Origin of the sequence: Antarcticimicrobium luteum, assembly GCF_004358185.1 — a bacterium.
GTDB lineage: Bacteria > Pseudomonadota > Alphaproteobacteria > Rhodobacterales > Rhodobacteraceae > Antarcticimicrobium > Antarcticimicrobium luteum.
The window spans coordinates 1-57671 of the sequence record NZ_SMUV01000053.1; the positions used below are offsets into that span (position 1 = coordinate 1).

Annotated in this window: 51 protein-coding genes and 1 tRNA gene (1 of these 52 running past the window's edge); 31 read left to right on the top strand and 21 right to left on the bottom strand. The window is 65.9% G+C overall.

Annotated elements, in window-relative coordinates; translation table 11 throughout:
* Positions 1-110 precede the first annotated feature (110 nt).
* The 6 genes from E1832_RS05105 (at position 111) to E1832_RS05130 (ending at position 5676) form a co-directional block, all read left to right on the top strand.
* Complete coding sequence (locus E1832_RS05105; RefSeq protein ID WP_133358657.1) at positions 111-431, top strand: hypothetical protein; 321 nt, start codon at positions 111-113, stop codon at positions 429-431.
* A gap of 25 nt (positions 432-456) precedes the next feature.
* Entirely contained in the window at positions 457-1911 is a 1455-nt protein-coding gene (hydA, locus tag E1832_RS05110) for a dihydropyrimidinase (protein ID WP_133358658.1), read from the top strand.
* Between the two features lie 59 nt (positions 1912-1970).
* Positions 1971-2795 (top strand): ABC transporter ATP-binding protein, encoded by an 825-nt coding sequence (locus E1832_RS05115; protein ID WP_133358659.1) that lies wholly within the window; start codon positions 1971-1973, stop codon positions 2793-2795.
* Positions 2796-2843: 48 nt separating this feature from the next.
* Positions 2844-3758: an ABC transporter permease gene (locus tag E1832_RS05120; protein WP_133358660.1), complete on the top strand. Its 915-nt coding sequence runs from the start codon at positions 2844-2846 to the stop codon at positions 3756-3758.
* Positions 3758-4603: an ABC transporter permease gene (locus E1832_RS05125; protein WP_133358661.1), complete on the top strand. Its 846-nt coding sequence runs from the start codon at positions 3758-3760 to the stop codon at positions 4601-4603. The genes E1832_RS05120 and E1832_RS05125 overlap by 1 nt, the downstream gene beginning before the upstream one ends.
* Positions 4604-4686: 83 nt before the next feature.
* Positions 4687-5676: an ABC transporter substrate-binding protein gene (locus tag E1832_RS05130; RefSeq protein WP_133358662.1), complete on the top strand. Its 990-nt coding sequence runs from the start codon at positions 4687-4689 to the stop codon at positions 5674-5676.
* A gap of 336 nt (positions 5677-6012) precedes the next feature.
* Here E1832_RS05130 and E1832_RS05135 read toward each other — a convergent pair whose 3' ends face one another.
* Together E1832_RS05135 and E1832_RS05140 are read right to left on the bottom strand one after the other, a co-directional pair.
* A complete protein-coding gene (locus E1832_RS05135; RefSeq protein ID WP_133358663.1) occupies positions 6013-6768 on the bottom strand; it encodes a DsbA family protein in 756 nt (251 codons plus the stop codon).
* Positions 6768-8126, bottom strand: coding sequence for a M48 family metalloprotease (locus E1832_RS05140; RefSeq protein WP_245513838.1), 1359 nt, complete (start codon positions 8124-8126; stop codon positions 6768-6770). Before E1832_RS05140 ends, E1832_RS05135 begins: the two co-directional genes overlap by 1 nt.
* Positions 8127-8148: 22 nt before the next feature.
* Between E1832_RS05140 and E1832_RS05145 the strand changes: the two genes are divergently transcribed.
* From E1832_RS05145 to E1832_RS05175, 7 genes are all read left to right on the top strand, one after another.
* A complete protein-coding gene (locus E1832_RS05145; RefSeq protein ID WP_133358725.1) occupies positions 8149-9294 on the top strand; it encodes a pyridoxal phosphate-dependent aminotransferase in 1146 nt (381 codons plus the stop codon).
* Positions 9295-9491: 197 nt separating this feature from the next.
* On the top strand, positions 9492-10712 hold the full coding sequence (locus tag E1832_RS05150; RefSeq protein ID WP_425358962.1) for an N-acetylmuramoyl-L-alanine amidase: 1221 nt from the start codon (positions 9492-9494) through the stop codon (positions 10710-10712).
* Positions 10713-10721: 9 nt separating this feature from the next.
* A complete protein-coding gene (locus E1832_RS05155; protein ID WP_133358665.1) occupies positions 10722-11348 on the top strand; it encodes a sulfotransferase in 627 nt (208 codons plus the stop codon).
* 171 nt (positions 11349-11519) lie between these two features.
* The gene (locus tag E1832_RS05160) at positions 11520-14072 is read left to right on the top strand and encodes a penicillin-binding protein 1A (protein ID WP_133358666.1); all 2553 of its coding nucleotides are present in this window, start codon (positions 11520-11522) and stop codon (positions 14070-14072) included.
* A gap of 179 nt (positions 14073-14251) precedes the next feature.
* Positions 14252-15376 (top strand): peptide chain release factor 2, encoded by a 1125-nt coding sequence (gene prfB, locus E1832_RS05165; protein ID WP_133358667.1) that lies wholly within the window; start codon positions 14252-14254, stop codon positions 15374-15376.
* A 138-nt stretch (positions 15377-15514) separates the two neighbouring features.
* Positions 15515-16921, top strand: coding sequence for an amidase (locus E1832_RS05170; protein WP_133358668.1), 1407 nt, complete (start codon positions 15515-15517; stop codon positions 16919-16921).
* 42 nt (positions 16922-16963) lie between these two features.
* Positions 16964-17764 (top strand): DUF2189 domain-containing protein, encoded by an 801-nt coding sequence (locus E1832_RS05175; protein WP_133358669.1) that lies wholly within the window; start codon positions 16964-16966, stop codon positions 17762-17764.
* A 70-nt stretch (positions 17765-17834) separates the two neighbouring features.
* On the opposite strand, the gene E1832_RS05180 is transcribed toward E1832_RS05175, so the two are convergent.
* From E1832_RS05180 to E1832_RS05190, 3 genes are all read right to left on the bottom strand, one after another.
* Positions 17835-18050, bottom strand: coding sequence for a hypothetical protein (locus E1832_RS05180; protein WP_133358670.1), 216 nt, complete (start codon positions 18048-18050; stop codon positions 17835-17837).
* Positions 18047-19207, bottom strand: a complete 1161-nt coding sequence (locus E1832_RS05185; protein WP_133358671.1) for an aromatic ring-hydroxylating oxygenase subunit alpha — start codon at positions 19205-19207, stop codon at positions 18047-18049. Before E1832_RS05185 ends, E1832_RS05180 begins: the two co-directional genes overlap by 4 nt.
* A 110-nt stretch (positions 19208-19317) precedes the next feature.
* A complete protein-coding gene (locus tag E1832_RS05190) occupies positions 19318-20115 on the bottom strand; it encodes a helix-turn-helix domain-containing protein (RefSeq protein WP_206021003.1) in 798 nt (265 codons plus the stop codon).
* Between the two features lie 357 nt (positions 20116-20472).
* Here E1832_RS05190 and E1832_RS05195 point away from each other — a divergent pair, with 357 nt between their 5' ends.
* On the top strand, positions 20473-20709 hold the full coding sequence (locus E1832_RS05195; RefSeq protein WP_206021004.1) for a hypothetical protein: 237 nt from the start codon (positions 20473-20475) through the stop codon (positions 20707-20709).
* 3 nt (positions 20710-20712) lie between these two features.
* Here E1832_RS05195 and ilvN read toward each other — a convergent pair whose 3' ends face one another.
* The 5 genes from ilvN to E1832_RS05220 all read right to left on the bottom strand — a co-directional run bounded on the left by ilvN (position 20713) and on the right by E1832_RS05220 (position 25948).
* Positions 20713-21273, bottom strand: coding sequence for an acetolactate synthase small subunit (gene ilvN / locus E1832_RS05200; protein ID WP_133358674.1), 561 nt, complete (start codon positions 21271-21273; stop codon positions 20713-20715).
* A 7-nt stretch (positions 21274-21280) separates the two neighbouring features.
* Complete coding sequence (locus tag E1832_RS05205; RefSeq protein WP_133358675.1) at positions 21281-21670, bottom strand: hypothetical protein; 390 nt, start codon at positions 21668-21670, stop codon at positions 21281-21283.
* Positions 21671-21710: 40 nt separating this feature from the next.
* Entirely contained in the window at positions 21711-23462 is a 1752-nt protein-coding gene (locus E1832_RS05210; protein WP_133358676.1) for an acetolactate synthase 3 large subunit, read from the bottom strand.
* A 411-nt stretch (positions 23463-23873) separates the two neighbouring features.
* Positions 23874-24518 carry a response regulator transcription factor gene (locus E1832_RS05215; protein ID WP_133358677.1) on the bottom strand — a complete coding sequence of 215 codons (645 nt, stop codon included), beginning with the start codon at positions 24516-24518 and terminating at the stop codon, positions 23874-23876.
* Positions 24515-25948: a cache domain-containing protein gene (locus E1832_RS05220; protein WP_133358678.1), complete on the bottom strand. Its 1434-nt coding sequence runs from the start codon at positions 25946-25948 to the stop codon at positions 24515-24517. The genes E1832_RS05215 and E1832_RS05220 overlap by 4 nt, the downstream gene beginning before the upstream one ends.
* A gap of 240 nt (positions 25949-26188) precedes the next feature.
* Between E1832_RS05220 and E1832_RS05225 the strand changes: the two genes are divergently transcribed.
* The 3 genes from E1832_RS05225 to E1832_RS05235 all read left to right on the top strand — a co-directional run bounded on the left by E1832_RS05225 (position 26189) and on the right by E1832_RS05235 (position 30647).
* Complete coding sequence (locus E1832_RS05225; protein WP_133358679.1) at positions 26189-27274, top strand: TRAP transporter substrate-binding protein; 1086 nt, start codon at positions 26189-26191, stop codon at positions 27272-27274.
* 109 nt (positions 27275-27383) lie between these two features.
* The gene (locus E1832_RS05230; protein ID WP_133358680.1) at positions 27384-28274 is read left to right on the top strand and encodes a TRAP transporter small permease subunit; all 891 of its coding nucleotides are present in this window, start codon (positions 27384-27386) and stop codon (positions 28272-28274) included.
* A gap of 18 nt (positions 28275-28292) precedes the next feature.
* A complete protein-coding gene (locus E1832_RS05235; RefSeq protein WP_133358681.1) occupies positions 28293-30647 on the top strand; it encodes a TRAP transporter large permease in 2355 nt (784 codons plus the stop codon).
* Between the two features lie 120 nt (positions 30648-30767).
* On the opposite strand, the gene E1832_RS05240 is transcribed toward E1832_RS05235, so the two are convergent.
* From E1832_RS05240 to E1832_RS05250, 3 genes are all read right to left on the bottom strand, one after another.
* Positions 30768-31589, bottom strand: a complete 822-nt coding sequence (locus tag E1832_RS05240; protein WP_133358682.1) for an arginyltransferase — start codon at positions 31587-31589, stop codon at positions 30768-30770.
* 91 nt (positions 31590-31680) lie between these two features.
* Positions 31681-32118, bottom strand: coding sequence for an RDD family protein (locus E1832_RS05245; RefSeq protein WP_133358683.1), 438 nt, complete (start codon positions 32116-32118; stop codon positions 31681-31683).
* A 73-nt stretch (positions 32119-32191) separates the two neighbouring features.
* Positions 32192-32641 carry a DUF2852 domain-containing protein gene (locus E1832_RS05250; RefSeq protein ID WP_133358684.1) on the bottom strand — a complete coding sequence of 150 codons (450 nt, stop codon included), beginning with the start codon at positions 32639-32641 and terminating at the stop codon, positions 32192-32194.
* A 380-nt stretch (positions 32642-33021) separates the two neighbouring features.
* Between E1832_RS05250 and E1832_RS05255 the strand changes: the two genes are divergently transcribed.
* The 4 genes from E1832_RS05255 (at position 33022) to E1832_RS05270 (ending at position 38047) form a co-directional block, all read left to right on the top strand.
* Complete coding sequence (locus E1832_RS05255) at positions 33022-35817, top strand: [protein-PII] uridylyltransferase family protein (protein WP_133358685.1); 2796 nt, start codon at positions 33022-33024, stop codon at positions 35815-35817.
* The gene (locus tag E1832_RS05260) at positions 35801-36073 is read left to right on the top strand and encodes a hypothetical protein (protein ID WP_133358686.1); all 273 of its coding nucleotides are present in this window, start codon (positions 35801-35803) and stop codon (positions 36071-36073) included. Before E1832_RS05255 ends, E1832_RS05260 begins: the two co-directional genes overlap by 17 nt.
* A gap of 223 nt (positions 36074-36296) precedes the next feature.
* On the top strand, positions 36297-37508 hold the full coding sequence (locus E1832_RS05265) for an RSP_2647 family RNA methyltransferase (RefSeq protein ID WP_133358687.1): 1212 nt from the start codon (positions 36297-36299) through the stop codon (positions 37506-37508).
* Positions 37505-38047, top strand: coding sequence for an RSP_2648 family PIN domain-containing protein (locus E1832_RS05270; protein ID WP_133358688.1), 543 nt, complete (start codon positions 37505-37507; stop codon positions 38045-38047). The genes E1832_RS05265 and E1832_RS05270 overlap by 4 nt, the downstream gene beginning before the upstream one ends.
* Here the strand turns inward: E1832_RS05270 and E1832_RS05275 are convergent.
* The gene (locus tag E1832_RS05275) at positions 38044-39033 is read right to left on the bottom strand and encodes an LLM class flavin-dependent oxidoreductase (protein WP_133358689.1); all 990 of its coding nucleotides are present in this window, start codon (positions 39031-39033) and stop codon (positions 38044-38046) included. The two genes, E1832_RS05270 and E1832_RS05275, sit on opposite strands and share 4 nt — an antisense overlap.
* A 25-nt stretch (positions 39034-39058) precedes the next feature.
* The gene (locus E1832_RS05280) at positions 39059-39748 is read right to left on the bottom strand and encodes a M48 family metallopeptidase (protein WP_133358690.1); all 690 of its coding nucleotides are present in this window, start codon (positions 39746-39748) and stop codon (positions 39059-39061) included.
* A 270-nt stretch (positions 39749-40018) separates the two neighbouring features.
* Between E1832_RS05280 and E1832_RS05285 the strand changes: the two genes are divergently transcribed.
* The 3 genes from E1832_RS05285 to E1832_RS05290 are packed head-to-tail and all read left to right on the top strand — an operon-like array spanning position 40019 to position 42759.
* Positions 40019-41389, top strand: a complete 1371-nt coding sequence (locus tag E1832_RS05285; protein WP_133358727.1) for a DUF2927 domain-containing protein — start codon at positions 40019-40021, stop codon at positions 41387-41389.
* 7 nt (positions 41390-41396) lie between these two features.
* Entirely contained in the window at positions 41397-41564 is a 168-nt protein-coding gene (locus E1832_RS22430) for a hypothetical protein (RefSeq protein ID WP_165978802.1), read from the top strand.
* 10 nt (positions 41565-41574) lie between these two features.
* A complete protein-coding gene (locus E1832_RS05290; RefSeq protein ID WP_133358691.1) occupies positions 41575-42759 on the top strand; it encodes a vWA domain-containing protein in 1185 nt (394 codons plus the stop codon).
* Positions 42760-42847: 88 nt separating this feature from the next.
* Here E1832_RS05290 and E1832_RS05295 read toward each other — a convergent pair whose 3' ends face one another.
* Complete coding sequence (locus E1832_RS05295; protein ID WP_133358692.1) at positions 42848-43687, bottom strand: AAA family ATPase; 840 nt, start codon at positions 43685-43687, stop codon at positions 42848-42850.
* A gap of 184 nt (positions 43688-43871) precedes the next feature.
* On the opposite strand from E1832_RS05295, the gene dksA reads away from it, so the two are divergent.
* Positions 43872-44294: an RNA polymerase-binding protein DksA gene (gene dksA, locus E1832_RS05300; protein ID WP_133358693.1), complete on the top strand. Its 423-nt coding sequence runs from the start codon at positions 43872-43874 to the stop codon at positions 44292-44294.
* Positions 44295-44401: 107 nt separating this feature from the next.
* The gene (locus E1832_RS05305; RefSeq protein ID WP_133358694.1) at positions 44402-45580 is read left to right on the top strand and encodes an FAD-dependent monooxygenase; all 1179 of its coding nucleotides are present in this window, start codon (positions 44402-44404) and stop codon (positions 45578-45580) included.
* Between the two features lie 234 nt (positions 45581-45814).
* Here the strand turns inward: E1832_RS05305 and trpE are convergent, their stop codons facing one another.
* The 5 genes from trpE to fabI all read right to left on the bottom strand — a co-directional run bounded on the left by trpE (position 45815) and on the right by fabI (position 51802).
* The gene (gene trpE / locus E1832_RS05310; protein ID WP_133358695.1) at positions 45815-47326 is read right to left on the bottom strand and encodes an anthranilate synthase component I; all 1512 of its coding nucleotides are present in this window, start codon (positions 47324-47326) and stop codon (positions 45815-45817) included.
* A gap of 10 nt (positions 47327-47336) precedes the next feature.
* Positions 47337-49184, bottom strand: a complete 1848-nt coding sequence (locus E1832_RS05315; protein WP_133358696.1) for a peptidylprolyl isomerase — start codon at positions 49182-49184, stop codon at positions 47337-47339.
* A gap of 68 nt (positions 49185-49252) precedes the next feature.
* Positions 49253-50428 (bottom strand): aminotransferase, encoded by a 1176-nt coding sequence (locus E1832_RS05320; RefSeq protein ID WP_133358697.1) that lies wholly within the window; start codon positions 50426-50428, stop codon positions 49253-49255.
* Positions 50429-50453: 25 nt separating this feature from the next.
* Positions 50454-50957 (bottom strand): xanthine phosphoribosyltransferase, encoded by a 504-nt coding sequence (gene gpt, locus E1832_RS05325; RefSeq protein ID WP_133358698.1) that lies wholly within the window; start codon positions 50955-50957, stop codon positions 50454-50456.
* Positions 50958-50995: 38 nt separating this feature from the next.
* Positions 50996-51802, bottom strand: coding sequence for an enoyl-ACP reductase FabI (gene fabI / locus E1832_RS05330; protein WP_133358699.1), 807 nt, complete (start codon positions 51800-51802; stop codon positions 50996-50998).
* Between the two features lie 133 nt (positions 51803-51935).
* On the opposite strand from fabI, the gene pdxH reads away from it, so the two are divergent.
* The 5 genes from pdxH to E1832_RS05355 all read left to right on the top strand — a co-directional run.
* Positions 51936-52541 carry a pyridoxamine 5'-phosphate oxidase gene (gene pdxH / locus E1832_RS05335; RefSeq protein WP_133358700.1) on the top strand — a complete coding sequence of 202 codons (606 nt, stop codon included), beginning with the start codon at positions 51936-51938 and terminating at the stop codon, positions 52539-52541.
* A gap of 153 nt (positions 52542-52694) precedes the next feature.
* Complete coding sequence (locus tag E1832_RS05340) at positions 52695-53237, top strand: cold-shock protein (protein WP_133358701.1); 543 nt, start codon at positions 52695-52697, stop codon at positions 53235-53237.
* A complete protein-coding gene (locus tag E1832_RS05345; protein ID WP_133358702.1) occupies positions 53237-53707 on the top strand; it encodes a DUF192 domain-containing protein in 471 nt (156 codons plus the stop codon). The genes E1832_RS05340 and E1832_RS05345 overlap by 1 nt, the downstream gene beginning before the upstream one ends.
* Positions 53708-53748: 41 nt before the next feature.
* A tRNA-Pro gene (locus E1832_RS05350) sits at positions 53749-53825 on the top strand.
* 550 nt (positions 53826-54375) lie between these two features.
* Positions 54376-57671, top strand: partial view of a vitamin B12-dependent ribonucleotide reductase gene (locus tag E1832_RS05355; RefSeq protein ID WP_133358703.1) — the 5' portion only. It continues 376 nt past the right edge of the window; 3296 of the gene's 3672 nt are visible here — the first part of the coding sequence; it begins with the start codon at positions 54376-54378; its stop codon lies off the right edge, out of view.

Here is a 57671-nt window from a genome sequence, read left to right on the forward strand (position 1 = left end):
GGGATCGTGGAGTGAGCCGGGCGGTTCGGGGGCTCTGCCCCCGACGCCTGCGGCGGCTCCCCCGGAATATTTGAGGCCAGAAAAAGGGGCGGGCGCCCGGGAAAATGGCGATGAGCAAGGCGGACCCAGCGGTACGGAGACAGATCGAGGCGCTGATCGCCGTTGAGATCGCCGCCTATCCGGTGGGCGATCGGGCCGGGCGGATGACCGTCGAGGCGTTCAAGGCGAACCTGCGCGAGCCGCGTCCGGTGACGGTGAACTTCTCCGGCGGGATCACCCAGAAATGCTGGTCGGTGACGCGCGGGGATGGCTGTTACCGGGTGATCTACCTGCCGAGCGCAGGGTATTTCTCGCTCTGCGTCGAGAGCGATTTCGGACCGCTGGACATCGGCGTGCATGGGGATGCGATCGGGTGTTACGCCTCGGTCTGACAAGAACAGAAAAGGGAGTATGAAGATGAGCAAAGTGATCAAGAACGGCACCATCGTGACCGCCGATCTGACCTATAAGGCGGATGTGCTGATCGAGGATGGGGTGATCACCGAGATCGGCCAGGGCCTGAAGGGCGATGAGGTGCTGGACGCGACCGGCTGTTACGTGATGCCGGGCGGGATCGATCCGCATACCCATCTTGAGATGCCGTTCATGGGCACCTATTCCAGTGACGATTTCGAGAGCGGCACCCGTGCCGGTCTTGCCGGGGGCACCACGATGGTGGTGGATTTCGCCCTGCCCAATCCGGGCGAGAGCCTGCTGGACGCGCTGAAGCGCTGGGACAACAAGTCGACCCGCGCCAATTGCGACTATTCCTTTCACATGGCGGTGACCTGGTGGGGCGAGCAGGTCTTTGACGACATGAAGACCGTGATCGAGACCCGCGGCATCAACACCTTCAAGCATTTCCTGGCCTACAAGGGCGCGCTGATGGTAAACGATGACGAGCTTTACGCCAGCTTCAACCGCCTGGCCGAGCTGGGCGGCATCGCCATGGTGCATGCCGAGAACGGCGACGTGGTGGCCGAACTCAGCGCCAAACTGCTGGCCGAGGGCAATACCGGCCCCGAGGCGCATGCCTATTCCCGCCCGCCGCAGGTCGAGGGCGAGGCGACCAACCGCGCCATCATGATCGCCGATATGGCCGGGGTGCCGCTTTATGTGGTGCATACCAGTTGCGAGGAAAGCCATGAGGCGATCCGGCGGGCCAAGATGGCCGGCAAGCGGGTCTGGGGCGAGCCGCTGATCCAGCATCTGACGCTGGACGAATCTGAGTATTTCAATGCCGACTGGGATCATGCCGCGCGCCGGGTGATGAGCCCGCCGTTCCGCAACAAGAGCCATCAGGACAGCCTGTGGGCCGGGCTGCAATCGGGCACGTTGTCCGTGGTGGCGACCGACCATTGCGCCTTTACCACCGATCAGAAACGCTATGGGGTGGGCGATTTCACCAAGATCCCCAACGGCACCGGGGGGCTTGAGGACCGGATGCCGATGCTGTGGACCTATGGGGTGGCGACCGGGCGGCTGACGATGAATGAATTTGTCGCCGTAACCTCAACCAATATCGCGAAAATCCTGAACTGCTATCCGAAGAAGGGCGCGGTTCTGGTGGGCGCCGACGCCGATCTCGTGGTGTGGGATCCGGAGAAGGAAAAGACCATTTCGGCCACCTCGCAGCAATCGGCGATCGACTATAACGTGTTCGAGGGCAAGAAGGTGAAGGGGCTGCCGCGCTTTACCCTGACCCGCGGCCAGGTCGCCGTGCATGACGGCGAGATCCGCACCCAGGAGGGCCACGGCAAGTTCGTCGAGCGCGAGCCGAACATGGTGGTGAACAAGGCGCTGAGCACCTGGAAGGAGCTGACAGCGCCGCGCCCGGTCGAGCGCAGCGGAATTCCGGCGACGGGTGTGTAATCCGGGGGCGGGCCGTCCCATCAGGCGGCCCGAAACTCCCATCTTATCAAGGCGATATAATGAATAACGAAACAATGAACCAGACCGCCGCCGCCCGGGATGCCGCACAACCCGTTGTCGAGGCGCGCGGGCTCGACCTGACGTTCCAGACCAATGACGGGCCGGTGCAGGCGCTGAAAGATGTCAACCTGACCATCGACAAGGGCGATTTCGTCAGCTTCATCGGTCCGTCGGGCTGCGGCAAGACGACGTTTCTGCGGGTGATGGCGGCGCTGGAGCAGCCGACCGGCGGCACCATCACGGTGAACGGGATGACGCCGGACGAGGCGCGGCGCAACCGCGCCTATGGCTATGTGTTCCAGGCCGCCGGGCTTTACCCCTGGCGGACCATCGCCAAGAACATCAGGCTGCCGCTGGAGATCATGGGCTACAGCCGCGCCAGGCAGGAAGAGCGGGTGAAGGATGTCCTGCAGCTGGTCGATCTGGAAGGCTTTGGAGAAAAATACCCCTGGCAGTTGTCGGGCGGGATGCAGCAGCGGGCCAGCATTGCCCGCGCGCTGGCCTTCGACGCCGACATCCTGCTGATGGACGAACCGTTCGGCGCGCTGGACGAGATCGTGCGCGACCATCTGAACGAGCAGCTGTTGCAGCTCTGGGCGCGGACCAACAAGACCATCGGCTTTGTCACCCACTCGATCCCCGAGGCGGTGTATCTCTCGACCAGGATCGTGGTGATGAGCCCGCGTCCGGGCCGGATCACCGACGTGATCGAAAGCCCGCTGCCGAAAGAGCGGCCGCTGGAGATCCGCGACACGCCGGAATTCATCGAGATCGCGCACCGGGTGCGCGAAGGGCTGCGGGCGGGGCATTCCTATGACGATTGATCGGATGCGAACCCCGTGGTGCGGCGCAGCGAGCCGGGGAGGGGTGTGATGAGATCGCTTCTGGCCGTGCTGACCGTGGTCGCCGCCATCGTCGTTCTGTGGTACGCCGCCTGCGCGCCGATGAACATCAAGGGCGTGCTGACCGAACTGGAACGAGGCGGCGCGCAGGTGGTGCCCGAGGGCGCCCCGGCGCGGCGCGACATGAGCGCCTTTGGCCTGGTGGCAGGCAACAGTTTTGCCATTCCCGCCACCTGGGCGCAGGAGCGGCCACGGCTGCCGGCGCCGCATCAGGTGGTGACCGAGCTGTGGAACACCACGGTGATGAAGAAGATCACCTCGAAACGCAGCCTGGTCTATCACGGCTGGGTGACGCTGAGCGCGACGCTGCTGGGGTTCGCCATCGGCACCGGGCTGGGCATTCTGCTGGCGGTCGGCATCGTCCATTCGCGGGTGATGGACATGTCGGTGATGCCCTGGGCCATCGTCAGCCAGACCATCCCGATCATTGCGCTGGCGCCGATGATCATCGTGGTGCTCTACTCGGTGGGGGTGCAGGGGATCCTGCCCAAGGCGATCATCTCGGCCTATCTGAGTTTCTTTCCGGTCGTGGTCGGCATGGTCAAGGGGCTGCGCAGCCCCGACGCGATGCAGCTCGATCTGCTGAAGACCTATAACGCGAACACGAACCAGGGGTTCTGGAAGCTGCGGCTGCCGGCCTCGATGCCCTATCTCTTTGCCTCGCTCAAGATCGGCATCGCCGCCTCGCTGGTGGGCGCGATCGTGGGCGAACTGCCGACCGGGGCGGTGGCCGGCCTGGGCGCGCGGCTGCTGGCGGGCAGCTATTACGGGCAGACGGTGCAGATCTGGTCGGCGCTGTTCGGCGCGGCGATCCTGGCCGGGCTGCTGGTGGGGCTGCTGGGCCTGATCGAGCGCGCCACGCTCAAACGGATGGGGATGTCGTGATGACCTTGGTTGTTCTGGCTTTCGTTCTTTGGGCGTTCGGCATCTGGGTGAACATGCGGCTGGCCAGCGGTCCGGCGGCGCGGACCCGTGCGGGCAAGCTGGCGGTGCCGGTGATCTTCGGCGTCACCATTCTGGTGATGTGGGAACTGCTGGTGCGGGGACTGGGGGTGTCGATGGTGATCCTGCCGGCGCCCACGTTGATCGCGGCGCGCTTTGCCACCAGCCTGCCGACGCTCTGGGCCGATTTCGCGCAGACCTTCGTCAAGGGGGCGCTGTCGGGCTATGTCATGGGCTGCGGCGCGGCGGTGCTGACGGCGGTGCTGATCGACCGCAGCGATTTCCTGCGGCGCGGGCTGTTGCCGGTGGGCAATTTCGTCGCCGCCCTGCCGATTGTCGGCACCGCGCCGATCCTGGTGATGTGGTTCGGCTTCGACTGGCAGTCCAAGGCGGCGGTGGTTGTCGTCATGGTGTTCTTTCCGATGCTGGTGAACACGGTGGCGGGGCTGACGCAGACCAGTGCGATGCAGCGCGATCTGATGCGGACCTATGCGGCCGGCTACTGGCAGAGTTTTTTCAAGCTGCGGCTGCCGGCGGCGATGCCGTTCATCTTCAACGGGCTCAAGATTTCCTCGACGCTGGCGCTGATCGGGGCCATCGTGGCCGAGTTCTTCGGCTCGCCCACCCTGGGCATGGGATTCCGCATTTCGACCAGCGTCGGGCAGCTGTCGCTGGACATGGTCTGGGCCGAGATCGTGGTCGCGGCGCTGGCCGGAACCGCCTTCTACGGGGCGGTGGCGATGATCGAGAAGGCGGTGACCTTCTGGCATCCGTCACAACGGAGCTGACAGGATAGCAAAGAAGACCCCGGGCAACGGGGCGCGAAAAAGAATGAAGATCAGGAACGAAGTTCAACAAGGAGAGTAAGACGATGAAAAAGCTACTTGGTGGGGCGCTGGCCGCCCTCGCACTGACTGCCACCGGGGCACTGGCCGCCGATGCGGTCAAGCTGCAGCTCAAATGGGTCACCCAGGCCCAGTTCGCGGGCTACTATGTGGCGCAGGACAAGGGGTTCTACGGCGAAGAGGATCTGGACGTGACGATCCTGCCGGGCGGCCCCGACATCGCACCGACCCAGGTGATCGCCGGCGGCGGCGCCGACGTGATGATCGACTGGATGCCCTCGGCGCTGGCGGCGCGCGAAAAGGGGCTGCCGCTGGTGAACATCGCCCAGCCCTACAAGAGCTCGGGCATGATGCTGACCTGCTGGAAGGATGCCGGCATCGAGAAACCGATGGACCTGGTCAACCGGACGCTGGGCGTGTGGTTCTTCGGCAATGAGTTTCCGTTCATGAGCTGGATGAGCCATCTGGGCATTTCCACCGACGGCAAGAGCGAAACCGGCGTCGAGGTGCTCAAGCAGGGCTTCAACGTCGATCCGCTGCTGCAGCGTCAGGCCGACTGCATCTCGACCATGACCTACAACGAATACTGGCAGGTGATCGACGCGGGCGTCAGCCCCGATGAGCTGATCACCTTCAAGTACGAGGATCAGGGCGTCGCGACGCTGGAGGATGGTCTGTACGTTCTGGAAGAGAATCTGGCCGATCCGGCATTCACCGACAAGATGGTGCGCTTTGTGCGGGCCTCGATGAAGGGCTGGAAGTACGCGGAAGAGAACCCCGACGAGGCGGCGATGATCGTTCTGGACAATGACGCCAGCGGCGCCCAGACCGAAAAGCACCAGAAGCGGATGATGGGCGAGGTCGCCAAGCTGACCGCAGGCTCGAACGGCGCGCTGGACCCGGCCGACTACGAGCGCACGGTGCAGACGCTGCTGAACGGTGGCTCGGACCCGGTGATCACCAAGACGCCCGAGGGCGCCTGGACCCACGCGATCACCGACAAGGCGCTGAACTAAGAGCTTGGGGGAGTGTCGCGGGCCGGCCAACGGCCCGCCCCCTTGTGCGCCCGTCCCGGGAAACCGGGGCGGGCGTTTTGTGTCGCGCGGCAGGACAGCGGCCGCACTGCCCGAGAGATCGCCCGCGAGGGCGATGCTTGCGCAACTGCGGCGCCCAGAGGCACGCCCGATGTGGCAGCGGCCAAAGGCAACGCTTGCACGGCGAAGCGGCGCCTGCCCGCGAGCGGGCGCTGTCCCGTGCCGGGCCTTGAACCGAGCCTGCGGGATGGGCATTGAGGATTGAAAAAGCGCGCCGCCGGAGCGACGCGCCTGTCCGTTCCTTCCGGGGCGCTGCCTTTAGTTGGCGTCGCGCTTTTCCGCCACGATCGCCACCATCTGATCGACCGGCAGATAGCCGCGCAGCATCTCGTCCTGCAGCACGAAGGTGGGGGTGCCGGAGATCCGCAGCGCCTGAGCCAGGGCGCGGGTCTTGGCAATTTCACTGGTCACCTCGTCGCTGTCCATGCGGGCCAGGATCGCATCGGCGTCCAGCCCCAGCCCCTCGGCCAGGCGGCGCAGCACAACCTCGCTCGGGTCGCCCTGAAGCTCCATCAGCGCGTCGTGCACCTGGCCGTAGGCGTCGTCGCCGGCCACCTGTTTGGTCGCCACGGCAAAGCGCGAAGAAACCATCGAAGCGTCGCCCAGGATCGGGAATTCCTTGACGATAAAGCGGATATTGCCGTCCTGCTCCAGCAGCTGGGCGATTTCCGGCACCGCCTTGCGGCAATAGCCGCAGCGGTAATCCATGAACTCCACCAGCGTGATGTCGCCGTCGGGATTGCCGCCGACCCAGGAAAAGCCGTCGTTGAAGATGGCGTCGGCATTGGTCTGGATCATGTCCAGGTCGGCCTGGGCCTCGGCATTGGCCTGCCGCTCCTCGAGGAGCTGGACCGCCTCAAGGATGACCTCGGGGTTGTCCATCAGGTAGGAGCGCACCTCGTCGCGGAAGGCGGCGCGCTCGGTCTCGGTCATCTGGGTCAGGTCGAACGCCTGGGCCGGGCCGGCCAGAAGGGCGAGCGCGGTCAGAGCCGGGGCGGCAAATCGGATCATCATCAGTTCCTTGTTTGGTGTTTTTCAGAAGCAGACAGCACATCTTGGGCGCGTTGCCAAGGTGGCGAACCGCGCGGCAGCCGGATCACGGCGCGGCGGGCGTGGATGCCGGCGTCCGCCAGTTGACCCGCCAGCGCATAGCGCTCGGCGGTCAGCAGCGCGGCCATGCCGGGCTGGTTGTCGCGGGCATAGGCGAGCGCCAGGTCGCGCAGCACCCTTGCATCGCGGAAATCGCGGGCACGCGCCTTTTCCAGCGTGTCCAGCCCGGCTTTGAGCTGGCCGTCGGCCAGTTGCGCGCGGCCCAGCCCGCCAAGGATCAACGCATCGCGCGGTGCCAGGTCCACCGCCTTTTCACAGGCGGCAGCGGCCTCGGACCAACGGCGGTTCTCCATCAGGATCTGGCCCTTGAGATCGTAATAATAGGGATCCTCCGGGCGCAGGGCGATCGCGGCGTCGATCCGGGCCAGCGCCCGGGCGCGGTCGGCCTGGCGGTGCCAGGCGACCGCCTCGCGCATCAGGCGGATGTCGCGATGCGCCTCCTCCGGCGCGCGGCGCAGGGTCCAGGCCGGCGCGCGGGCAAAGGCCGACAGCTTGCCGCGGACCCGGGCGAACCAGTAGTCGTGGTTCGGATCGGGCGGGATCCGGTCGCCCTGGGCCGCGACATAATCCTCGGCGGCGCGGATGCGGTCGCGGGTCAGCGGGTGCGAGCGCATGTAGGGATCCTGATTGGCGAGGCTGAGCAGTTCCTGCCCCTCGAAGGCGTGGTGCAGTTCCAGCAGCCCGCGCGGGTCGATGCCCGACCAGGCCAGAAAGCTGGCCGCCGAGCGGTCGGCCGAGGCCTCTTCGGCGCGGGTGTGCGACAGGAACGTGCGGTAGGCCGCGCTCTGGGTGCCGATGGCGATGCCGCCGGCCGCCTGGCCGCCGCCCGCCGCCGCCGCGATGATTCCCAGCACCGCGCCGAGGCCCGCCGCGTTGCGGGCGCTGTGCAGGTTGCCGATGCGCCGGGCGATATGGCCGTTGGCGATATGGGCGGCCTCATGGGCGATCACGGCCTGCAACATGCGGGCGCTTCCGACCTTTTCGATCAGGCCGGAATGCAGAAAGATGGTGTTGTGATCGACGACGAAGGCGTTGAAACTGCTGTCCTCGACCACCAGCACCCGCACCCGCGCGGCGTTCAGCCCGGCGGCGCGCAGGATCGGAAAGGCAAGTTCGGTCAACCCGTGTTCGATGTCGGCGTCGCGCAGCAGCGTCAGCGCGGCGGCGGGCCGGGCCATGATCCCCCCGATCAACGTGCCGATCAGCGCGCAGATCGTCAGGGCCGGGATTGACGCCAGCCGGGAGAAACGGTCAATAGCCATGCCACAACCATGGGAGCTGATCATGCGAAACTCAACCCGATCCCGGGTCGATCCCTTCATTGTGATGGACGTTATGGAGGCCGCCCGCAAGGCCGAGGAGGCTGGCCGCCACATCATCCACATGGAGGTGGGCCAGCCCAGCACCGGCGCGCCGAAGGCGGCGACAGAGGCGCTGAAGACCGCACTGGATCAGGACGCCTTGGGCTATACCGTGGCGCTGGGGCTGCCGGCGCTGCGCCAGCGGATCGCGCGGCTTTATGGCGAGTGGTACGATGTCGATCTGAACCCGGAGCGGGTGGTGATCACGCCGGGCTCTTCCGGCGGCTTCATCCTGGCCTTTACCGCGCTGTTCGACACCGGCGACAGGGTGGGGATCGGCGCGCCCGGATACCCGTCCTACCGGCAGATCCTGAAGGCGCTGGGGATGGTGCCGGTGGACCTGCCCACCGCGCCTGAACACCGTTATCAGCCGGTGGCGGAGGATTTCGCGGGGATGGATCTGGCCGGGCTGATGGTGGCCTCGCCGGCCAACCCGACCGGCACCATGCTGGACCGCGATGCGCTCGGCGCGCTGATCGGGGCGGCGCAGGGGCAGGGGGCCGCGTTCATCAGCGACGAGATCTATCACGGGCTGGAATACGAGAAGAAGGCGGTGACGGCGCTGGAGATCAGCGACGACGTCTATGTGATCAACTCCTTCTCCAAGTATTTCTCGATGACCGGCTGGCGTGTCGGCTGGCTGGTGGTGCCCGAGGATCACGTGCGGGTGCTGGAGCGGATCGCGCAGAACATGTTCATCTGCGCCCCCCATGCCAGCCAGGTGGCGGCGCTGGCGGCGATGGACTGCGACGACGAGCTGCAGGCCAATCTCGAGGTCTACCGCCGCAACCGGGCGCTGATGCTCGAGGGGCTTCCGAAAGCGGGATTCGACCGGATCGCGCCGCCGGACGGGGCGTTCTATGTCTATGCCGATGTGTCGGATCTGACCGGGGACAGCCGCGCCTTTGCCGCCGAGATCCTGGACAAGGCCGGGGTGGCGGTGACGCCGGGGCTGGATTTCGATCCCGCGCGCGGGGCGACGACGCTGCGGTTCTCCTATGCCCGTTCGACGGCGGATATCGAAGAGGGGCTGGCGCGGCTGGCGCGGTTCATGACAGAGCGCGGCTAGGGCGAGAGCCGCGCATCCTGTTTCCCCGCCCGCCCCCGGTTCGATCAGAGGCCGGCATGGCGGGGCGGGCGCCCCGATCCTTGCCTGTCATGCCTTCGGAAATCCGACATTTCCAAGCCCGGTCCGCTGGGCTATCCTGCGCGCAAGCGGCCCGGGACGAGGCCGCGGGACCGAGAGGATGGCGGGCGGTGCGTGTGATTGGCAGGGTTTTGACGATTTTGGCCGCGATGTGGTGCCTGGCGGGGACGGCGTCCGCGCAGGAGTTTTCCGGGCGCGCGCGCATCGACGTGGGCCAGAGCCGGATCACCGAGGCAGGCCGCCGCGATGTCTTCGTCGATCTGCATCTCAGCCAGGGGGTGCCCTACCGGCTGTTCACGCTCGACGCACCGCCGCGGCTGGTGCTGGATTTCCAGGAGGTGGACTGGAGCGGGCTGAGGTCCGGCGATTTCCTGCGGACCGACCGCATCCGGCAGGTGCAGTTCGGCGCCTATGTGCCGGGCTGGTCGCGCATGGTGCTGGAACTGGCCGCTCCGATGGCGGTGGCGCGTGCGGGGCTGGAGATCGACCCGGAGACCTCGGCGGCGCATCTGTCGCTGCACCTCAGGCCGGTGTCGGCCGAGGCCTTTGCGGCGGCGGCCGGCCCGCCCTATGATCCGCGCTGGGATCTGCCCGAGCCGGCGCCCCTGCCGGACCCGGCGGTCCGGGATCCGGACGCGCCGCTGGTGGTGGCGATCGATCCCGGTCATGGCGGCATCGATCCGGGGGCCGAGGTGGGCAGCGCCACCGAAAAGGATCTGATGCTGACGCTGGCGCGCGAGCTGCGCGAGGTGTTGCTGCGCTCGGGCGGGTTCGAGGTGGTGATGACCCGCGACGACGACCGCTTTGTGTCGCTGGAGCGGCGGGTGGCGCTGGCGCATCTGGCCGGCGCCGAGGTGTTCCTGTCGCTGCATGCGGATTCGCTGTCCGAGGGGCTCGCCCATGGCGCCACGGTCTATGTGCTGGCCAGGGATGCCTCGGACACCGCCAGCGCGCTGCTGGCCGAACGGCATGACCGGGCCAACCTGTTGTCGGGCGTGGATCTGAGCGCGGCGGACGACCAGGTGACCGACATCATGCTCGACCTCGCCCGGCAGGAGACCCGGCCGCGCACCGAGGCGCTGGCCAGCGCGCTGATCTCGGGGATGACCAACATGGGCGGGCCGATGAACCGGCGGCCGAAACGCTCGGCGGCGTTCTCGGTGCTCAAGGCGGCCGACATCCCCTCGGTTCTGATCGAGGTCGGGTTTCTGTCCAGTCCGCGCGATCTGCGCAATCTGGAGAATCCGGTCTGGCGCGCCGGTATCGCCAGCGGCATCCGCAACGGGCTGCAGAACTGGCGCAAGACGGACCGGGCGCGGCGTCCGCTGGTGCGGCAATAGGGGGCGGGAATGGAACGGTTGCGGGTCGTCAATCTGGGTCTGCCGAAATCGGGCACCACGACGCTGGGCCTGGCGCTGGGACATGCCGGGCTCAGGGTGGCGGACTGGCGAATCCGCAAGGGCCAGACGCAGAACCGGGACATTCTGTTCGGCTTTGTCGGCGATCATATCTACAAGGGCTATTATCAGACCGGCGATCCGCTGGCGCTGCTGGATGAATTCGACGCGGTGACCGAGATGAGCGTGGCCTCAAAGGGGCTGTCGCTGTGGCCGCAGACCGACTGGGGGCTGCTCGACGCGATCCGGCGGCATCATCCGGGGGTGAAATTCCTGCTGAGCCACCGGGAGCCGGAGGCGCTGGTCAAATCCATGCTAGGCTGGTCCAACCTGGGCAAATCGCGGCTGCCGCAGCAGAACGTGCCGGGCCTGCCGTCGGGATACGGGAAGACGCCGGAGGAGTTGCTGCGCTGGATCGAGGGGCATTATGCCTTTTGCCGCAGGGTGTTCGCGGGCGATCCCGGTTTTCTGGAATACGATCTGGCCGATCCGGACGCGCCGCAGCGGATCGGCGCCTTTCTGGGGCTGGAGCTGCCCTGGTGGGGCCGTGCGAACGAGAAGGGCTCTGCCGAGGGGTAGGTGGGGCAGGCGGGCTGTCGGCCCGCTGTGCTTGACCCTGTCGCTTTGATGCCCGATAGCGGGCGCGTGTGCGGCGCCTGGCGCCGGACCGGCATCAATCTGCCGGTATCCGTTTTGACCCGCGCGCCCTGTCTCCCTATATAAGGGGACCGCGCGAGAAAAGGCTTTGCAGTGCTTCGGTTCATCTTCTCTTTCTTCGGGGCGATCTTCAGCCTGATCACGCTGGGCATCTTCATGGTGGCCCTGTCCATCGGCGGCGTGTTCTGGATGTATGCGCGCGACCTGCCCAGCCATGAGGCGCTGGCGCAGTACCGCCCGCCAACCATCAGCCGGATCTATTCCGGTGAGGGGCAGCTGATCGACGAATTCGCTCAGGAGCGTCGGCTTTTCACCCCCTCGGACGAGATCCCCGAACTGATCAAGCAGGCCTTTATCTCGGCCGAGGACAAGAACTTCTATCAGCACAAGGGTTATGACCTACGCGGCATCGCGGCGGCGGCGATCGAGGCGATTCGCTCGCGGGGGCAGAACGTGCGCGGCGCCTCGACCATCACCCAGCAGGTGATGAAGAACTTTCTGCTGTCCGGCGACCGCAAGATCGAGCGCAAGATCAAGGAAATCATCCTGGCCGCGCGGCTGGAGCAGACGCTGGACAAGGAGCGGATCCTCGAACTCTATCTCAACGAGATTTTCCTGGGCCAGAACTCCTATGGCGTGACGGCGGCGGCGCAGACCTATTTCAACAAGACGCTGTCGGACCTGACGCCGCATGAGGCGGCCTTCCTTGCCTCGATGCCCAAGGCGCCCTCGGATTTCCATCCGGTGCGCAACAAGACGCGGCTGCGCCAGCGCCGCGACTATGTGCTGCGCGAGATGAAAGAGAACGGCTATATCACCCAGGCGGTGTACGAGCATGAGGTGGCGCTGCCGCTGCGCTCGGTGCAGAACGGCGATTTCGAGGGCTTCCGCACCGCGCTGCCGCCGCGCGACTATTTCACCGACGAGATCCGCCGCCAGCTGACCGAGGATTTCGGCGAGGGAGAGTTCTTTACCGGCGGTTTCACCGTGCGCGCCACCGTCGACCGCGAAATGCAGGTCGAGGCGGCAAGGTCGCTGCGCGAGGAACTGGAGAAATACGACCGGGGACGCGGCGTGTGGCATGGCGCGATCGCAACGATTCCGGCCGACAAGCTGACCAGCGAGGAGAGCTGGCGCGCCGCGCTGGCCGAGATCGAGGTGCCGCGCGATGTGGTGCTGCCCGACCAGTGGTATCCGGCGGTGGTGCTGGAGGTCGGCAAGACCGACGCCCGCATCGGCATCGAGGGCGTGGACGAGGACGAAGACGGGCACTGGATTCCGGCCAAGGACGTGCAATGGGCGCGCAAGAAGCTGGAGAGCGGCAAGCTGAGCGGCAAGGCAAAGACGGCCGGCGATCTGCTGGCGGTTGGCGACGTGGTGCTGGTGCGCCGGATGACCGCCGACAAGGACGGCGCCTTTCTCCGCTGGAGCCTGCGGCAGGTGCCCGAGGTGCAGGGCGGTTTCATGGCGATGGACGTCAACACCGGCCGTGTGATCGCCATGCAGGGCGGCTTTTCCTATCAGGATTCGGTGTTCAACCGGGCCACCCAGGCGATGCGCCAGCCCGGCTCGTCGTTCAAACCCTTTGTCTATGCGGCGGCGCTCGACAGCGGCTATTCGCCCGCCACCATCGTGGTCGACGCGCCGATCGAGATCGATACGCCGCAGGGGCTGTGGCGGCCGCGCAATTCCTCGAACAAGTTCTACGGGCCGACGCCGCTGCGCACCGGGATCGAGATGAGCCGGAACCTGATGACCATCCGTCTGGCGCAGGAGGTCGGCATGCCGGTCGTGGCCAGCTATGCCGAACGCTTTGGCGTCTACGACGAGATGGGCCCCTACCTGGCCAACTCGCTGGGCTCGGAGGAGACCACGCTGTACCGGATGGTTGCGGCCTATGCGATGTTCGCCAACGGTGGCGAGCGGGTCGAGCCGACGTTGGTCGACCGCATTCAGGACCGGTTCGGCAAGACCATCTATCGTCACGACCGCCGCGCCTGCGCCGATTGCGACGTGGCCGATCTGCCGCCCGGACAGCCGCCGCGCATCGTCTCGAACCGGCGCCGGGTGATGGATGCGATCACCGCTTATCAGCTCACCTCGATGATGCGCGGCGTGGTCGAGCGCGGCACCGCCAGCGGCGCGGTCAACCTGCCGGTGCCCACCGCCGGCAAGACCGGCACCACCAACGAGGCGCGCGATGTCTGGTTCATCGGCTTTACCAGCAATATCGTCGCCGGCTGCTACATTGGTTACGACCGGCCGCGGCCGCTGGGGCGGGGGGCCTATGGCGCCTCGATGTGCGGCCCGGTGTTCCAGTCGTTCATGGAAAAGGCGGTCAAGAAATACGGTGGCGGTCCGTTCGAGGTGCCGCCGGGCGGCCACTTCATCAAGATCGACCGCTATACCGGTGCCCGGCTGCCCGATGATGCCAGCGGGCAATATGTGGCGGCCGAATATTTCCGCGACGGCGAAGAGCCGATCTTTGGGCTGACCTATGACGGCGGTTTTGCCATGGGCTCGAACCTGCCGCTGTTCGAGGAGGTGACCGGGGGCGGACGTCAGGTGATCACCTCGTCCGGTGGCACCGCGACGGTCGGGCCCAAGGCGAATTTCGGCACGGTAACCTCGGGCGGGCTCTACTGAGGCCCGGCGATTTGGCGCTCCCGTCCCTGGACCTCGCAGCGGGTCCGGGGGCATAGCCGGACCGCGCCGAGGGGCTGGCGCCCTGCGGCGACCGCGGGTTTTCGCCTGCGCCACCTTGCCCGCCCTTCGGGGCTGGTCTATCACGCTCACTCAATTCACGCAGTATCGCAGGATCCCCCATGCGCGCCGAGACGCAGAACACCGTTGCCGAGATCGAGAAATCGCTGGACCTGTTGGCCCAGCGGATGAACCATGAGACCGCGCAGCACCGGCTGGAGGAGTTCAACGCAAGGGTCGAGGACCCCAACCTGTGGAACGACCCGGAGGCGGCGCAGAAGCTGATGCGCGAGCGGCAGATGCTGGTCGACGCGCTGGAGACCTATGACACCATCAAGCGCGATCTGAACGACAATGTCGAGCTGATCGAACTGGGAGAGATGGAAGAGGACGAAGAGGTCGTCGCGGAGGCGGAGGCGGCGCTGAAGACACTGCGGGACATGGCCGCGAAAAAAGAGCTTGAGGCGCTGCTGGACGGCGAGGCCGACGGCAACGACACCTTCCTTGAAATCAACGCCGGGGCCGGCGGCACCGAGGCCTGCGACTGGGCGCAGATGCTGCAGCGGATGTATGTGCGCTGGGCCGAAAAGCGCGGCTACAAGGTCGAGATGCAATCGGAGGAGGGGGGCGCCGAGGCCGGTATCAAATCCTGCGCCTACAAGATCTCGGGGCCCAATGCCTATGGCTGGCTGAAATCGGAAAGCGGCGTGCACCGGCTGGTGCGCATCTCGCCCTTCGGCAAGGGGACGCGCGAGACCTCGTTTGCCAGTGTCTGGGTTTATCCGGTGGTCGACGACAATATCGAGATCGAGGTGAACCCGGCGGATATCCGCATCGATACCTACCGCTCTTCGGGCGCGGGCGGCCAGCACGTGAACACCACGGACTCCGCCGTGCGGATCACCCACCATCCGACCGGGATCGTGGTGACCAGTTCCGAGAAATCGCAGCACCAGAACCGCGACATCGCCATGAAGGCGCTGAAATCGCGGCTCTATCAGCTTGAACTCGACAAGCGGAACGCCGCCATCAGCGAGGCGCATGAAAGCAAGGGCAGCGCCGGCTGGGGCAACCAGATCCGGTCTTACGTCCTGCAGCCCTATCAGATGGTCAAGGATTTGCGCACCGATTACGAGACCTCGGACACCAAGGGGGTGCTGGACGGCGATCTTGACGGGTTCATGGCCGCCACACTGGCGATGAACGCCGCCGGCAAGAGCCGCGCCGAGGCGCAGAACGGCGGCTGATCGCGCCCTGATCGGAGGCTGACGGGGTGCCGCCGGGCAAAGACGCGGCGGCGGCCAAACATTCATACAACTATATCTTTGCTTGATCCGGAGCAGGGGCTAGGCTGGGCGCAAACCCATCCATGATACAGGCCCCTCATGACCCTGACCCGACAAAGCGCCAGCCGGATTCTGGCCGATCTCGCCGCCAAACGCCTTACCGCCGAAGAGCTGATGCACGCCACGCTGGCGCGCATCAGCGAGGTCAATCCAAAGGTCAACGCCATCGTCGCGCTGCAGGACGAGGATGCGCTGATGCAGGCCGCGCGCGCCGCCGATGCGGATCCGCGCCGCGGGCCGCTGCACGGGCTGCCGATCGCGGTCAAGGATCTTGCCGATGTGGCCGGCATCCCCTCGACCAAGGGCTCGCCGCTGCTGGCCGATTTTGTCCCCAAGAGCGACGAGTTGATGGCGGCGCGGATGCGCGCGGCCGGCGCGATCTTTATCGGCAAGACCAACGTGCCGGAGTTCGGGCTGGGCTCGCATACCTTCAACCCGGTCTATGGTGCCACGATGAACCCCTATGATCCGGCGCGCACCTGCGGCGGCTCCTCGGGCGGGGCGGCGGTGGCGTTGGCCACCGGGATGCTGGCGCTGGCGGACGGGTCGGACATGATGGGCAGCCTGCGCAACCCGGCGGCCTGGAACAACGTCTACGGTTTTCGGCCCAGCTGGGGGCTGGTGCCCTCGGAGCCGGTCGGCGACACCTTTCTGCACCAGCTGTCGACGCTGGGGCCGATGGCGCGCAGCCCGCAGGATATAGCCATTCTGCTGGACGTGATCGCCGGCCCCGATCCGCGCCAGCCGCACGGGATGCGCCACGATCCCATCGCGCCGCTTGAACCGTGCGATCCCAAGGGAATGCGCATCGGCTGGCTGGGCGACTGGGGCGGCGCCTATCCGATGGAGGCGGGCGTACTGGAGTGTTGCGAGGGCGCGCTGCGCAGCCTGGAGGAGATCGGCTGCCACGTCGAGGCGCTGGCGCCGCCGTTCCCCGCCGAAAAGATCTGGGACAGCTGGATCACCCTGCGGTCCTGGCAGGTGGGGGCGGGCCTGGCCGAGGTGATGGCTCAGCCCGAACAGCGTGACAAGCTCAAGGACAGCGCCCGGTGGGAGGCCGAGCGCGGTCTGGCGCTGAGCGCGATGGAGGTGCATCGCGCCAGCGTCCTGCGCTCGGACTGGTTCCGGCGCGCCGCCGCGCTGTTCGAGGAGTACGACGCGCTGGTGCTGCCGGTGGCGCAGGTCTGGCCGTTCGATCTGAACATCCCCTATCCGACCGCGATCGCGGGCCATGCGATGGACACCTATCACCGCTGGATGGAGGTGGTGGTGCCGGTGAGCCTGCTGGGGTTGCCCAGCCTGGCGGCGCCGGCGGGCTTCGGCGCGCAGGGGCTGCCGACGGGGGTGCAGATCTTTGGTCCGCGCGGCAGCGATGCGAAACTTCTGGCGCTCGGGGCCGCCTATCACGAGGCGACGCTCTGGCCGCAGAAGGCGCCCGCCATGTAGCGGGACATATAACAAGATCCAAAGGGAGGAGGATCGAAAGGGATGGACAAGGAGTATGGGGTGCCGCCGCTGCGGCCGATGACCGGGGCTATGCTGCGGCAGGCGCTGGCCTGTGGCTGGCGGGACATGCGGCGCGCGCCGGCCTGCGGGCTGGTGTTCGCCAGCTTTTACGTACTGGCCGGCTGGGCGATGATGGCGATCACCTGGTACACCGGCACCACCTTCTGGCTGGTGCTGGCGGCGATCGGCTTTCCGCTGATCGGGCCGTTCGCGGCGGTGGGGCTATACGAGGTGTCGCATCGGCTGGAGCATGGCGAATCCTGGCGTCTGGGCGAAATCATGGGCGTCGTGGCGCATCAGAGCCGGCGGCAGTTGCCGTCGATCTGCGCCATCATCGTGGTGGTGTTCCTGTTCTGGTTCTTTCTGGGGCACATGATCTTTGCGCTGTTCCTGGGCCTGTCGACGATGACCAATATCTCTTCCTCGCTCGAGGTGTTCCTGAGCTGGAACGGGATCGAGATGCTGGGCGTGGGCACATTGGTGGGGGCGATGTTCGCGCTGCTGCTCTACATGATCACGGTGTTGGCGCTGCCGCTGCTGCTGGACCGCGAGGTGGATTTCGTCACCGCGATGATCACCAGCTTTTCCTATGTGCAGCAGAACCCGGTGCCGATGCTGGCCTGGGGCGTCCTGGTGGCGGGGCTGACCTTTGCCGCGATGGTGCCGGCGTTCCTGGGTTTGCTGGTGGTGCTGCCGTTGCTGGGACATGCCAGCTGGCACGTCTATCGCCAGGCGCGGATGGTGGGGGCCGAAGAGGCCGTGCCGTGCCCGGAGGTGGCTTGAGCACAAACGCGATGTCGCCCGATTGGCGCCCAAGGCGCCGGGCGGGCAGGGGGGATCGATCGATCCGGCCTCATTCGTCGCTCTCCCGTCCTGCCGCGACCAGCCGGGCGCGCAGGGCGGGGGCCAGCGCGTGGCCCGCCTCCAGCGCGTAGACATAGGCATGGGTAAGGTAGAAGTAGCGGGCGTCGTCCCCGGCCCTGTCCGCGGCCTCGGTATAAAGCGCCACCAGCGCGGCGTGGTCGCCCGCCGCGTGGGCGTCGAGCAGACGGGTATCCAGATCGCTCACTCCGCTGCCTTGCCGGTGGCGCGATGGGCCTCGATCCGGGCCGCGACCCAGTCGTGAAAAAGATGCGTCGGCCCGTCCATCGCCGGTGAGAACCGGCCGCCGTCGAATCCCGGAGCGCGGCGGCCCGCCTGCATCCCCTCGACCACGAAGATGTCCTCTTCGAACACGGTCTTCCACAGCGTGGCATTGGCGGCGCGCAGATCGGCGTCGGTGTCGGGCGTGGGGTAATAGAGGTGCACCCGTTCGACCGTGCGGTCGAGGGCCTCTGGCTGCAGCACGATGGCAAAGGCATGGTCCCGGTGCACGCCCAGCAGCACATTGGGAAAGACCGAGACATATTCGGCCGCGGTGTCCCATTTCGGATCGAGTCCGGCGAAATCGGGGAACCTTCGGCCATCCCCGGCGGTGAACTGACGGTAGACCTGCGTGCCCTGCCCGGAGAAATGGCCCGGCGCCTCGATATGATAATGATCCTCCAGCCGGGAATAGCTGTTGAGGCCGGGATGCACCCAGGGCAGGTGGTAGCTTTCGCAGAAGTTCTCCACCGCGAGCTTCCAGTTGCTCTGCACCTCCAGCGCGAAGGTGCTGTCCGGCCCGCCGTGGAAAAGCGGAAGATCGAAGTCGGACCAACGGGCGATCAGGTCGGCGTGGACCTCTTCGAAGGGGGGCGCCTCGCCGCTGACGTTGACCCAGACCACGTCGCGCCAGATATGGCTGCGCACTTCGACCAGGCCCAGGGTGGATTTGTCGATGCCTTCATGGGTGTTCTGCCCCGGCCCGCCCACATGCGGGGTCGAGACCAGACGCCCGTCGGTGCCATAGCACCAGGAGTGATAGGGGCAGCGGATCGCGCCCTCGATCCGGCGCGGCTCGGAGATCAGGATCATGCCGCGGTGGCGGCAGATGTTCTGGAACACCCGCACCTGGCCCTGCCGGTCGCGCAGCAGCAGCAGCGGCATGCCCAGAAAGGCGATCGGCCTGGCGTCGCCCGCCTCGGGCACCTCGGCGGCCACGGCGAGACCTGCCCACTGGCGCGCCAGCAGCGCCTGGTTCTCTTCGGCGAAGACGGTGTCGTCGGTGTAATGGGCGTTGGGCAGGCCGTTGGCCTGCGCGATGGGGCGCCGGACATCGGTGAGATCGGTTGGCCTGGCGGTCATGGCTGTCTCTCCCTGTTGCTGAGATCAGACGAGCGCGTTTTACCGGCCTGCGTCCGCCCCCGGAGCGACAGGAGTTTTCCCAAAACGACAAAAGCCGTCGCCGGATGCGCCTAGCGGAACGGCGCGTCGATCTGCAACAGGCGTTTGTGGTACGGCAGCAGGTTATCGGCGCTGTGGAACCCGGCGGTGCGCGCCGCCGCCAGCACGGTGCCCGGATCGCGGCCCAGATGTTCGTAGACCATTCGTGTGACCCGCGCCGCGGTCACGGTCTCGGGCATGGTGCGGGTGACGTAGCCGACCCAGAAATTATGCTCGAAGGAGGGAACCCGCGACAGGTAGTTGAACGAGCAGGTCATCGCATCGTGGCGCGAGATGATCAGCGATATGCCGTCCTCCTGGCGGGTGACATAGCCGCGGAATTCCCGCGCGCGGGTATCGCTGGGCAGCCCCTGATGGCGCATCGCCTCCTTGGCCTCGAACCCGCGTACGAAGGTCAGATCGTTGCTGCGGAAGATATAGACAAGTCCGACGATGAACCGCGTGCTATCGGTGAAACTGCGCCGGGAAAAACGGTAGAAGCCGCTGGGAAACATATCTTCGGGGATGCGCAGAGCGGCGCCGCCGAGAAATTCGCTCAGGAACGGGCTGTTCAGAACCTGCGCCGACTGGATGAGGGTTTCGGCAGGTTCCAGCAGGATCCGCGCATCGACACCGAAAAAGCTGCAGATCCGGTCCAGAACGTCGGGACGGGGAAAGCTTTCGCCGGACAGATACCGATTGAGCTGGGTGCGATTGATCCCGAGGCGGCGCGACAGGTCCGAGATCGAGGGATAGGCCCGGGACAGAACCCGCAGGTTGGCACCGAACATGTTCCGCAGGTCGGCGGGGGAGCGCGAGGGTTTTTGCATATCGGCGATGCCCGTCCATCTTGCGTGCGGTTAGGGGGTGGTCCGGTCAGATGACCAGCGGAAGAGTACAGTATCCGGCGTCTGGATTCTGCATCTGTGGCGGCTGGACAATTTTTGACGCTAATTGGCGTCAGGTCAATCGGAATCCGACACAAATTCGGCAAGGCCGACGCAGATTATTTCATGTCGCGGGCGCGTTGTTTTACCGCAAGATCAAGACAATGACCAAAAACGGGAGCCGGACGAAACATGTTTGGTGTTGTACTTTGGTGTGACTCACGGGTGGGCAAGGCGGTAATCTGGTGCGAGGATCACGGCGATCTTGCCTATTTTCGCCGGACCGACACGCTGGAACCGATGTCGATGGATGCCGGCGACTGGGTCCAGTTCGAGGTGACCAGCGGCTGCGAGATGCGCTATGCGCACAACCCCAGGCTGGTGGCCGAAGGGGTGTTCACGGGACTGGCGGATAATCTTAAGGGAATTCCGGCATCTGAATTGTCCGGGCGGCCGCCGGCGGCCAAAATCATCCGGTTCGTCGCGCCGGAGCCGGCCCGGCGCGGGTACGAAACCTCCGCGACGGACCGGGGTTGAGCGTCATTCGCCGCGCAGCAGCGCGGCGACGCCGGTGCGGGCAATCTCGGCCAGCCCGAGCGGGCGCATCAGATCGGCGAAGGCGTCGATCTTGTCGGGGGCGCCGGTGATCTCGAATACGAAACTTCCCAATGTGCTGTCCACGACGTTGGCGCGGAAGATGTCCGCCAGCCGCAGCGCCTCGACCCGTTTTTCACCATCGCTGACGACCTTGAGCATGGCCAGCTCGCGCTCGACCGAGGGGCCCTCGACGGTCAGGTCGTGGACCTCGTGCACGGGCACGATGCGGCCCAGCTGCGCCTTGATCTGTTCGATCACCTGCGGCGTGCCGGTGGTGACGATGGTGATGCGCGAGCGGTGGCCGGTGTGGTCCACCTCGGCCACGGTCAGGCTTTCGATGTTATAGCCGCGCCCCGAGAACAACCCGATGACGCGGGCCAGAACGCCCGGCTCGTTCTCGACCAGAACGGCCAGGGTGTGGCGTTCCTGAACGTCGGAAAAGCTGGGGCGCAGGTTGTAGGCGGAATGTTTGGTCGCGCCTTTCTTGATGTGTAGGGCAGACATGTTCAAGTTATCCTAGATAATTTTCATAGGTGGAACCGACCAGAAACCAGCCGGTAGGCCATAGAGCCAACGTCGCGAGCAACCACACGAAAAAACTGTCCCCGACTACGATGCTGATCAAAAAACCAAAGATGATAGTGGCCAGCGTGTTGGCGATGATGGTGGCAAGGGCGACGACTATTCCCGCCTTCCAAATGATCACCGCATAGAAGCCAAAGAGTACAAGAAGTGCCAACAGCCCGGTAACATTCACGAAAAGCGGCACAATTGGGCTTGTGCCAACTTTTCCCCGTGCAATGGCGCGTATCCAGCGTTGGTTCTCAAAGCGCAGCAGTGTGAAGGCGATGAGCAAAAACAAGAGGTCGTAAGGGACCAGATAGGATTCGATTTCGCTCATCGGGACATTCTCGACTTCTGCTTTTTCGTTCTTCCGTCTCTTACACCAGTGCCGCGCCCTGGGTGTCGATCACGCCCTGGGTCTCGGCCTCGCCCAGAAGCATCTCGTTATGCGCCTTGCCCGACGGGATCATCGGGAAGCAGTTTTCATGCTTTTCCACCAGGCAGTCAAAGATCACCGGCCCGTCGTAGTTGATCATTTCCATGATCGCGTCGTCCAGATCGGCGGGATCCTTGCAGATGATCCCCTTGGCGCCAAAGGCTTCGGCCAGCTTGACGAAGTCGGGCAGCGCCTCGGACCAGCTGTGCGAATAGCGCTCGCCGTGGAGCAGTTCCTGCCACTGGCGCACCATGCCGAGCCGTTCGTTGTTCAGGATGAACTGCTTGACCGGCAGGCGGAACTGCACCGCGGTGCCCATCTCCTGCATGTTCATCAGCCAGCTGGCCTCGCCCGCGACGTTGATCACCAGCGCGTCGGGATGCGCCATCTGCACGCCGATCGAGGCCGGGAAGCCATAGCCCATCGTGCCCAGCCCGCCGGAGGTCATCCAGCGGTTGGGATCCTCGAAATTCAGGAACTGCGCCGCCCACATCTGGTGCTGTCCCACCTCGGTGGTGATATAGCGGTCATGATCCTTGGTCAGCGCCTCCAGCCGTTGCAGCGCATATTGCGGCTTGATCGTCTTGTCGCTGCCGGTGAAGGCCAGGCAGTTGATCTTGCGCCAGTCGCCGATCTGGGACTGCCATTTCGAGACCGCCTCGGCGTTGGTCTTGCGGCCGCGGGCCTTCCAGACCTTGAGGATGTCCTCGAGCACATGGGCGACGTCGCCGACGATGGGAATATCGGCCTTGATCACCTTGTTGATCGAGGAGGGGTCGATGTCGATATGCGCCTTGATCGATTTCGGGCTGAAGGCGTCGATGCGGCCGGTGATCCGGTCGTCGAACCGGGAGCCGATGGCGATCATCAGGTCACAGCCGTGCATCGCCATGTTCGCCTCGTAAAGACCGTGCATCCCGAGCATGCCCAGCCAGTTCCTGCCCGAGGCCGGGTAGGCGCCGAGTCCCATCAGCGTCGAGGTGATGGGAAAGCCCGTGGCCTCCACCAGTTCGCGCAACAGCTGGCTGGCCGCCGGGCCGGAATTGATCACGCCGCCGCCGGTATAGAAAACCGGCCGCTTGGCCTTTTCAATCGCCGCGACCAGTTCGGTGATCTCCTCCAGGTCGCCCTTGACCCGCGGCTGGTAATGCGACGTCGAGGGTTTGGGCGCCGAATAGGTGCCGGCGGCGAACTGCACGTCCTTGGGAATGTCGATCAAAACCGGGCCGGGGCGGCCGGCGGTGGCCACGTGAAAGGCCTCGTGGATGGTTGCCGACAGCGCGTCGGGATCCTTCACCAGCCAGTTGTGCTTGGTGCAGGGGCGGGTGATGCCGACGGTGTCGGCCTCCTGAAAGGCGTCCGAGCCGATCAGAAAGGTGGGCACCTGTCCGGTCAGCACGACCAGCGGGATCGAATCCATCAGCGCGTCGGTCAGGCCGGTCACCGCGTTGGTGGCGCCGGGGCCGGAGGTGACCAGCACCACGCCGGGCTTGCCGGTCGAACGGGCATAGCCCTCGGCGGCATGCACCGCGCCCTGTTCGTGGCGCACCAGGATGTGGCGGATGTCGTTCTGCTGGAAGATCTCGTCATAAATCGGCAGGACTGCGCCGCCGGGGTATCCGAATACCGTGTCCACGCCCTGATCCTTCAGGGCCTGAACCACCATTTTCGCTCCGGTCATCTCACGTGTCATCTGCTTTGCTCCATCCGCGACATCGCTTGCATTCGCCAGCATAATAATTTCATCAGCGCAAAAAAAAGCCCCCGGTCGAACGAGGGCGCATGGGTCAGATTATGGTCTACCGTTACCGGCCCATGCGCGTGGTTCCTACGATTACGACTAGTGCGGCCATGGCCACAGGCTCCTTTTGCTGCGGCGCAGATTATGGGCGGGTCGCGGGGGCGTCAACCGGCAAACGTATGAAAAAGCTGCGCCCGGGGGTGGATTTTCGACATTTTATTTCGCATCACCCGGAGAGCGGGACATTTCAGCGAAATCCGGCTGCGCCAGAACCGGGGTGAAGGCGCGGAAAACGCGCCGCCGGAGCGGAACATCGGCCTTCAAGCATCAGGAGGGGGAGGAGGAGGGGGGATCTGCGCCGGCTCAGAACCCGACGCCGGTGCCCTGCAAAACGCCATGTTCCAGCGCATATCGGGTCAGCCCCGCCGTCGAGGAGATGCCGAGCTTGCGCTTGATGTTCTTGCGGTGGGTCTCGACCGTGCGCACCGAGATGTCGAGCGTCTGCGCCACCTGCTTGTTCGACCTGCCCTGCGCCAGTTGCAGCAGGATGGTCTGTTCGCGTCCGGTCAGCTGTTCGCGCCCGTCGCCGGTCTTGGGCTCGAGCGAGCCCTTCGCGCCGGTGCACAGATACCGCTCGCCGCGCATCACGGTGTCGATCGCCTGCTTGATCTCGTCGGTGGGCACGTCCTTCAGCACATAGCCCACCGCGCCATGGCTCAGCGCCGACGCGATGTATTCCGGGCTGTCATGCATCGACAGGATCAGGATGCGCGCCCCGGGCACCCGTTCGAGCAGCATCTCGGTCGCGCTCAGCCCGCCCAGCCGGGGCATGTTCAGGTCCATCAGGATCACATCCGGGGTCAGCGCCTCGGCCCGGTCCACTGCCGCCTGTCCGTCGCCCAGGGTGCCGACCACCACGATATCGTCATAGCTTTCCAGAATGGATTGAATGCCTTCGGCCACCATCGGGTGGTCATCGACGATCAGAACGCGGATCGGGGCGGTCATGCCTGGGCCTCCATCTTGGGCGAGGCCGCCTCCTCGGGCGGCAGCAGGTGACTGAGCGGCAGGGTCGCCTCGATCGTGGTTCCGCCTTGCGCGCCGCGAGATGACAGAATGCGCAGGGTGCCGTCAAGCTGTTCGATACGCTCCTGCATGTTGCGCAGACCCAGGCCGGGCCCGCTCCGCCCCGGCTGCGCGGGCAGGCCGCGCCCGTTGTCTGCGATGCGCAGGGTCGCGCCGTTCTTGTGCCCGCGCAGGTCGATTGTGACCCGGCTGGCGCCGGAATGGCGCTCCGCATTGGTCAGCGCCTCCTGCGCGATGCGGTAGAGCGCGATCTTGGCATCCTGGTCCAGCCGGTTGCGGAACACCACGGTGGTGAAACCGGTCTCGATCCCGGTGCGCTCCTGGAAATCTTCGGCCAGCGCCTTGACCGCAGGCCCGAGGCCGAGGTCGTCGAGGACGCCGGGGCGCAGATCGCGACTGATCCGGCGAACCTCGGAAATCGCGCTGCCGAGATAGCCGATCCCCTTGTCCAGCGACACCTGGGCGCTGTCGGGATCGCCCCGGTCCAGCCGGCGGCGGGCGTTGTCGAGCGCATAGCGCACGCCGACCAGGATCTGGCTGATGCCGTCGTGCAACTCGCGCGCGACGCGGCCGCGCTCCTCTTCCTGGGCGTCGAACACCCGCTGGGTCAGTTTCTTGAGCTTGGCGTCGGCCAGCCGCCGTTCGCGGATATTGACCACCATTCCCGACACGAAGACCAGCAGCAGCGCGGTCAGCGTAATGCCGATGATATAGTAGAAGGTGCGCTGCACTCGCGCCTCGACCTCGGCGCGCGAGGCGGCGACCTGGGTCAGGACATCGTCGATGAAAACGCCGGTGCCCACCGCCCATTGCCAGTCCTGAAGCCCCAGCACATAGGTGACCATGCGGGCCTCTTGCCCGGTTGATGGCTTGGGCCACAGATGCTCGTGCCAGCCGGCGCCGCCACGGGCGATGCGGATGAAGGCGTCGACGATCGGCGTGCCCTCGCTGTCGGCAAGCCCGGCCCAGTTGCGATTGATGAACTCGGTCTGGCGCGGCGACACCAGATTGTTGCCGTCATAGTCGTAGACGAAGAAGAACCCCTCTTCGCCGTAGATCATCGCGGCGAGGATCTGCAGCACCCGCTCCTTGGAGCGTTCGTCGTCCGGCGCGGCGGGACCATAGATGAAATAGAAGGCGTTGCGCGCCTGGGTGACATAGTTGCGCAACTCGGCCTTCTTCGCTTCGAGAAGTTTTTTCTCAAGCGCCCGGATCTCGCTCTCGGCCAGTTGCCGGGCCTGGCTTGCCACCAGAACCGAAATCGCCACCGCCGCCAGCAGCAGCGGCACCGAGGCCAGAAGAAAGATCTTTTGCCCGTAGCTGGGGGTGAGGAGGTCACGCAGGCGTTTCATCCGGTGACAATTGCCCGTTGCGGCCCGCGAATCAATGGCCCGCCGCGCCGCAGCAAGGTTCCGGTCGAGTCGCGAGCGGCTAATTCCTGTGCCGATTCGGCGAATTGCGCCCGGATTTTGCGCAGCGACTACGTACAACTAGGTATTCCGCTCGTTCCTGCGAACGGTTAACTTGCCTTCACCTTTCCCGCGTCCCGGCGCGGGGCTGACGAACGAATCCGAATGGGGAGGAAAACCGAAATGGATCGTCGCTCTTTTTTGAGAACTTCTGCGCTGGGTGGCTCGGCCGCCGCCGCAACCGCACTGGCCGCGCCGGCCTACGCACAGGGCAAGCGCACCCTGACCATGGTCACCACCTGGGGCCGTGGCCTTGCCGGTGTGCATGACGCCGCGCAGCGTGTCGCCGACAGCATCACCACGATGACCGACGGTCAGCTGACCGTCGACGTGAAGGCAGCGGGCGAGCTGGTTGGCGCCTTTGAGGTGTTCGACGCCGTGACCGCCGGTCAGGCCGACATGTACCACGCCGCCGACTATTACTTCACCGGTCAGCACCCGGGTTACCAGTACTTCACCTGCGCGCCCTTCGGCATGACCTCGCAGGAACTGGCGAACTGGTACTACCAGGACGGCGGCATGGAGCTGCACGACGAGCTGGGCCAGATCTTTGGTCTGAAATCCTTCCTCGGCGGCAACACCGGCGCCCAGGCTGGCGGCTGGTTCCGCAAGGAAATCAATGGTCCCGAAGATTTCAACGGCCTGAAGTTCCGGATGCCGGGCATGGGTGGCCAGGCGCTGGGCAAGCTGGGCGCCTCGATCCAGAACCTGCCGGGTTCGGAAGTGTACCAGGCGCTGGCCTCCGGCGCGATCGACGGCACCGAGTGGATCGGCCCCTGGGCGGACGAGAAGGCCGGCTTCCAGGAGATCACCAAGTTCTACTACACCGCCGGCTTCCACGAGCCGGGTGCGGGCCTGTCGGTTGCCACCAACCGCGACGTGTTCGAGAGCCTGCCGATGGCGCATCAGAAGGTGATCGAGATCGCCGCCTCCGAGTGCCACCAGTGGAACCTGGCACAGTTCCTGGCCAATAACGGTGCCGCGCTGCAGCGCTTGCAGGCCGGTGGCGTTCAGCTGATGGAATTCCCGGCGTCGGTCTGGGATGCCATGGGCCAGGCGGCCAAGGAAACCCTGGACGAGTACATGGACGACGAACTGTTCGCCAAGATCCGCAAAAGCGCGGAGGCCTCGATGATGTCGTCCTCGGGCTGGATCCAGATGTCGGAAGGCGCCTATCGGAACCAGCGCGACCGCGTTCTGGGCGGCTAACCCGCACTTCGATACATCAACGGCAGGCTCGCCTTCGGGGCGGGCCTGCATTTGCAGTAGCCGCTGCAAAACCCGTAGCCGACAAGAAAATCAAGGGGGATGAACCGTCATGCTGGATGCGCTGGGCTGGTTCTTCGGCAATATCCTCGGGGCCTTTGTCAACTTTTTCACCGCCGTCACCAATCCGAGCCTGTGGCTGGACTGGTCGGACAAACAGGCGATCATGCGGTTTGTCTATTACGGCGGCTCGGTCGAGTTCTTCTTCGTGGTCTTCACCGCCTTTCTGGTGCTGACCGTGGTGGGGCTGATCTGGGGCCGGGTGATGTGGGGCACCGTGCGTGTACTGGAAGGGTTCGCCAATACAATCGGCCGGTTCTTTGCCTGGGCCGGTCTGATCATGGTGATCCAGCAGATCGTCATCGTCTTCATCCAGCGGATCTTTGCCCGCCCGGATATCTCGATCGGCTTCGGCATCCCGATCCAGTTCGACATCAGCTGGTTCGGCGAAGAGCTCAAGCTCTATAATGCGATGGTCGTGGCGCTCTGTGCCTCTTACACCTTTGTGCAGGGCGGTCACGTGCGCGTCGATCTGCTGTATGCGCCGGTGCGCTTTCGCACCAAGAAGGTGATCGACATGTTCGGCGCGCTGTTCTTCATGATGCCGATGTCCGTTCTGATCTGGATGTATGGCTGGTTCTTCCTGTGGCGGCATCTTATCGTGCCGAAACCCTCGGCCAGCGATCAGCTTGACCGTCTGCTGATGAAATCCCGGGCGCTGCGCTGGAACGTGGAGACCATCGGGTTCAGTCCGAACGGATTCAACGGATACTTCCTGTTCAAGATCCTGCTGTGCAGCTTTGCGGCAATGATCTTCATCCACTCCATCGCCGTGCTCTACCGGTCCTTCATGGAATTCCGCGAAGGCGTGGGAAGCGAAAACAAGTACCTCGACAAGGATACACTTGGCGAGGGCGAAGAAGCCTACGAAGGCGCTCATTAAAGCAAGGGACAGCCAAGAATGCTATTCGGTCTTGATGGCGTCGAACTCGGCCTGATCATCCTCTTTCTCTGCCTGTTCGGGGGCATCCTTTCGGGTTTTCCGGTGGCCTTTGCCATTGGCGGCGCCGGGATCATCTCGTTCGGGATCATTGCCGCGCTCGACAGCGCGGGCTTGCTGATCCATCAGGCGATCGACACCTCCTCCCAGGCCTATAACGACCTGGTCAATTCCGGTATCAAGCCGGATGCCATTTCGGTGTTCCGATATCCGGATCTACCACGGGCGGCGGAATCGGTGTTTCCCGGCGGCTGGGAACTGGCGCTGGACCGCAACGTCTCGTTCATCGTCAACCGGATGAACGAACGGGTGCTGGCGGGCCAGTCGATCGAAACGCTGCTCGCGGTGCTGATGTTCGTTCTGATGGGCATCACGCTGGAGCGCTCCAAGATCGCCAACGACCTGCTGACCACCATGGCGCGGGTGTTCGGTCCGCTGCCGGGCGGTCTGGCGGTGTCGATCGTGGTGGTGGGCGCGTTCCTGGCCGCCTCGACCGGGATCGTCGGCGCCACCGTGGTGACGATGGGCCTGCTGGCGTTGCCGACCATGCTGCGCAACAACTACTCACCCGAACTGGCGACGGGCGTGATCGCGGCGAGCGGCACGCTGGGGCAGATCATCCCGCCCTCGATCGTTATCGTTCTGCTGGGGACGCTGGCCGGCGATCTTTATTCCACCGCGCAGGAGGCCCGCGCCAACGCGGCGGGCTGTTCCGACGCGCTGACCTATCTGGGTGAGCCGGCGGTGGTTTCGGTCGGCACGCTGTTCCAGGCGGCGCTGCTGCCGGGGATTCTTCTGGCGGTGCTCTATGCGCTCTATGCCTTCGTTTATGCGCTGCTGAACCCGGAAAAGGCCCCTGCGGTCGCGCTGGGCGCGGCGAACAACGAGCCGATCACCCGCGGCGAGGCGCTGGGCTGGTTCCTCGCGGCTCCGATCGGGATCATCGGCGGCGCCATCCTGCTGGCCAATGTCGGTCTGGTCGGCAGTCAGGATCTGACCGTGTCGAGCTATTCCAATGCCGCCGAGGCTGCCAGCCTGCGCACCAATGTCGGCGAGGAATGCAAGGCCGCGATGATCGATCTGCACGGCCAGTCCGCCTGGGACAAGGCGGTCGAGGAGCAGGCTTCGATCGACGCCGCCGGCGCCGATGTGGAAAGCCACAAGCTCAGCGACGAGGAACTGGTTCAGGCACGTGCCGACAAGATCGCTGCGGCGGCGCCGATCGGGTCGGGCATTGCCATCCTGATCGTGCTGCTGGGGCTGGTTCTGGCGATGGCGCGCGGCATTTCGCCGTCCTCCGATCCCAAGCCGCTGATCCTCGGGGCGATGGGGCTCTTGCTGGCCGTCCTGGTGGATGTGACCTTGGTCGCGCCCACCACCTCTCCGGGGGTGACGGCGCTGCTGATGGCGCTGCCCTTCGCTCTGGCGCTGTACGGCTGCAAACAGGCCGCCGCACGGCTGGCCACCAACGACCTGATCCGGGTGGTGTTCCCGCCGCTGGTTCTGATCGTGGCGGTGCTGGGGTCGATCCTGGGCGGGATCACCAATCCGACGCCCGCCGCGGCGCTGGGCGCGGGCGGCGCGATCATGCTGGCCGCCTATCGCAAGCTGCAGGATCAGGGCCGGTCGGGCAATGTGATCATCTGGTCCACCTTCGCGATCATCATCTGCATCCTGATCGGGGTCAACTTTGACCTGCGGATCAACCAGGGTGGGGTCAGCGTCGAAAGCTGGATCGCCTTCTTCGGGGCCTACGGCGCCTATCTCTATGCGCTGTTCGGCCTGTTCTACGGCTGCTGGGTTCTGTTTTCGGGCGGCGTGCTCACCCCGGTGGTGCGCGAGACGGCCAAGGTCACCTCGATGGTGTTCACCATCCTGATCGGCTCGCAACTGCTGAACCTGGTGGTCATCTCCTTCGGGGGCGAGCATTACATCCAGCAATTCCTCAAGAGCTTCGACAACGAGTTCAAGGTCTTCCTGATCGTGATGCTGGTGCTCTTCATCCTGGGCTTCGTGCTCGACTTCCTCGAGATCATCTACATCGTGATCCCGATCGTCGGGCCGGTGATCTACGGCGGCTCGTTCGATCCCAAATGGGTGACCATCATGGTGGCGGTGAACCTGCAGACCTCGTTCCTCACGCCGCCGTTCGGATTTGCGCTGTTCTACCTGCGAGGGGTGGCTCCGGCGGAGGTCACGACGGGCCACATCTACCGCGGGGTTCTGCCCTTTGTGCTGATCCAGGTCGGGGGCCTTGCGCTGTTGTGGTTCTTCCCCGGTATCGTCACCATCGTGCCGGCGTTGATGCCGAACTGATCGCGGTCAGACCGAGACAAGGAAAAGGGGCCCGCGCGGGCCCCTTTTTTCATATGATGGCGCGGTTGTCGGCTGATCGGGGTGCGGATCGCGCTTCGGATCGATCTGGGCGCGGCGGGATCAGGCCCGCGTCGGGCGCCGGTCGGGCAGCGAGATGTTGGCGACCTGCTCGGCGATCGGCTCGGTGCCTGCCGGATGCAGGGCGGCGGAAAAGGCATCGGGATCGGAAACCCTCTTCCAGCCGCCGCCGGAATAGACCTCGAGCCCCGCGAAATTGGACTTGTAGCCCATCTTGGGGCTGCCGGGCACCCAGTAGCCCAGGTAGACATAAGGCAGCCCGTTTTCGCGCGCGATCTCGATATGATCGAGGATCATCCAGGTGCCGAGAGAGGCCTGCGGCAGATCCGGGGTGTAGAAGGAATAGACCATGCTCACCCCGTCCTCGAGCACGTCGGTCAGGCTGACCGCGATCAGCGTCTGCGCGCCGGGGTCGGTATATTCCACGACGCGGCTGCGGATCGGGGTCTCTTCGATCATCGCGGCGAATTCGAACACGTCCATGTCGGCCATGCCGCCATCGGCGTGGCGGGTATCCAGATAGCGCCGGAACAGGGCATACTGATCCTCGGTCGCCCAGGGCGAGGTCGCCCGCCGGGTCAGATGCGCGTTGCGCCGAACGGCGCGTTTCTGGCTTTTCGACGGGCGAAAGGCCGCCACGTCGATCCGCGCCGAGAGGCAGGCCGCGCAGTCCGAACAGGAGGGCCGGTAGAGCACGTTTTGCGACCGGCGGAACCCCTGCTGCGACAGCGCGTTGTTCACCCGGTCCGCCCCTTCGCCCTGAAGCGCGGTGAACAGCTTTCGCTCCATCCGGCCCTCGAGATAGGGGCAGGGCTGAGGGGCCGTCACATAGAATTGCGGCGCGATGGGCAGCGTATGGCGCATGGATCTCCCGCGGGGTTTCCGGCGGATGATAACAACGCATCCAAAGGCCGCCAAGTGGCGATTGGCCGGGGGGCAGGCCACGTATATCGGTTCAGAACAATGCCCTGCGGTTCAGGGCGACTGTACCCAGAACAGTATCGCTGAGGCCCTGACCCCGCGCCCCGGTCAGCATCATGACCACCGAGATCACCTGCAGGACCGGCACCGCGAGGCTGATGGTGTAGCCGGCGGTATGGGCCACCGCCTGGCCCAGATCCAGCCGCGCCCCATGGGCATCGCGCAGCTCGATTCCGGCAAAGCGCATGCCCCAGGTGGCCGATCCGGCGGCAAGCGTCACCACCCGATAGGCAAAGCCGAGGACCGCAAACAGCAGCGGCCAGATGAAAAGGCCGACAAAGGCGGTGGCCAAGACCACCCCCAGGCAGAGCACGAAGGTCACCACGCTGTCGATCAGCCAGGCGATCAGGCGCTTTGCGGGGACGGCATCGTAGAATTGCGGCTGGTCGAACGGGTCGGGCAGGGCGGACATGGATGCAAACCTTGGCAAAGGGAAACCGCCCCGGGGCGCGAACGGCCCCGGGGCGTGTCATCTGTCGGCGGGATCAGGAGCCGGACGGCTCCAGCGCGTCGCCGCGGCGGGTCTCGTCGGCGGCGCGGCGGGCACGGGCGTCCATGAACTGGTCGAACTCGGACTTGTCCTTGGCCTCGCGCAGACGTTCCAGAAAGGCCTCGAATTCCATCTGTTCCTGCTCCAGCCGGCGCAGGGTCTCGGTCTTGTAGGAATCGAAGGCGGTGTTGCCGGTCGAGGTCATCGGCCCCATACCGCGAAAATAGTTACGGTGCTGATGGCGGTTGCGGCAGGCGGTGCTGAACATGCGTTTGCTCCAGATCATATAGGCAAGAAGGGCGAGGCCGATGGGCCAGAACAGGATAAAGCCCAGAACCATGGCGGCGATCCAGGCACCTTTGCCCTTGTCGTCAAACCAGGCTTCGGTCCGGGCGAGCCAACCGGGGCGCGAGACAGCAGGGGCTGCGTCGGTAAACGTGGTCATTGTCGGTTTCTCCAGATCAGGGTTGATGTAAATGCCTTTCACATTATTGAATGTCGGCGTGCCCGGTCCGCTTTGCAAGACATGATGTGAATGTTTTTTACATTATTTTTATTGTTAAATAAAATCAGGTATTTGCGGGGATGTGGTGGCGGCTGATCCGGAAGTATGTGGCATTCAGGCGGCATTCGGTGGGGTCGGCCCGTTCGCTGCCGTGTCCCCGAACGCCATCCGCCGCGTGCGCGCGGCCGCGCTCCATGCCGCCCATGTTCACCGGGCGGGGGCCGGGGCAAAGGATCGGGGCAGGGGATCGGCGCACGATCCGGTCCAAATCGCGCTTTTGGCGCATTGACCTTGCACCGCGCCGCACGCAACCTGCCGCCATGAACAACAGATTGCAGATCGCGCGCCTGCCGCGCCCATTCGATCCTGACCTGGGCGAGGAAGCGCGCGCCGCCCTGCCGGGGCTGACCGGCGATCATGCCGCGCTGATCGCCGGCGCCGGCGGATCCAGCCCCTATCTCAAGGGGTTGATCGAGCGCGAGGCCGCCTGGCTCGAGGGCGCGCTGGACGATCCGGGCGCGGCGGTTGGCGGGGTGTTCGACGGCTGCCGGGCGCTGCCGCCCGACCAGCTCAGGCCCGGGCTGCGTCAGGCCAAACGCCGCATCGCGCTGATCACCGCACTGGCCGACCTCTCTGGCGCCTGGCCGCTGGAGCGGGTGACCGGAGTCTTGACCGATTTCGCCGGCTTGGCCTGCGATCTGGCGCTGAAATCCGAGATCGCGGCGCTGATCCGGCGCAAGAAACTGCCGGGGATGAACGAGGACGACGTCGAGACCGCCGCCGGGCTGAGCGTGCTGGCAATGGGAAAGATGGGCGCGCATGAGCTGAACTACAGCTCGGACATCGACCTGATCTGCCTCTACGACGAAACCCGCTACGGTCCCGATACCCATCAGGAGGCGCGGCCGGCGCTGGTGCGCGCCACCCGCAACATGGCGGCGCTGCTGTCGGACAAGACCGGCGACGGCTATGTCTTTCGCACCGATCTGCGGCTGCGCCCCGACCCCTCGGTCACGCCGGTCTGCATTTCCATGGCCGCCGCCGAGACCTATTATGAAAGCCTCGGGCGCACTTGGGAGCGTGCCGCCTATATCAAGGCGCGCCCCTGCGCCGGCGATCTGGAGGCCGGCGCGCGGTTCCTGCAGACCCTGCGTCCCTTTGTCTGGCGCAAGCATCTGGATTTCGCGGCAATCCAGGATGCCCACGACATGCGCCTGCGCATCCGCGAAACCAAGGGCACCGGCGGCCGCATCACGGTGCCGGGGCACGACATGAAGCTGGGCCGGGGCGGCATCCGCGAGATCGAGTTCTTTACCCAGACCCAGCAGCTGATCGCCGGCGGACGCGATCCCGACCTGCGCCTGCGCGGCACGGTCGAGGGGCTGGCGGCGCTGGCGGCCAAGGCGTGGATCCCCGAGGAGCTGGCCGGAAGGCTCTCGGCCCATTACCGCGCCCACCGCGAGGTGGAGCATCGCATCCAGATGGTCCATGACGCCCAGACCCACAAGGTTCCGAACACCGGCGACGGTATCGCCCGCGTCGCCTGCCTGATGGGCACGGATGTCGAAACGCTCACCGCCGATCTCGCCCGGCGCCTCTCGGAGGTGCACGAGATGACCGAGGCGTTCTTCGCTCCCGACGCCGCCCCCGACGCGGCCCCGGTCGAGGCGCGGTTCGACGCCTCGGTGCTGGCGCGCTGGCCGGGTTATCCGGCGCTGCGCTCGCAGCGGGCGCAGCATATCTTCGACCGGCTGAAGCCCGAGATCCTGTCGCGCCTGGCGCGCACCGCGAAACCGGACGAGGCGCTGCTGGCGCTCGACGGCTTCCTGTCCGGCCTGCCGGCCGGGGTGCAGCTGTTTTCCCTGTTCGAGGCCAACCCGCAGCTGATCGACCTGCTGGTCGACATCGCAGGCACCTCGCACGCGCTGGCCAGCCACCTGTCGCGCAATGCCGGCGTCTTCGACGCGGTGATCGGCGGTGATTTCTTTGCCGACTGGCCGGGCGAGGCGGCGCTGCGCGCCGATCTGGCGGCGCAACTGACGGCAGAGGCGGATTACGAACGCCAGCTCGACAGCGCCCGTCGCTGGATGAAGGAATGGCATTTCCGCATCGGCGTGCACCTGCTGCGCGGGCTGACCGGTCCGGCCGAGGCCGGGCGGCACTATGCCGAGCTTGCCGGCGCGGTGCTGGCGGCGATCACCCCGGTGGTGGTGAACCAGTTCGCCCGCAAGCACGGCCCGCCGCCGGGCCGCGGCGCGGCGGTGGTGGGCATGGGCTCGCTCGGGGCGGCGCGGCTCAACGCAAGCTCCGATCTGGACATGATCGTGATCTATGATCCGCAGGACGAGGACAGCAGCGCCGGGCCGCGTCCACTGGCGGTGCGCCCCTATTACGCGCGGCTCACCCAGGCGCTGATCACCGCGATCAGCGCGCCGATGGCCGAGGGGCGGCTCTATGAGGTGGACATGCGGCTGCGCCCTTCGGGCCGGCAGGGGCCGGTGGCGACCAGCTGGGCCAGTTTCACCCATTACCAGATGAACGAGGCCTGGACCTGGGAGCATCTGGCGCTGACCCGCGCCCGGGTGGTGGCGGGCGATCCCGATCTGGGCGCGGATATCGAGGCGTTCCGGCGCGGCATCATCGCGCGGCCCCGCGCCCGCGCCGATGTGCTGCGCGAGGTGGCCGATATGCGCGCGCGCATCGCCGCGGCCAAGACACCGGCCGGGGTCTGGGATGCCAAGACCGGCGCCGGCCGGCTGCTGGAGATCGAACTGGTGGCCCAGGCCGGCGCGCTGCTTTCCGGCAGCGCGGCGCATGACGTGGCAAGCGGGCTGCAGGGCGGCGTCGCCTGCGGTTGGCTGACCGGTGCCGAGGCGGGGGCGTTGGGGGCGGCCTATGACCTCTACTGGGCGGTGCAGACCGCGGCGCGGCTGATCTCGGCCAGCGGCATCGGCGAGGAGGCCCTGGGCGAGGGCGGGGCGGCCTTTCTCTGCCGCGCTTCCGGGTATGACAGCATCGACGCCTTGCGGGGCGCACTGAAGGCGCGCTATGCCGAGGCGGCGGCGCTGATCGAGGCCGCGCTGAGCCGGGAGGAGACCGATGAAGGGGGAGCTTGAGATCGACCGAAAGGGGCTGATCCGCGAGGCCTATCGCATCGAGGGGATCACCGGGCCGGAGTGCCGCAGCATCTTTCTCGACTGGGCGCTCAGCCTGCCGGAGGGCGCAGACAGCGGCCCGGCGCTGCGCCTGCTGCTCGACCGCTACGGATCGGCCGCGCCCGACCACCCGATGACCGGCGTGCTGACCGAGGGGCTGGTCCGAGCGGGCCACCCGCGCCGGCGCGGCGGCTGGCGCGCGCGCGCGCGCGACTGACCCAGGATCCCCCGGATCCGCAAAGCGCGCCGAAGGGGCAGTCCCCGCCGCCCCGGATCCGCAAGGCGCCCCGAGTATCGTTGCGGAAAATTAGGGAGGGGCGTTTTGTCCTTCGCGCTTCTGCCCGCCCCGCGAAGGCGGGGACGACAGGGGCGGGAGGGCCCGGGCGCCCGCCCGCCTCAGCCCTCTTCCCAAGGCTTCCGGTTGGACGTAAGAGGGCGCCATGACATCATCCGATCCCACCCCCGACCTTCCCCGCGTCCGCCTGCTGCCCAAGGCCAACGCCCGCGCCATCCGCCATGGGTTTCCCTGGGTCTACGCCAATGAACTGGTAACCGACCGGCGCACCCGCGCGCTGAGCCCCGGTGCGCTGGCGGTTCTTGAGGATGCCGAGCGCAACCCAATGGGGGTGGTGGCGGTCAACCCCGCCTCGCGCATCATCTGCCGCATGCTCGATCGCGATCCGGACGCCGTGCCGGACCGGGTCTGGTTCGCGGCGCGCCTGTCCCGGGCGCTGGCGCTGCGCAGCCGGATTTACGACGCCCCCTTCTACCGGCTGGTCCATGCCGAGGGCGACGGGCTGCCGGGGCTTGTGATCGACCGTTTCGGAGAAGTCGCGGTGATACAGCCCAACGCCGCCTGGGCGGAGGTCCGGCTGGACGATCTGACCGCCGCGCTGGTCGAGGTGACCGGCGTGACGACGGTGTTGAAAAACGCCTCGGGACGCACCCGCGCGCTGGAGGGGCTGGACGACGATAGCGCGGTGCTGCTGGGCAGCGCACCGCAGGCGCCGCTGCCGGTGCCGATGTCCGGGGCGATCTATATGGCCGATCTGACCGGCGGTCAGAAGACGGGCCTGTTCTATGACCAGCGCCCCAACCATGCCTTTGCCGCCCGGCTGGCCGGGCAGGGCGCGCGCGTGCTCGACGTGTTTTCTCATGTGGGCGGTTTCGCGCTGGCTATGCTGGCGGGCGGCGCGGGACATGCTCTGGCCGTCGACGGCTCGGCCCCGGCGCTGGAGCTGGCGGCGCAGGGGGCGGCGGCCTCGGGCCTGGCCGACCGGTTCGAGACCCGGCAGGGCGACGCCTTTGACGTGCTGAGCGCGCTGGCCGAGGAGGGGGCGCAGTTCGACGTGGTGATCTGCGATCCGCCCGCCTTTGCGCCGTCGAAACAGGCGCTCGATGCCGGCCTGCGCGCCTATGAGCGGATCGCGCGGATGGCCGCCACGCTGGTGGCGCCGGGCGGTTACCTGGGTCTGTGCTCCTGCTCGCACGCTGCCGATCTGGCGAATTTCCGCGGCGCCTGCACCCGCGGCATCGGCAAGGCCGGGCGCGCGGGGCAGTTGTTGCGCACCGGATTTGCGGGCCCCGATCACCCGCAACTGCCGCAACTGGCCGAGACGGGCTATCTCAAGGCGCTGTTCTACCGGCTGTGAAAATCGTTCTCGACACCTGCGTGCTTTACCCCACGGTGATGCGCGAGATGCTGCTGGGCGCGGCACGGCTGGGCCACTACACGCCCCTGTGGTCGACCCGCATCCTTGAGGAATGGGCGCGTGCGGCGCGCAAGCTGGGGCCCACGGGCGAGGTGCAGGCGCGCGGCGAGATCGCGCTGTTGCGCGCCGCCTGGCCGGGGGCGGAGCTGCCCCCCGCGCCGGGGATCGAGGCGCGGCTCTGGCTGCCCGATCCGGCGGATCTGCATGTGCTGGCGATCGCCGTGGCCGGTTCGGCCGATGCGATCCTGACGCTGAACCGGCAGGATTTCCCCAGGAACATTCTGGCCGAAGAGGGGCTGGAGCGGATCGAGCCGGACGGATTTCTGTACGGTTTGTGGCTCAAAGACCCCAACGGCCTCGCCGATATTGGCGCGCGGGTGCTGGCGCAGGCCAATGCGATGGCTGGCGGCGTCTGGGAGATCCGCGCGCTGATGAAGAAGGCGCGGCTGCCGCGGCTGGGCAAGGCGCTGGCCGGTTAGGCGGCCAGCCCCTGCATCACCTCCGCCGCGATCTCGAACGACCGGATCCGCGCCGCCGGATTGTGGATCTGGCCGGAAATCATCACCTCGTCCGGCTGATAGTGGTCGATCAACGCCGAGACCTGCGTGCGCACCATTTCCGCGTCCCCGGTGGCACTGATCCGCAACGCCTGGTCCACCGCCTTGATCCAGCGCGGATCGGCGACATCCTCGATCCGCTCCACCGGCGCGGGCAGCTTGCCGGGCATGCCCGACCGCAGCCGGATGAACGCCTGCTGCATCGAGGTTTTCAGCCGCACCGCCTCTGCCGCGTCATCGGCGGCAAAGAAGTTCATCGCCATCATGAAATACGGCCGTTCAAGAGCCGCCGAGGGCTGGAACCCGCGCCGGTAAACCTCGACGGCCTCGCCCAGAGCATCGGGCGCGAAATGCGAGGCAAAGGCGTAGGGCAGCCCCAGATGCGCCGCCAGCTGCGCGCCGTAGAGCGAGGAGCCGAGGATCCAGACCGGCACATGGGTTCCCTCGCCGGGGATCGCGTGCAGACGCTGACCCGGTTCGGAATCGCCGAGATAGGCCATCAGTTCCAGAACGTCCTGGGGAAAGGTGTCCTGCGCGGCCATGTTGCGGCGCAGCGCACGGGCGGTCTCCATATCCGTTCCCGGCGCGCGCCCGAGACCGAGGTCGATGCGCGGCCCGTGGATGGTGGCCAGCGTGCCAAACTGCTCGGCGATCACCAGCGGCGCGTGGTTGGGCAGCATGATGCCCCCGGCGCCGATCCGCATGGTCGCGGTCGCTCCGGCGATATGACCGATCATCACCGAGGTCGCCGAAGAGGCGATGCCTGGCATGTTGTGATGCTCGGCCAGCCAGTAGCGGTGATAGCCCAGCGTCTCGGCCGCCTGGGCCAGCGCGACGGAATTGCGGACCGCCTGGGCGGCGTCCGCGCCCTCGGGGATCGGGGCGAGGTCGAGCAGGGAATAGCGCATGTCGGTCCTTTGATCTGATCGGGGTTCAGCTCTGCGCGCCCCAGCGCGCCTCCAGCCGGTCCAGCGCCGCGATGCGCTCTTCGGTTCTGGGGTGGCTCATCAGCCAGGCGGGGGAGACGCCGGCGCGCGATTGCGTCAGCTCCTCAAGCTTGGCGAAAAGCGATTTCTGCGGGCCCACGCCGATGCCGGCCTTGGTCAGCAGGGCGGCGGCGTATTCGTCGGCCTCATACTCGTCGCCGCGCGACAGCCGCGCCGCCAGAAGCCCGGTCAGCGCATTGGCGATCCATACGCCGGCCACCGGGACGATGCGGCCCAGCACCATGATCAGCGCCGTGCGCAGTGCGTTCTGGCCGGAGAAATCCAGCATCCGCCGCCGCGCGTGACCCAGCGCCACATGGCCCAGCTCATGGGCGATGACCGACGCCATCTCTTCGCCGGTGACCTCGCCGTTGCGGTACTTGCGATAGAATCCGCGCGTGATGAAGATCCGCCCGTCCGGCGCCGCCAGCCCGTTCACCGGGTCGATCTCGTAGATATAGACCGGGATGCGCGCCAGCCCCAGCGCGGCGGCGAGCTGGTCGGTCAGGTGCTTTAGCCGCGCATCGGCCAGTTCGGTCGATTTCGCGTCCAGTTCCCGATGGGTGCGCCAGACCGAGACGCGGTACATCACCAGCGCATAGACCAGGGCGAGCAGGATGGGGGTAAACCTGAGCATGGGGGGAATATGGGGCCAAGCGCCCGCCCCGGCAAGCGGCAGCCGCATCAGACGGGGCGGAGTGTCGACATTGTGTTGTCTGGCGGTCCCGGTTGCCCCCACCATTGCGACAGACGGCGTTCGCGCCTATCCTTGTCTGACCACATTTCTGTCCGCTTTGGCTTTTATGCTCGACGCGGACCCCGGGCCGGGCCCCGGGCATTTTACGGATTTGCTACGCGATATGACCGACCTGACCTGCATCCTCCCGTCCCCTTGGTGCCCGCGCCGATGATCCGTGCCGCCGTCCTCCTGTGTCTCGGCCTGCTGTTGGCGGGCTGCAACACGGTGCCGCTGGCCGATACGCCGACGCGGGCCAAGATCACCGACAGTACGCTGCCGCCGATGAAGGTCTTTTCCACCCCTCATCCCAGTGCGCCGACCCGGTCCAACGCCAATATCGCCGCCGATTTCCTGGCGCTGCATTTCCGGTTGGAGAGCGGTCGCAAGCTGGACTATTTCACCCGGTTCGAGACGCCCGTCACCGTGCGGGTCAGCGGCGATCCGCCCCCCAGCCTGGAGCCCGACCTGCGCCGCCTGCTGACCCGGCTGCGGCGCGAGGCGGGGATTGACATCCGCCAGATCGCCCGGGGCAGCGCCAATATCACCATCGAGGTGGTCAGCCGCGCCGAGATCCGCCGCGCGCTGCCGGCGGCCGCCTGTTTCGTGGTGCCCAATGTCTCCAGCTTCGACGAGTTCCGCCGCGACCGGCGCAAACCCAAGACCAACTGGTCGGTGCTGCGCACGCGCACGCGGCTGGGCATCTTCGTACCTTACGACACCAGCCCGCAGGAGCTGCGCGATTGCCTGCACGAGGAACTGGCGCAGGCGCTGGGGCCGCTCAACGATCTCTACCGGCTGCCGGATTCGGTGTTTAACGACGACAATGTGCACACGGTGCTGACCGGGTTCGACATGCTGATCCTGCGCGCCACCTATGCCCCCGAGCTGCGCAGCGGCATGACGGAGGGACAGGTCGCAGCCCAGTTGCCCGCGCTGCTGGCGCGGCTGAACCCGGCCGGAACCCGTCAGCCCGCCGCCCCGGTCACCGAGACGCCGCGCGGCTGGATCGAGGCGGTGCAGACCGCGCTCGGCCCCGGCGCCAACCCGGGCGCGCGCCGTTCGGCGGCCAATACCGCCGCCCGCACCGCCGAGACGCTGGGCTGGCAGGACCATCGCCGCGCCTTCAGCCATTACATGCTGGGCCGGATCACCCAGGTGACCGATCCCGATGCCGCGCAGTCGCAGTTCCAGGCCGCGCTGCATTATCTGTCGCGCGATCCGGCCACCCGGCTGCATGCCGCCTATGTGGTGACCCAGACCGCGGCCTATGCGATCGCCACCGGCAATGGCGCCCAGGCGTTGCGCGAGATCGATCCGATGCTAGATGTCGCAGCAAGGGCCGAAAATGGTGCGCTGCTGTCCACGCTGATGCTGCTCAAGGCCGAGGCGCTGGATCTGACCGGCCGCCCCGACGAGGCCCGCAGCGTCAGACTGGACAGCCTGGGATGGGCGCGGTACGGGTTTGGCTCCGATTGGGCGGTACGGGCCAAGATGCGTGAGATCGCGGCGCTGAACCCCCAGAACAGAGGGCGCGGATAACACCAAGATGATCGTAATTTCAGCGGCGCTGATCGGTGCCATTCTGGGCGGCCTGACGGCCAGGAAACATGGCGGCAAACCGGCGGACATGGTCCAGTATGCGGCGGTTTATGCGATCGGGTTCGCCGTCGTCGGCGTTCTGGTGACGATCATGGTCCACCGCGCGGCACTATAGGCGAGGTCCGATGTTCCTGCCTTTCTTCGAAAACCTGCGCAAATCCGGCATCCCCGTCAGCCTGCGGGAATACCTGAGCTTTCTGGAAGGGATGAAGGCGGGGCTTGCCACCTATGACGTCGAGGCGTTCTATTACCTCGCCCGCACCGCGATGGTGAAGGACGAGCGTAATCTGGACAAGTTTGACCGCGCCTTTGCCGCCAGTTTCCAGGGGCTGGAGCAGATCACCCTCGATCAGGTGCTGGAGGCGGTGGACCTGCCCGCCGACTGGCTGCGCAAGATGGCCGAAAAGCATCTGAGCGACGAGGAAAAGGCCGAGATCGAGGCGCTGGGCGGCTTCGAGAAGCTGATGGAAACGCTGAAAGAGCGGCTGAAGGAGCAGGAGGGCCGTCACCAGGGCGGCAACAAGTGGATCGGCACCGCCGGTACCTCGCCCTTCGGCGCCTATGGCTACAACCCCGAGGGCGTGCGCATCGGCCAGAAGGAAGGCCGCCACGGCCGCGCGGTCAAGGTCTGGGACAAGCGGGAATTCAAGAACCTCGACGACACCGTCGAGCTGGGCACCCGCAACATCAAGGTGGCGCTGAAGCGGCTGCGCCGCTGGGCGCGCGAGGGCGCGCATGAGGAACTTGACCTCGACGGCACCATCCGCGCCACCGCCGAGCACGGCTATCTGGATGTGAAGACCCGGCCCGAGCGGCACAACGCCGTCAAGGTGTTGCTGTTTCTCGATGTCGGCGGCTCGATGGACCCGCATATCAAGGTGGTGGAAGAGCTGTTCTCGGCCGCGCGGACCGAGTTCAAGCATCTGGAATACTACTATTTCCACAACTGCCTCTACGAGGGCGTCTGGCGCGACAACCGCCGCCGCTGGGATGCCCAGACCCCCACCTGGGAGGTGCTGAACACCTACGGGCCGGATTACAAATGCATCTTTGTCGGCGACGCCAGCATGTCGCCCTATGAAATCGCCTATCCGGGCGGCGCGAACGAGCATTGGAACGCAGAGGCCGGGCAGGTCTGGCTGAACCGTGCGCGCGAGCAGTGGAAAGACAGTCTGTGGATCAACCCGGTGCCCGAGAAATACTGGGACTATACCCACTCGATCCAGATGATCCGCGAGATCTTCGACAGCCGTATGGTGCCGATGACGCTTTCGGGACTGGAAAAGGGGATGAAGGAGCTGACGCGCTAACGGCCGTCGTCTTGGTCGCCGGCCTGCCTGATTTTGGTTCCCCGGCGGCGCGCAAAGTGCCGCCGGGGAACCAAAATAGGATCAGAGGTCATCGCTGGCTGCGCGCCATGAACGCCAGCCGTTCGAACAGATGCACGTCCTGTTCGTTCTTCAGCAGCGCGCCATGCAACCGGGGCAGGGCGTTGACACCGTCGCGTTTCAGATCATCGGCATCCAGATCCTCGGCCAGCAGCAGTTTCAGCCAGTCGAGCACCTCCGAGGTCGAAGGCTTTTTCTTCAGCCCCGAGGTGTCGCGCAGTTCATAGAACTGGGTGAGCGCGGTGGTCAGCAGCGCCTGCTTGATGCCGGGGTGGTGCACCTCGACGATCTTGCGCATGGTCGCCTCGTCCGGGAAGCGGATGTAGTGAAAAAAGCAGCGCCGCAGAAAGGCGTCGGGCAGCTCTTTCTCGTTGTTCGAGGTGATAATGACGATCGGGCGTTGCGCGGCGCGGATCGTCTCGCCGGTCTCGTAGACATAGAACTCCATCTTGTCGAGTTCCTGCAGCAGGTCGTTGGGAAACTCGATGTCCGCCTTGTCGATCTCGTCGATCAGCAGCACGACCTTTTCCCCGGCCTCGAAGGCCTGCCAGAGTTTGCCCTTGCGGATGTAGTTGCGCACGTCGTGAACCCGCTCTTCGCCCAGCTGGCTGTCGCGCAGCCGGCTGACGGCGTCGTATTCATAAAGGCCCTGTTGCGCGCGGGTGGTGGATTTGACGTTCCATTCGATCATTTTCAGACCCAGCGCATCGGCCACCTGGCGGGCCAGTTCGGTCTTGCCGGTGCCGGGCTCTCCCTTGACCAGCAGCGGGCGCTCCAGCGTGACCGCCGCGTTCACCGCGATGGTGAGGTCTTCGGTCGCCACATAGTCCTTGGTGCCCTGAAATCTCATGTTTTCCAACCCTTTGCTGTTCGCAGTTTCGCGTTCCGGTCTGCCCGGGGTTTTAGCCCAATCGAATTGCTATTGTGTAGTGACAATCTGGAATCTCTCGGATAAACGCAGCGGCAGAAGGGGGAGACAGATGTCTAAATCTGCGGGTTTGAAGGACGTTGTTAGTCTGACCGAGGGAAGCAATATGAAGCAGGAAAACTTTCTGCCGGAGGACTACCGTCCGGCCGAAGATGAGCCGTTCATGAATGAACGCCAACTCGAATGGTTTCGCCGCGAACTGCTGCGGCAAAAGAACGACCTGTTGAGTGAAAGCAAATCCACCATCGCCGGGCTGCAGGACGGGACGCGCAACATCCCCGACGTGGCCGACCGCGCCAGCGAAGAGACCGATCGCGCGCTGGAGCTGCGCATTCGTGACCGCCAGCGCAAACTGGTGAGCAAGATCGACGCCGCGCTGCGCCGCATCGACGAGGGTGAGTTCGGCTATTGCCAGGACACCGGCGAGCAGATCTCGCTCAAGCGTCTGGTGGCGCGGCCGACCACCACGCTGAGCCTAGAGGCGCAGGAGCGTCACGAGCGTCGCGAAAAGGTGCATCGCGACGACTGATCGCGGCGACGGACGATGAGGGTTGGGAAAACGCCGGGGTCTGCCGCCCTGGCGTTTTTCATTGGTGGCGGCCGCGGGCCGCGGCGGGCACGGACGGGCGGGGTGCAATGGGGCTGACGGGACGGAACATCATCGTTGCGGGTGCCGGGATCGGCGGGCTGGCGGCGGCACTGGCGCTGCGGGCGCGCGGCGCCGAGGTGACGGTGCTGGAACAGGCCTGCGAGATCGCCGAGGTCGGCGCGGGGCTTCAGATCAGTCCCAATGGCGCGGCGGTCCTTCGCGCGATGGGGCTGGGCGAGGCGCTGTCCCGCGCGGCGGTGCCCTCGCGCGCGGTGGTGCTGCGCGATTACCGTCGCGGCGGCGAGGTGCTGCGTCTTGATCTGGCCCGCTACGCCGCCGGCCAGGACTTCTACCTGGTGCATCGCGCCGATCTGATCGGCCTTCTGGCCGGGGCCGCGCGCACGGCGGGCATTCCCCTTCGCCTGTTGCAGCGGGTGGAGGCGGTGGTGCCTGGCCCGGTTCCAGAGTTGCATCTGGCCAATGGCGCGCAGGCGCGGGCCGATCTGGTGGTGGGGGCCGACGGGTTGCAGTCGCGGGCGCGGGTGGCGCTGAACGGGGACGATCGCCCCTTTTTCACCGGACAGGTGGCCTGGCGCGCGACGGTGCCCAACGATCTGCGCCTGCCGGCCGAGGCGCAGATCTTCATGGGTCCGGGGCGGCATATGGTCTGCTATCCGCTGCGGGGCGGGCGGCTGGTCAATATCGTCGCCGTGCAGGAGCGCCGCGACTGGGCCGACGAGGGCTGGCATCACGACGACGATCCGGGCAACCTGCGCGCCGCCTTTTCCGATTTCCGCGGGCTGCCGGCAGAGTTGCTGGCGCAGGTGCGCGAGGTGGCGCTTTGGGGGTTGTTCCGCCATCCGGTGGCCGCGCGCTGGCAGGGCGAGGGGGTGGCGATCCTGGGCGACGCCGCGCATCCGACCCTGCCGTTCCTGGCCCAGGGGGCGAATCTGGCGCTGGAGGATGCCTGGGTGCTGGCCGATTGCCTGGCCGGCGAGGCGGATCAGGCCGCTGCACTTGCCGCCTATCAGGCCCGGCGGCGCGAAAGGGCCGCGCGGGTGATCGCGGCGGCCAATGCCAATGCCTGGAAATACCACTTCGGCCTCTCGCCCATTCGCGAGTTGGGGCATATGGCGCTGCGCCTCGGCGGTACGCTGGCGCCGACGCGCGCGGTGCGCCAGTTCGACTGGATCTATGGATACGACGTCACCGCGCAGAGCCGATAAAGCATCTTCCTAAAGTACTCGAGGTAAGCCTCTGAGCAAAGCGCCGCGCAAGCGCCGGACCGTCCCGGCGGTCAGGCGCTTGGTTGACGTGGGCGCTCCGTTCAGATGTCGTCCGGATTTGGCTGGCATAAAGTGCGCCGATCGGAGGCCGTGGCGCCAGACCATGGTCCGGCGCTTGCGCGGCTTGCTCGTTGGGGCAAACGGTGAAGTTCGCCAGTTGCAGCCCTAAGGGCTTCAGCGGTTGCCGCCGCCGGTGAACCGCGCCGCGTCCGCCGCCGCCCGGCGGATGGCGTTCGATTTATGCACCGTCTCCATATATTCCGCCTCCGGGTCGCTGTCATAGACGACGCCGCCGCCGGCCTGGATATAGAGCTTCTTGTCCTTCACGATGGCGGTGCGCAGCGCGATGCACATGTCCATGTCGCCGCCGGCGCTGAAATAGCCGACGCCGCCGCCATAAAGGCCGCGTTTTTCAGGCTCCAGCTCGTCGATGATCTCCATCGCCCGCACCTTGGGTGCGCCGGACACCGTGCCCGCCGGCATGCCGGCAAAGAAGGCATCCAGCACGTCCTTGTCCCCGGCCAACTCGCCGACGACGTTGGAGACGATGTGCATCACGTGGGAATAGCGCTCGATGATGAATTGCTCGGTCGGCCGCACGGTGCCGATCCGGGCCACCCGGCCGACGTCGTTGCGCCCCAGATCCAAGAGCATCAGATGCTCGGCCCGCTCCTTCTGGTCGGCCAGCAGATCGGCCTCCAGCGCGCGGTCCTCTTCCGGCGTGGCGCCGCGCGGACGGGTGCCGGCGATGGGGCGGATGGTGACCTCGTTTCCGAACACCCGCACCAAAATCTCGGGGCTGGCGCCGATCACCTGGAAGCCGCCGAAGTTGAAATAGAACATGAACGGCGAGGGGTTGGTGCGCCGCAGCGAGCGGTAGAGCGCGAAGGGCGGCAGCGGGAAATCCTGCGTCCAGCGCTGCGCCGGCACCACCTGAAAGATATCGCCCGCGCGGATATAATCCTTGGCCTTCTCCACGGCGGCCTTGTAGCCCTCGCGGGTGAAGTTCGACACCGGCGGGGCCGCCTCTGCCGCCTCGCCCAGATCGCGGCTCTCGGCGGGCATCGCGCGTTCCAGATCGCGCACCGCGTCCATCACCCGCTCGGCGGCCTGGGCATAGGCGGCGCGCGCGCTCTGGCCGTCGCCGGCCCAGGCGGGCGCCACAACGGTGACCTCGCCCTTGACCCCGTCGAGCACGGCCACGACCGAGGGGCGCAGCATCAGCGCATCGGGCAGGCCCAGCGGATCGGGGTTCACATCCGGCAGATGCTCGATCAGCCGCACCATGTCATAGCCGAGATAGCCGAAGAGCCCGGCGGCGGCCTGGGGCAGGTCGTCGGGCAGGTCGATCCGGCTTTCGGCGATCAGGCTGCGCAGGCTGGTCAGCGGATCGGCGGCCTCGGGGACGAACCCCTCGGGGTCGAACCGCGCCTGCCGGTTCAGCGCCGCCTTGTCGCCGTCGCAGCGCCAGATCAGATCCGGCTTCAGCCCGATGATGGAATAGCGCCCGCGCACCTCGCCGCCAGTCACCGATTCCAGCATGAAGGCGTCTTTTTGCCCGCCGGTCAGCTTCAGCATCAGCGACACCGGCGTGTCCAGATCGGCCGCCAGCCGCGTGTAGACCACCTGGTTCCGCCCTGCCTCATAGGCGCGGGCGAACGTGTCGAAATCCGGGGTCAGAGCCATGACGCTCCCCTTACTGAAAGCTCGACTGGACCGCGTTCAGCGCGCGCTGGTCCAGCATCGGGCGGGCGCGCAACCGCGCATCGCGGACAAAGGCGTCGAACAGGGCCTGGGCCAGCACCTGGTCCAGCTCCTGGCCGAAACCGCTGCGCATCCGGGCCAGATCGGCGGTCTCTGCCGGCGGCAGAACCTCGTCCAGGCGCACGATCAGCACCCGGTCGCCGGCGCCGATGACGCGCAGCGCGCCCGGCTCCATCTCGAACACCTGGGCCATGAAGTCCGGCGGTGTGCCTTCGAGAAAGGCGGTGCGCGTCAATCCGGTTTCCACCCTGGGCTCCAGCCCGGCGTCGGCGAAATCGCCATCCGCGCCCAGCTCGGCGACCAGCGCCCCGGCCTGTTCGGTCAGCGCCAACTCGGTCTGTTGCAGGGTCCAGCCCTCGATCGCCCGCGCGCGGGCCTGCTCAAAGGGTTCGGGGCGCGGCGCCAGCGTATCGTCGAGCCGCAGCGCAAAGATGCCGCCATCCTCGAGAAAGCCGACCTCGGGGAAATCCTCGGGGCTGACTTTTTGCGCGGCCTCGCGGAATGCGTCATAGGCGGCCACCCCGTCGGCGCTGTCGGCGGTCCAGTCGATCCGGCCCAGCTCCATGTCGGTTTCCTTGGCCAGATCCTCCAGCGTGGCGCCGCCGGCCAGCAGATCGTCGATGTCCTGTGCCCGGGTTTCGATCAGCCGGCGCGCGCGTTCGGCGGCCAGTTCCTCGCGCAGATCGTCGCGGGCCTCTTCAAAGGGGGTATCGCGTGCCTCCAGCCGGCCGTTCACCCGGTAGAGTGCCGGACCCAGGTCCGAGGGCAGGGGGCCCACCACGGCGCCGATTTCGGCGGCAAACACCGCGCCGGCCGCATCGCCCAGATCGCTGGCCGCCTGATCGCCCATGTCCACATCGCCCAGAGACAGTCCGCGTCCGGTCACCAGCGCCTCGAAGGTGGTGGTGCCGCCGACCTCGATCTGCGCCATCGCCGAGGCCGCGGCGGCCTCGTCGGGGAACACCAGCCGTTCGACCAGCCGGCGTTCGGGGATGCTGTAGTCCTCCGCGCGCTCGTCATAAAGCTGACGCAGCGCGGCCTCGTCCACTTCGACCTGATCGAGGATCATGTCGGGGGTCAGCGTCACATAGCTGATCCGCTTGGTCTCGGGCAGGGTGAAACGCTCGGGATCGGCATCGTAGAACGCCCGGAGCGCGGCGTCGTCCGGCGCCGGCAGGGGCGCGTCGAGATCCTCGGCGGTCAGGGTCACCATGGCAAAGCTGCGCCGCGCGGCGACATAGTCGACCAGCGTGTTCACCAGCGTGTCGGGCATTGTCACGCCGCCGACGATCGCGCCCTGTACCAGGGTGCGAGCGGCCTCGGCGCGCAGGTCGGCCTCGAACTCGGCCTCGCTGACCCCGGCCTGATCGAGGGCAAAGCGATAGGTTTCGCGGTCAAATGTGCCGTCGATGCCCTGAAAGGCGGGGATCGCGACGATTTCCTGTTGCAGCTTTTCGTCGCCCACCGACAGGCCCAGCGTGGCGACCTCGTTGTCGATCGAGGCCAGCGCCACCAGGCGGGCCAGCACCTGCTGATCGATGCCGCGCGCGCGCGCCTCGCTCATCTGCATCGGCTGGCCGGTCTGCGCCTCGACGGCGCGGATCTCGCGTTGCAGCTCGCGGGCATAGGCATCGACGCTGACCGTCTCATCGCCCACCTTGGCCACGGTGCGCACGGTGCCGGTGAGGTTGGTGGCGCCGAAGCCGGCCAGACCCGCGACCAGCAGGCCAAGCAGGATCCACACGAAGGTTTTCGAAAACTGTTTGACCCGTGCGGCCATGGTGCCCCCTCTCTGGCGATGCCATTCTTTGGCGCCCTGCATACGACGGGCGCAAAGGGGGGGCAAGGTCAGATGGTGAGGGTCGAAAGCCGCTTGAAAAGCGTGGCGATCCCCGCCCGGTCTAGATTGGCGAAGGCGACGCGCAGATGCCGTGCGCCGGTGGGGTCAGTTTGCGGCACGAACATGGTCGCGGGCAACAGCAGCACGCCCGCCTCGGAGACCAGCCGGCGGGCCAGCGCATCGGCCGGCATGTCGTAAGGATGCGCCAAATAGGCGAAATAGGCGCCCAGCCCCTTTAACGCCCAACCCCGGGCCGCCAGGACCGGAACCCCCTGGGAAATCGCCGCGCGGCGACCCAAAATCTCGTCCCGCTCGGCCGCCAGCCATTGGTCCAGCGTCTCGATCCCCTTCAGCGCCGCGAACTGGCCGACCTGGCTGGGACAGATGGTGACGGTGTCGATGAATTTCTCCACCTCGGCCAGCAGCGCGGGGGAGGTCAGCAGCGCGCCGACCCGGTGGCCGGTCAGCCGGTAGGCCTTGGAAAAGGAATACAGGTGTATCAGCGTGCGGTCCCAGTCGGGATCGGTGAAAAGATCATGCGGCGCGCCGGGCCGGCTGTGGAAATCGCGGTAGGTCTCGTCCACGATCAGCCTGATCCCCCGCGCCTGCGCCAGATCGTAAAAGGCGCGCAGCAGCTCGGCGGGGTATTCCACGCCCGCCGGGTTGTTGGGGGTGACAAGGGCGATGGCGCGGGTGCGTTCGGTGATCAGCGCCGCCGCCTGCTCCGGATCGGGCAGCAGGTCTGCGCCGGTGGGCAGCGCGACCGCCTCGACGCCCGCCATGTCGAGCCACATCTTGTGATTGAAGTACCACGGCGTCGGCAGGATCACCGCGTCGCCCTCGCCGGCGATGGCGGCGATGGCGGCGGCAAAGGCCTGGTTGCAGCCCGAGGTGATGGCGACCTGCGCCGCCGCGACCGCGCCGCCATAGATCCGCGCGGTCCGCCCGGCCAGCGCCGCGCGCAGGTCCGGCATGCCGAGGTCGGGGCCGTACAGATGCGCCTCGGGTCTGTGCAGAACGAAATCGGCCATCGCCCGGCGCAGCGCCTCGGGCGGCGTCTCCATCGGGGCGGCCTGGCTGACGTTGATCAGCGGCCGGTCCGGCGGAAAGGCGACCCCGTCGAGCCATTTGCGCGCCTCGACGATGGGAGCGGCAAAGGTGGCCTTGGTGCGTGATCTGGACATCGGCCTCTCCTGGCGCCGCGCGCGCTCAGTCGCGGCCGCGATAGGGCTCTACATATTGCAGCGCCATGTCCCAGGGGAAGAAGATCCAGGTGTCCTGGCTGACCTCGGTGACAAAGGTGTCGACCATCGGCCGCCCCTTGGGCTTGGCATAGACGGTGGCGACATGGGCCTTTGGCATATGCTGGCGCACCACCTCGAGCGTGCGGCCGGTATCGACCAGATCGTCGACGATCAGCACGCCGGTGCCGTCGCCCACCATCGCCATGTCGGGCGATTTGATCACCACCGGTTCGCTCTGGGTCTGGTGGTCGTAGGATTTCACGCTGATCGTGTCGACCAGGCGGATGTCGAGCTCGCGCGCGACGATCATCGCCGGGGCCATGCCGCCGCGGGTGATCGCCACCACCGCGCGCCAGCCGCCCTCGCCGGGGGCGTTGCCCTGCAGGCGCCAGGCCAGCGCCCGCGCATCGCGATGGAGCTGATCCCAGCTGACGTGAAAACCCTTTTCATGCGGCAGACGGTCGGTCATGGCGGCGGTTCCTTTACCTTTTGGTCGCGGCTGTGCGGTCAGCCCTTGGCGATATCGGGGGCATCCACTGCCTTCATGCCCACGGCATGATAGCCGGCATCCACATGCAGCACCTCGCCGGTGACCCCGGCGCCCAGATCGGACAGCAGATAGAGCGCCGATCCGCCGACGTCGTCGATGGTCACGTTGCGGCGCAGCGGCGAGTTGTATTCGTTCCACTTCATGATGTAGCGGAAATCGCCGATGCCCGAGGCCGCCAGCGTCTTGATCGGACCGGCGCTGATCGCGTTGACGCGGATGCCGTCCTTGCCCAGATCCTCGGCCAGATAGCGCACCGATGCCTCCAGTGCCGCCTTGGCCACGCCCATCACGTTGTAATGCGGCATCACCTTTTCGGCGCCGTAATAGGTCAGCGTCAGACAACTGCCGCCCTCGGACATCATCTTTTCGGCGCGCTGCACCACGGCGGTAAAGGAATAGACCGAGATATCCATGGAGAGCTGGAAATTGGCGCGGCTGGTGTCGACATAACGCCCGCGCAACTCGTTCTTGTCGGAAAAGCCGATCGCGTGGACCACGAAGTCGAGATTGTCCCAGCGCACCTTCAGGGCGGAGAACAGCGCGTCGATCGAGGCCTCGTCGCCGACATCGCAGGGCAGGACGATATCGCTACCGAGTTGGGCGGCGAGCGGATCGACCCGTTTCTTCAGCGCGTCGCCCTGATAGGAAAAGGCCAGATCGGCGCCGGCGCCGGACAACGCCCTGGCGATGCCCCAGGCGATGGACTTGTCATTGGCCAGGCCCATGATCAGGCCGCGCTTGCCGGCCAACAACTGATTTGACATGAAGGATCTCCGCCTCTGTGCACGGTGTGAGAGTGACCTTTAGGCCATTGCCCCTGAGGCATCAAGAGTATCGGGCTTGCCGCCAAGGCGGTCGCCCACTACTGTTTCGCCCAAGGACCATGATGGGGATACCATGGGCGACAGAACCGGCATTTTTGCGGGCGACGATCCTTTTGTGATCGCGCGCCGATGGCTGAGTGAAGCCGAAGCGACCGAGGTCAACGATCCGAACGCCATCGCGCTCTCGACGGTGGATGCGGAGGGGATGCCGAATGCGCGCATGGTCCTTCTGAAGGAAATCGAGTCGGCGGCCTTTGTCTTTTACACAAATTACGGCAGCGCCAAGGCGCAGGAGCTGGACCAGGCCGGCAAGGGTGCCTTTGTGATGCACTGGAAATCGCTGCGCCGCCAGATCCGGGTGCGGGGCGAGATCAGCCGCGAGGACGGGCCGCAGGCGGATGAGTATTACCGCTCGCGCTCGCTGAAAAGCCGTCTGGGCGCCTGGGCCTCGCATCAGTCTCAGCCGCTGGACAGCCGCGCCGCGCTGTTGGCGACGGTGGCGAAACTGACCGCGCGGCTGGGCGCAAATCCGCAGCGGCCACCGTTTTGGGGCGGTTACCGGCTGGTTCCTGTCGAGATCGAGTTCTGGGCGGATGGGGCTTTCCGGCTGCATGACCGCTTTGTCTGGCGGCGCGAAAATGCCGAATCCGCGTGGAAAATCCAGAGGTTGAGTCCCTGACGTTCACGTTACGTGAAATGCAACGCTTTGAAAATATATGTGGATTTCCACCCAAGTGGATGTTTTCAACTTGAAATGTTCAGCTTACATATTGCACAAATTCAGGCACGCGCCATTTCGGCGCGATGACACAAAACGCGGAAAAAAGCAGAAGTGGCAGAAGATCTGAGCAGCATGCATCAAGTTGAAGGTCAGGTGAAATGGTTTGACCCGGCCAAGGGATTCGGGTTCGTCGTCTCGGATGGGGGCGGCCCGGACATCCTGTTGCATATGAACGTTCTGAGGAATTTCGGGCAGAGCTCGGTCGCCGACGGGTCGCGCATTCAGGTGGTGACGCAGGAAACCGCGCGCGGGGTGCAGGCGATAGAGGTTCTCTCGATCATCCCGCCCGAGCGCGAGGACGATGGCCCGCTGCTTTCGGATTTCAGCCATCTGGACCCGGCCGATATCCGTCAGAGGCCGCTGGAGCCCGCCCGGGTAAAGTGGTTCGACAAGGCAAAGGGGTTCGGCTTTGCCAATGTCTTTGGCCGCAGCGAGGATGTGTTCGTGCATATCGAGGTTCTGCGCCAGTCCGGCCTGGCCGATCTGCAACCCGGCGAGGCGCTGGCGATGCGCGTGATCGACGGGCGCCGGGGCCGCATGGCCGCCGAGATCCTGGCTTGGGAGGCCGCGCTGACCGGGCAGGAGGCGCTGTAATGCGCCGGCTCGTCGCCTTTGTGATCCTTATGCTGGGCACAGGGGCGGCGCTGGCCGACACCCCGGAGTGCCGCCCCGACCGGGTGGCGCTGCGCGGTGACTGGGGACAGGTGCAGTTCTCGATCGAGCTGGCCGACACCCCGGAGGAGCGCGGCCGCGGGCTGATGTTCCGCGAGACGCTGCCGCGCGGTGCGGGGATGCTGTTTGTCTATGATCATCCACAGCGCGCCAGTTTCTGGATGAAGAATACCTTGATCCCGCTCGACATGATCTTTGCCGACCGCAGCGGGCGGGTGATCCGTGTGCATTCGGGCGCGATTCCCGGCGACCTGACCCCGATCGAGGGTGGCCCCGGCGTTTTCGTGGTGCTGGAGATCAACGCCGCCCTGGCCGCGCGGTATGGAATTGCGCCGGGCACGATGATGCGGCATCCGGTTTTTTCCGGCGGGCCGGCCGCCTGGCCCTGTTAGGGCTTTTCAACCCCTGCAACTGCGGCTAGACAGACGCCCGTCGGGGCGTGGCGCAGTCTGGTAGCGCACCTGTTTTGGGTACAGGGGGTCGTGAGTTCGAATCTCGCCGCCCCGACCATCTTCAAGCGAGTCGCCTTGCCGGAGCTCAATCGCCGGATGCGGCCGCCGGGCTCTTCCCAAAGAGCAATTTGCATAGAAATTCCGCGTGAATGCTGCGCTGCATCGTCGGGTGCCGGCGGCATGTGGGGTTTTCCCTTGTGCACAAGGGGGTTCGGGGGTGCGGCTCAGCCGGGCTGTGAACTGCTGCCGTGCAGCATCCTGTGGAAGAATCGTGGCACCTCGCGAAACCGGCTCGGGTCAACCGCATTTTTGCCGTCGGAATCCAAATAAAGTCGTTGACCCCCACCTCCGGATTGCTCCAGATTGTGTGGGCTAGCTGACGAGCCACTAAATCTAGTAGATCAAACTAGGGGCCGCAGCCAGCACGGAACGGCACAAAACACGCATTGCATGGCATGGGCAGAACGCCCGATGCGGCGGCCCGGCGCGGCACCGCATCAGATCGGGCCGCGCAAAAGCAGCCGCCGGAACAAGGGCGTGACAGGCGCCGAGGGACTGGTCCGGAACCCGGGCTGAACGTGAAAAACTGAAGATCAGAGGCAGCAAGAATGAAGATCGAAAGAAAATTCACCAAGGCAGGGCAGGACGCATATGCCGATCTGGATTTCGTTTCCGCGACATCCGAGATCCGCAACCCGGACGGCACCATCGTGTTCCGGCTGGAGAATATCGAGGTTCCGGCAAGCTGGAGCCAAGTCGCCAGCGACGTGATCGCGCAGAAATATTTTCGCAAGGCCGGCGTGCCGGCGCATCTGAAGAAGGTGCGCGAAAAGGACGTGCCGGAATTCCTGTGGCGCTCGGCCCCGGACGGCGACGACGTTGAAACCCGAGGCGAGACCTCGTCCAAGCAGGTGTTCGACCGGCTGGCCGGCGCCTGGGCCTATTGGGGCTGGAAGGGCGGGTATTTCACCACCGAAGAGGACGCCCGCGCCTATTTCGACGAGATGCGCTATATGCTGGCCACCCAGCGCGCCGCGCCGAACTCGCCTCAGTGGTTCAACACCGGGCTGCACTGGGCCTATGGCATCGACGGGCCGGCGCAGGGCCATTACTATGTCGATTACCGGACCGGCAAGCTGACCAAGTCCAAGTCCAGCTATGAGCATCCGCAGCCGCATGCCTGCTTCATCCAGTCGGTCAACGACGATCTGGTGAACGAGGGCGGCATCATGGATCTGTGGGTCCGCGAGGCGCGGCTGTTCAAATACGGCTCGGGCACCGGCACCAACTTCAGCCGGCTGCGCGCCGAGGGCGAGGCGCTGTCGGGCGGCGGCAAGTCGAGCGGTCTGATGGGGTTCCTCAAGATCGGCGACCGGGCGGCGGGCGCGATCAAGTCGGGCGGCACCACAAGGCGCGCGGCCAAGATGGTGATCGTCGATGCCGACCATCCCGATATCGAGGAATTCATCAACTGGAAGGTGATCGAAGAGCAGAAGGTGGCGAGCATCGTCGCCGGCTCCAAGATGCACGAGCGGAAACTCAACGCCATCTTCGCGGCGATCAAGACCTGGGACGGCAGCATCGAGGATGCCTGCGATCCCAAGACCAACGACAGCCTGAAGGAGGCGATCCGCGACGCCAAGAAGTCGGCGATCCCCGAAACCTATGTCAAACGGGTGCTGGATTACGCCAAGCAGGGCTATACCAGTATCGAGTTTCCGACCTATGACACCGACTGGGATTCAGAGGCCTATAACTCGGTCTCCGGCCAGAACTCCAACAACTCGATCCGCGTCACCGACGCCTTTCTCAAGGCGGTGCGCGAGGATGGCGACTGGGAGCTGATCAACCGCACCGACGGCAAGGTGATGAAGACCGTCAAGGCGCGCGATCTGTGGGAAACCATCGGCCACGCCGCCTGGGCCTGCGCCGATCCGGGGATTCAGTTCCACGACACGGTCAACGCCTGGCACACCTGCCCGGAGGATGGTCCGATCCGCGGCTCGAACCCGTGTTCGGAATACATGTTCCTGGACGATACCGCCTGCAACCTGGCCTCGATGAACCTGCTGACCTTCTACAAGGACGGCGCGTTCCAGGCCGAGGATTACGTTCACGCCACCCGGCTGTGGACGCTGACGCTGGAAATCAGCGTGATGATGGCGCAGTTCCCGTCGAAAGAGATTGCGCAGCTGTCCTATGACTTCCGGACGCTGGGTCTGGGGTACGCCAACATCGGCGGGCTGCTGATGAACATGGGGCTGGGTTATGACAGCGACGAGGGCCGCGCCATGGCCGGTGCCCTCACCGCGATCATGACCGGCACCGCCTATTCCACCAGCGCCGAGATCGCCGGCGAGCTGGGGGCCTTTGCCAGCTATGATCGCAACGCGAAACACATGCTGCGGGTGATCCGCAACCACCGCAACGCCGCGCAGGGCAACGGCCATGGCTATGAGGGGCTGGAGGTCAAGCCGGTGCCGCTGGACCACGCCAACTGTCCTGACGCGCGGTTGGTCGAACTGGCGATGAAATCCTGGGACGACGCGCTGCGGCTGGGCGAGAAACACGGCTATCGCAACGCCCAGGTCTCGGTCATCGCGCCGACCGGCACCATCGGTCTGGTGATGGATTGCGACACCACCGGGATCGAGCCCGACTTTGCCCTGGTGAAGTTCAAGAAGCTCGCCGGCGGCGGCTACTTCAAGATCATCAACCGCTCGGTGCCCGCCGCGCTGGAGAACCTCGGCTATTCCAGCGCCGAGATCGAAGAGATCGTCGCCTATGCGGTCGGTCACGGCAGCATGGGCAACGCGCCGGCTATCAATCCGACGACGCTGGCCGGTCATGGCTTTGGCGAGAACGAGCTGGCCAAGGTCGAGGGCGCGCTGGAAAGCGCCTTTGACATCCGCTTTGTCTTCAATCAGTGGACCCTGGGCGAAGAGTTCTGCCACAACGTGCTGGGCATTCCGGCCGAAAAGCTGAACGATCCCAGCTTCGACCTGCTGCGGCACCTGGGCTATTCCCGCGCCGACATCGAGGCGGCGAACGACCACGTTTGCGGGACGATGACGCTGGAGGGCGCACCGCACCTGCGGCACGAGCACTACAGCATCTTCGACTGCGCCAACCCCTGCGGAAAGAAGGGCAAGCGGTTCCTCTCGGTGAACAGCCACATCACCATGATGGCGGCGGCGCAAAGCTTTATCTCCGGGGCGATCTCCAAGACGATCAACATGCCCAACGACGCAAGCATCGTGGATTGCCAGAAGGCCTATGAGATGAGCTGGAGCCTGGGGGTGAAGGCCAACGCGCTGTATCGCGACGGCTCCAAGCTGAGCCAGCCGCTGGCGGCCGCGCTGGTCGAGGACGACGAGGAGGCCGAGGAGATCCTCGCCTCCGGGTCGGCCCAGGAAAAGGCGGCGACGCTGGCCCAGAAGGTGATCGAAAAGGTGGTCATCAAGGAGATCGCCCGCGGCCGGCAAAAGATGCCGTCGCGGCGCAAGGGCTATACCCAGAAATCCATCGTCGGCGGTCACAAGGTCTATCTGCGCACCGGCGAATACGAGGACGGCAACCTGGGCGAGATCTTCATCGACATGCACAAGGAGGGGGCCGGTTTCCGTGCGATGATGAACAACTTCGCCATCGCCGTCTCGGTCGGGCTGCAATACGGCGTGCCGCTTGAGGAATTCGTCGACGCCTTTACCTTCACCAAGTTCGAGCCGGCGGGCATGGTGCAGGGCAACGACAGCATCAAGAACGCCACCTCGATCCTCGACTATATATTCCGCGAACTGGCGGTCAGCTATCTCGACCGCACGGATCTGGCCCATGTGAAGCCGGAGGGCGCCAGTTTCGACGATCTGGGCCGCGGCGTCGAAGATGGTGTCTCGAACATCTC

Coding starts and splice junctions, on each gene's coding strand:
- E1832_RS05140 (WP_245513838.1), bottom strand. CDS start 8,126: ATGGCTATTGACCGTTTCTCCCGGCTGGCGTCAATCCCGGCCCTGACG.
- E1832_RS05120 (WP_133358660.1), top strand. CDS start 2,844: ATGAGATCGCTTCTGGCCGTGCTGACCGTGGTCGCCGCCATCGTCGTT.
- E1832_RS05215 (WP_133358677.1), bottom strand. CDS start 24,518: ATGACCGCCCCGATCCGCGTTCTGATCGTCGATGACCACCCGATGGTG.
- trpE (WP_133358695.1), bottom strand. CDS start 47,326: ATGGCTCTGACCCCGGATTTCGACACGTTCGCCCGCGCCTATGAGGCA.
- E1832_RS05190 (WP_206021003.1), bottom strand. CDS start 20,115: ATGCAAAAACCCTCGCGCTCCCCCGCCGACCTGCGGAACATGTTCGGT.
- E1832_RS05260 (WP_133358686.1), top strand. CDS start 35,801: ATGAAGGGGGAGCTTGAGATCGACCGAAAGGGGCTGATCCGCGAGGCC.
- E1832_RS05245 (WP_133358683.1), bottom strand. CDS start 32,118: ATGTCCGCCCTGCCCGACCCGTTCGACCAGCCGCAATTCTACGATGCC.
- E1832_RS05130 (WP_133358662.1), top strand. CDS start 4,687: ATGAAAAAGCTACTTGGTGGGGCGCTGGCCGCCCTCGCACTGACTGCC.
- E1832_RS05345 (WP_133358702.1), top strand. CDS start 53,237: ATGCGCCGGCTCGTCGCCTTTGTGATCCTTATGCTGGGCACAGGGGCG.
- dksA (WP_133358693.1), top strand. CDS start 43,872: ATGAAGCAGGAAAACTTTCTGCCGGAGGACTACCGTCCGGCCGAAGAT.
- E1832_RS05220 (WP_133358678.1), bottom strand. CDS start 25,948: ATGAAACGCCTGCGTGACCTCCTCACCCCCAGCTACGGGCAAAAGATC.
- prfB (WP_133358667.1), top strand. CDS start 14,252: ATGCGCGCCGAGACGCAGAACACCGTTGCCGAGATCGAGAAATCGCTG.
- E1832_RS05230 (WP_133358680.1), top strand. CDS start 27,384: ATGCTGGATGCGCTGGGCTGGTTCTTCGGCAATATCCTCGGGGCCTTT.
- E1832_RS05295 (WP_133358692.1), bottom strand. CDS start 43,687: ATGAGATTTCAGGGCACCAAGGACTATGTGGCGACCGAAGACCTCACC.
- E1832_RS05145 (WP_133358725.1), top strand. CDS start 8,149: ATGCGAAACTCAACCCGATCCCGGGTCGATCCCTTCATTGTGATGGAC.
- E1832_RS05305 (WP_133358694.1), top strand. CDS start 44,402: ATGGGGCTGACGGGACGGAACATCATCGTTGCGGGTGCCGGGATCGGC.
- E1832_RS05210 (WP_133358676.1), bottom strand. CDS start 23,462: ATGACACGTGAGATGACCGGAGCGAAAATGGTGGTTCAGGCCCTGAAG.
- E1832_RS05255 (WP_133358685.1), top strand. CDS start 33,022: ATGAACAACAGATTGCAGATCGCGCGCCTGCCGCGCCCATTCGATCCT.
- E1832_RS05175 (WP_133358669.1), top strand. CDS start 16,964: ATGGACAAGGAGTATGGGGTGCCGCCGCTGCGGCCGATGACCGGGGCT.
- E1832_RS05280 (WP_133358690.1), bottom strand. CDS start 39,748: ATGCTCAGGTTTACCCCCATCCTGCTCGCCCTGGTCTATGCGCTGGTG.
- E1832_RS05265 (WP_133358687.1), top strand. CDS start 36,297: ATGACATCATCCGATCCCACCCCCGACCTTCCCCGCGTCCGCCTGCTG.
- E1832_RS05275 (WP_133358689.1), bottom strand. CDS start 39,033: ATGCGCTATTCCCTGCTCGACCTCGCCCCGATCCCCGAGGGCGCGGAC.
- E1832_RS05155 (WP_133358665.1), top strand. CDS start 10,722: ATGGAACGGTTGCGGGTCGTCAATCTGGGTCTGCCGAAATCGGGCACC.
- E1832_RS05235 (WP_133358681.1), top strand. CDS start 28,293: ATGCTATTCGGTCTTGATGGCGTCGAACTCGGCCTGATCATCCTCTTT.
- E1832_RS05290 (WP_133358691.1), top strand. CDS start 41,575: ATGTTCCTGCCTTTCTTCGAAAACCTGCGCAAATCCGGCATCCCCGTC.
- E1832_RS05320 (WP_133358697.1), bottom strand. CDS start 50,428: ATGTCCAGATCACGCACCAAGGCCACCTTTGCCGCTCCCATCGTCGAG.
- E1832_RS05170 (WP_133358668.1), top strand. CDS start 15,515: ATGACCCTGACCCGACAAAGCGCCAGCCGGATTCTGGCCGATCTCGCC.
- E1832_RS05135 (WP_133358663.1), bottom strand. CDS start 6,768: ATGATGATCCGATTTGCCGCCCCGGCTCTGACCGCGCTCGCCCTTCTG.
- E1832_RS05185 (WP_133358671.1), bottom strand. CDS start 19,207: ATGACCGCCAGGCCAACCGATCTCACCGATGTCCGGCGCCCCATCGCG.
- pdxH (WP_133358700.1), top strand. CDS start 51,936: ATGGGCGACAGAACCGGCATTTTTGCGGGCGACGATCCTTTTGTGATC.
- E1832_RS05125 (WP_133358661.1), top strand. CDS start 3,758: ATGACCTTGGTTGTTCTGGCTTTCGTTCTTTGGGCGTTCGGCATCTGG.
- E1832_RS05315 (WP_133358696.1), bottom strand. CDS start 49,184: ATGGCCGCACGGGTCAAACAGTTTTCGAAAACCTTCGTGTGGATCCTG.
- E1832_RS05240 (WP_133358682.1), bottom strand. CDS start 31,589: ATGCGCCATACGCTGCCCATCGCGCCGCAATTCTATGTGACGGCCCCT.
- E1832_RS05225 (WP_133358679.1), top strand. CDS start 26,189: ATGGATCGTCGCTCTTTTTTGAGAACTTCTGCGCTGGGTGGCTCGGCC.
- E1832_RS22430 (WP_165978802.1), top strand. CDS start 41,397: ATGATCGTAATTTCAGCGGCGCTGATCGGTGCCATTCTGGGCGGCCTG.
- E1832_RS05195 (WP_206021004.1), top strand. CDS start 20,473: ATGTCGATGGATGCCGGCGACTGGGTCCAGTTCGAGGTGACCAGCGGC.
- hydA (WP_133358658.1), top strand. CDS start 457: ATGAGCAAAGTGATCAAGAACGGCACCATCGTGACCGCCGATCTGACC.
- fabI (WP_133358699.1), bottom strand. CDS start 51,802: ATGTCAAATCAGTTGTTGGCCGGCAAGCGCGGCCTGATCATGGGCCTG.
- ilvN (WP_133358674.1), bottom strand. CDS start 21,273: ATGTCTGCCCTACACATCAAGAAAGGCGCGACCAAACATTCCGCCTAC.
- E1832_RS05285 (WP_133358727.1), top strand. CDS start 40,019: ATGATCCGTGCCGCCGTCCTCCTGTGTCTCGGCCTGCTGTTGGCGGGC.
- E1832_RS05105 (WP_133358657.1), top strand. CDS start 111: ATGAGCAAGGCGGACCCAGCGGTACGGAGACAGATCGAGGCGCTGATC.
- E1832_RS05205 (WP_133358675.1), bottom strand. CDS start 21,670: ATGAGCGAAATCGAATCCTATCTGGTCCCTTACGACCTCTTGTTTTTG.
- E1832_RS05250 (WP_133358684.1), bottom strand. CDS start 32,641: ATGACCACGTTTACCGACGCAGCCCCTGCTGTCTCGCGCCCCGGTTGG.
- E1832_RS05115 (WP_133358659.1), top strand. CDS start 1,971: ATGAATAACGAAACAATGAACCAGACCGCCGCCGCCCGGGATGCCGCA.
- gpt (WP_133358698.1), bottom strand. CDS start 50,957: ATGACCGACCGTCTGCCGCATGAAAAGGGTTTTCACGTCAGCTGGGAT.